The organism is Streptomyces sp. RLA012, from assembly GCF_056270325.1.
In genome coordinates this window covers 1,771,767-1,827,498 of sequence record NZ_JBWDPA010000002.1, presented here as the reverse complement: position 1 = coordinate 1,827,498, position 55,732 = coordinate 1,771,767, and the positions used below count along the sequence as shown (strand labels likewise).

53 protein-coding genes and 9 pseudogenes (1 of these 62 running past the window's edge) are annotated in these 55,732 nt (G+C 69.9%); 34 read left to right on the top strand and 28 right to left on the bottom strand.

The genetic code is table 11. From position 1 onward, the window contains the following. Positions 1-361: the 5' portion of an ATP-grasp domain-containing protein gene (locus RV986_RS08685; protein ID WP_475916830.1), read on the bottom strand. The gene continues 833 nt to the left of window position 1, outside the view; the window shows 361 of its 1,194 coding nt (coding positions 1-361); it begins with the start codon at positions 359-361; its stop codon lies beyond the left edge, outside the window. Positions 362-650: 289 nt separating this feature from the next. Between RV986_RS08685 and RV986_RS08680 the strand changes: the two genes are divergently transcribed. Continuing rightward, on the top strand, positions 651-1,559 hold the full coding sequence (locus RV986_RS08680) for a metallophosphoesterase family protein (RefSeq protein ID WP_475916829.1): 909 nt from the start codon (positions 651-653) through the stop codon (positions 1,557-1,559). After that, positions 1,507-2,247 carry a 4'-phosphopantetheinyl transferase family protein gene (locus RV986_RS08675; protein WP_475916828.1) on the top strand — a complete coding sequence of 247 codons (741 nt, stop codon included), beginning with the start codon at positions 1,507-1,509 and terminating at the stop codon, positions 2,245-2,247. The genes RV986_RS08680 and RV986_RS08675 overlap by 53 nt, the downstream gene beginning before the upstream one ends. On the opposite strand, the gene RV986_RS08670 is transcribed toward RV986_RS08675, so the two are convergent. After that, the gene (locus RV986_RS08670) at positions 2,244-2,489 is read right to left on the bottom strand and encodes a hypothetical protein (RefSeq protein WP_475916827.1); all 246 of its coding nucleotides are present in this window, start codon (positions 2,487-2,489) and stop codon (positions 2,244-2,246) included. The two genes, RV986_RS08675 and RV986_RS08670, sit on opposite strands and share 4 nt — an antisense overlap. 240 nt (positions 2,490-2,729) lie before the next feature. On the opposite strand from RV986_RS08670, the gene RV986_RS08665 reads away from it, so the two are divergent. Then, the gene (locus RV986_RS08665) at positions 2,730-3,773 is read left to right on the top strand and encodes an alpha/beta fold hydrolase (protein ID WP_475916826.1); all 1,044 of its coding nucleotides are present in this window, start codon (positions 2,730-2,732) and stop codon (positions 3,771-3,773) included. Positions 3,774-3,792: 19 nt separating this feature from the next. On the opposite strand, the gene RV986_RS08660 is transcribed toward RV986_RS08665, so the two are convergent. Genes RV986_RS08660 through RV986_RS08645 form a run of 4 tightly spaced genes read right to left on the bottom strand, consistent with a single transcriptional unit; the run spans position 3,793 to position 7,694 of the window. Further along, complete coding sequence (locus tag RV986_RS08660; protein ID WP_475916825.1) at positions 3,793-5,268, bottom strand: NAD(P)/FAD-dependent oxidoreductase; 1,476 nt, start codon at positions 5,266-5,268, stop codon at positions 3,793-3,795. Continuing rightward, on the bottom strand, positions 5,252-6,460 hold the full coding sequence (locus tag RV986_RS08655; protein ID WP_475916824.1) for an MAB_1171c family putative transporter: 1,209 nt from the start codon (positions 6,458-6,460) through the stop codon (positions 5,252-5,254). Before RV986_RS08655 ends, RV986_RS08660 begins: the two co-directional genes overlap by 17 nt. A gap of 14 nt (positions 6,461-6,474) precedes the next feature. Beyond that, a complete protein-coding gene (locus RV986_RS08650) occupies positions 6,475-7,005 on the bottom strand; it encodes a toxin-antitoxin system, toxin component (RefSeq protein ID WP_475924219.1) in 531 nt (176 codons plus the stop codon). A 32-nt stretch (positions 7,006-7,037) separates the two neighbouring features. After that, a complete protein-coding gene (locus RV986_RS08645; RefSeq protein WP_475916823.1) occupies positions 7,038-7,694 on the bottom strand; it encodes a helix-turn-helix domain-containing protein in 657 nt (218 codons plus the stop codon). Positions 7,695-7,917: 223 nt separating this feature from the next. Between RV986_RS08645 and RV986_RS08640 the strand changes: the two genes are divergently transcribed. From RV986_RS08640 to RV986_RS08580, 13 genes and pseudogenes are all read left to right on the top strand, one after another. After that, positions 7,918-8,577: an MmyB family transcriptional regulator gene (locus RV986_RS08640; RefSeq protein ID WP_475916822.1), complete on the top strand. Its 660-nt coding sequence runs from the start codon at positions 7,918-7,920 to the stop codon at positions 8,575-8,577. A 95-nt stretch (positions 8,578-8,672) separates the two neighbouring features. After that, complete coding sequence (locus RV986_RS08635) at positions 8,673-9,824, top strand: NAD(P)/FAD-dependent oxidoreductase (protein ID WP_475916821.1); 1,152 nt, start codon at positions 8,673-8,675, stop codon at positions 9,822-9,824. Then, complete coding sequence (locus RV986_RS08630) at positions 9,821-10,120, top strand: (2Fe-2S)-binding protein (protein WP_475916820.1); 300 nt, start codon at positions 9,821-9,823, stop codon at positions 10,118-10,120. Before RV986_RS08635 ends, RV986_RS08630 begins: the two co-directional genes overlap by 4 nt. Next, positions 10,110-11,636, top strand: coding sequence for an FAD-dependent oxidoreductase (locus RV986_RS08625; RefSeq protein WP_475916819.1), 1,527 nt, complete (start codon positions 10,110-10,112; stop codon positions 11,634-11,636). The genes RV986_RS08630 and RV986_RS08625 overlap by 11 nt, the downstream gene beginning before the upstream one ends. Before the next feature lie 31 nt (positions 11,637-11,667). After that, positions 11,668-12,570 (top strand): dihydrodipicolinate synthase family protein, encoded by a 903-nt coding sequence (locus RV986_RS08620; protein WP_475916818.1) that lies wholly within the window; start codon positions 11,668-11,670, stop codon positions 12,568-12,570. 101 nt (positions 12,571-12,671) lie between these two features. After that, a complete protein-coding gene (locus RV986_RS08615; protein WP_475916817.1) occupies positions 12,672-13,673 on the top strand; it encodes a proline racemase family protein in 1,002 nt (333 codons plus the stop codon). Positions 13,674-13,753: 80 nt separating this feature from the next. Beyond that, entirely contained in the window at positions 13,754-14,449 is a 696-nt protein-coding gene (locus RV986_RS08610) for a GntR family transcriptional regulator (RefSeq protein WP_475916816.1), read from the top strand. 73 nt (positions 14,450-14,522) lie between these two features. Next, positions 14,523-15,521: a LacI family DNA-binding transcriptional regulator gene (locus tag RV986_RS08605; RefSeq protein WP_475916815.1), complete on the top strand. Its 999-nt coding sequence runs from the start codon at positions 14,523-14,525 to the stop codon at positions 15,519-15,521. 156 nt (positions 15,522-15,677) lie between these two features. Then, positions 15,678-17,027 (top strand): ABC transporter substrate-binding protein, encoded by a 1,350-nt coding sequence (locus tag RV986_RS08600; protein ID WP_475916814.1) that lies wholly within the window; start codon positions 15,678-15,680, stop codon positions 17,025-17,027. An 8-nt stretch (positions 17,028-17,035) separates the two neighbouring features. After that, positions 17,036-18,004 carry a carbohydrate ABC transporter permease gene (locus tag RV986_RS08595; RefSeq protein ID WP_475916813.1) on the top strand — a complete coding sequence of 323 codons (969 nt, stop codon included), beginning with the start codon at positions 17,036-17,038 and terminating at the stop codon, positions 18,002-18,004. Then, positions 18,001-18,876, top strand: a complete 876-nt coding sequence (locus RV986_RS08590; RefSeq protein WP_475916812.1) for a carbohydrate ABC transporter permease — start codon at positions 18,001-18,003, stop codon at positions 18,874-18,876. Before RV986_RS08595 ends, RV986_RS08590 begins: the two co-directional genes overlap by 4 nt. 39 nt (positions 18,877-18,915) lie before the next feature. Beyond that, a complete protein-coding gene (locus RV986_RS08585) occupies positions 18,916-20,517 on the top strand; it encodes a glycoside hydrolase family 13 protein (RefSeq protein ID WP_475916811.1) in 1,602 nt (533 codons plus the stop codon). A 188-nt stretch (positions 20,518-20,705) separates the two neighbouring features. After that, positions 20,706-21,287 (top strand): annotated as a pseudogene (locus RV986_RS08580) (discoidin domain-containing protein); the annotation flags it as partial. Positions 21,288-21,367: 80 nt separating this feature from the next. Here RV986_RS08580 and RV986_RS08575 read toward each other — a convergent pair. The 7 genes from RV986_RS08575 to RV986_RS08545 form a co-directional block, all read right to left on the bottom strand. Next, positions 21,368-22,171, bottom strand: coding sequence for an ABC transporter ATP-binding protein (locus RV986_RS08575; protein ID WP_475916810.1), 804 nt, complete (start codon positions 22,169-22,171; stop codon positions 21,368-21,370). Positions 22,172-22,191: 20 nt separating this feature from the next. Then, a complete protein-coding gene (locus RV986_RS08570) occupies positions 22,192-22,971 on the bottom strand; it encodes an ABC transporter permease (RefSeq protein ID WP_475916809.1) in 780 nt (259 codons plus the stop codon). Next, entirely contained in the window at positions 22,968-23,741 is a 774-nt protein-coding gene (locus RV986_RS08565) for an ABC transporter permease (protein ID WP_475916808.1), read from the bottom strand. Before RV986_RS08565 ends, RV986_RS08570 begins: the two co-directional genes overlap by 4 nt. Next, complete coding sequence (locus RV986_RS08560; RefSeq protein ID WP_475916807.1) at positions 23,738-24,709, bottom strand: ABC transporter substrate-binding protein; 972 nt, start codon at positions 24,707-24,709, stop codon at positions 23,738-23,740. The genes RV986_RS08565 and RV986_RS08560 overlap by 4 nt, the downstream gene beginning before the upstream one ends. 283 nt (positions 24,710-24,992) lie before the next feature. Next, on the bottom strand, positions 24,993-25,928 hold the full coding sequence (locus tag RV986_RS08555) for a PDR/VanB family oxidoreductase (RefSeq protein WP_475916806.1): 936 nt from the start codon (positions 25,926-25,928) through the stop codon (positions 24,993-24,995). After that, on the bottom strand, positions 25,925-26,197 hold the full coding sequence (locus tag RV986_RS08550; RefSeq protein WP_475924727.1) for a hypothetical protein: 273 nt from the start codon (positions 26,195-26,197) through the stop codon (positions 25,925-25,927). Before RV986_RS08550 ends, RV986_RS08555 begins: the two co-directional genes overlap by 4 nt. Beyond that, positions 26,194-27,258 carry an aromatic ring-hydroxylating dioxygenase subunit alpha gene (locus RV986_RS08545; protein WP_475916805.1) on the bottom strand — a complete coding sequence of 355 codons (1,065 nt, stop codon included), beginning with the start codon at positions 27,256-27,258 and terminating at the stop codon, positions 26,194-26,196. The genes RV986_RS08550 and RV986_RS08545 overlap by 4 nt, the downstream gene beginning before the upstream one ends. A 1,297-nt stretch (positions 27,259-28,555) precedes the next feature. Here RV986_RS08545 and RV986_RS08540 point away from each other — a divergent pair. Continuing rightward, positions 28,556-28,891, top strand: a complete 336-nt coding sequence (locus RV986_RS08540; protein ID WP_475916804.1) for a helix-turn-helix domain-containing protein — start codon at positions 28,556-28,558, stop codon at positions 28,889-28,891. Positions 28,892-29,204: 313 nt separating this feature from the next. On the opposite strand, the gene RV986_RS08535 is transcribed toward RV986_RS08540, so the two are convergent. Further along, positions 29,205-29,648, bottom strand: a complete 444-nt coding sequence (locus RV986_RS08535; RefSeq protein WP_475916803.1) for an ATP-binding protein — start codon at positions 29,646-29,648, stop codon at positions 29,205-29,207. 136 nt (positions 29,649-29,784) lie between these two features. On the opposite strand from RV986_RS08535, the pseudogene RV986_RS08530 reads away from it, so the two are divergent. From RV986_RS08530 to RV986_RS08510, 5 genes and pseudogenes are all read left to right on the top strand, one after another. After that, a pseudogene (locus RV986_RS08530) lies at positions 29,785-29,961 on the top strand (STAS domain-containing protein); the annotation flags it as partial. A gap of 672 nt (positions 29,962-30,633) precedes the next feature. Continuing rightward, the gene (locus RV986_RS08525) at positions 30,634-30,837 is read left to right on the top strand and encodes a cold-shock protein (RefSeq protein WP_151471173.1); all 204 of its coding nucleotides are present in this window, start codon (positions 30,634-30,636) and stop codon (positions 30,835-30,837) included. Between the two features lie 341 nt (positions 30,838-31,178). Further along, the gene (locus tag RV986_RS08520; protein WP_475916802.1) at positions 31,179-32,666 is read left to right on the top strand and encodes a DEAD/DEAH box helicase; all 1,488 of its coding nucleotides are present in this window, start codon (positions 31,179-31,181) and stop codon (positions 32,664-32,666) included. Between the two features lie 45 nt (positions 32,667-32,711). Continuing rightward, on the top strand, positions 32,712-33,116 hold the full coding sequence (locus RV986_RS08515) for a CBS domain-containing protein (RefSeq protein WP_475916801.1): 405 nt from the start codon (positions 32,712-32,714) through the stop codon (positions 33,114-33,116). Between the two features lie 47 nt (positions 33,117-33,163). Next, positions 33,164-33,472 carry an SCO5918 family protein gene (locus RV986_RS08510; RefSeq protein WP_475916800.1) on the top strand — a complete coding sequence of 103 codons (309 nt, stop codon included), beginning with the start codon at positions 33,164-33,166 and terminating at the stop codon, positions 33,470-33,472. Positions 33,473-33,580: 108 nt separating this feature from the next. Here the strand turns inward: RV986_RS08510 and RV986_RS08505 are convergent, their stop codons facing one another. Both RV986_RS08505 and RV986_RS08500 read right to left on the bottom strand, forming a co-directional pair. Further along, positions 33,581-33,937, bottom strand: coding sequence for a hypothetical protein (locus RV986_RS08505; protein ID WP_475916799.1), 357 nt, complete (start codon positions 33,935-33,937; stop codon positions 33,581-33,583). Between the two features lie 602 nt (positions 33,938-34,539). Next, positions 34,540-35,100, bottom strand: coding sequence for a hypothetical protein (locus RV986_RS08500; RefSeq protein ID WP_475916798.1), 561 nt, complete (start codon positions 35,098-35,100; stop codon positions 34,540-34,542). Positions 35,101-35,318: 218 nt separating this feature from the next. Here RV986_RS08500 and trhA point away from each other — a divergent pair, with 218 nt between their 5' ends. Continuing rightward, positions 35,319-36,140, top strand: coding sequence for a PAQR family membrane homeostasis protein TrhA (gene trhA, locus RV986_RS08495; protein WP_475916797.1), 822 nt, complete (start codon positions 35,319-35,321; stop codon positions 36,138-36,140). A 116-nt stretch (positions 36,141-36,256) separates the two neighbouring features. Here trhA and RV986_RS08490 read toward each other — a convergent pair. After that, positions 36,257-37,042, bottom strand: a pseudogene (locus tag RV986_RS08490) (SpoIIE family protein phosphatase); the annotation flags it as partial. 1,207 nt (positions 37,043-38,249) lie between these two features. Here RV986_RS08490 and RV986_RS08485 point away from each other — a divergent pair. The 3 genes and pseudogenes from RV986_RS08485 to RV986_RS08475 all read left to right on the top strand — a co-directional run bounded on the left by RV986_RS08485 (position 38,250) and on the right by RV986_RS08475 (position 39,225). After that, entirely contained in the window at positions 38,250-38,585 is a 336-nt protein-coding gene (locus tag RV986_RS08485; RefSeq protein ID WP_475916796.1) for a helix-turn-helix domain-containing protein, read from the top strand. Positions 38,586-38,672: 87 nt separating this feature from the next. Then, positions 38,673-38,870: pseudogene (locus RV986_RS08480) on the top strand (histidine kinase); the annotation flags it as partial. A gap of 1 nt (position 38,871) precedes the next feature. Continuing rightward, on the top strand, positions 38,872-39,225 hold the full coding sequence (locus tag RV986_RS08475) for an STAS domain-containing protein (protein ID WP_475916795.1): 354 nt from the start codon (positions 38,872-38,874) through the stop codon (positions 39,223-39,225). Between the two features lie 483 nt (positions 39,226-39,708). Here RV986_RS08475 and RV986_RS08470 read toward each other — a convergent pair whose 3' ends face one another. Together RV986_RS08470 and RV986_RS08465 are read right to left on the bottom strand one after the other, a co-directional pair. Continuing rightward, complete coding sequence (locus tag RV986_RS08470; protein WP_475916794.1) at positions 39,709-41,394, bottom strand: ribonuclease J; 1,686 nt, start codon at positions 41,392-41,394, stop codon at positions 39,709-39,711. A 1,462-nt stretch (positions 41,395-42,856) separates the two neighbouring features. After that, positions 42,857-43,288, bottom strand: a pseudogene (locus RV986_RS08465) (SDR family oxidoreductase); the annotation flags it as partial. Here RV986_RS08465 and RV986_RS08460 point away from each other — a divergent pair. Then, on the top strand, positions 43,227-43,928 hold the full coding sequence (locus tag RV986_RS08460) for an MmyB family transcriptional regulator (protein ID WP_475916793.1): 702 nt from the start codon (positions 43,227-43,229) through the stop codon (positions 43,926-43,928). The pseudogene RV986_RS08465 and the gene RV986_RS08460 sit on opposite strands and share 62 nt — an antisense overlap. A 622-nt stretch (positions 43,929-44,550) precedes the next feature. On the opposite strand, the gene RV986_RS08455 is transcribed toward RV986_RS08460, so the two are convergent. Then, positions 44,551-45,456 carry a helix-turn-helix transcriptional regulator gene (locus tag RV986_RS08455; RefSeq protein ID WP_475916792.1) on the bottom strand — a complete coding sequence of 302 codons (906 nt, stop codon included), beginning with the start codon at positions 45,454-45,456 and terminating at the stop codon, positions 44,551-44,553. 262 nt (positions 45,457-45,718) lie between these two features. Here RV986_RS08455 and RV986_RS08450 point away from each other — a divergent pair, with 262 nt between their 5' ends. The 4 genes and pseudogenes from RV986_RS08450 to RV986_RS08435 all read left to right on the top strand — a co-directional run. Next, entirely contained in the window at positions 45,719-46,042 is a 324-nt protein-coding gene (locus RV986_RS08450) for a carboxymuconolactone decarboxylase family protein (protein WP_475916791.1), read from the top strand. Between the two features lie 82 nt (positions 46,043-46,124). Beyond that, a complete protein-coding gene (locus RV986_RS08445) occupies positions 46,125-46,532 on the top strand; it encodes a (R)-mandelonitrile lyase (protein WP_475916790.1) in 408 nt (135 codons plus the stop codon). Between the two features lie 286 nt (positions 46,533-46,818). Beyond that, complete coding sequence (locus RV986_RS08440) at positions 46,819-47,835, top strand: zinc-dependent alcohol dehydrogenase family protein (RefSeq protein WP_475916789.1); 1,017 nt, start codon at positions 46,819-46,821, stop codon at positions 47,833-47,835. A gap of 108 nt (positions 47,836-47,943) precedes the next feature. Beyond that, a pseudogene (locus RV986_RS08435) lies at positions 47,944-48,567 on the top strand (transposase); the annotation flags it as partial. Here the strand turns inward: RV986_RS08435 and RV986_RS08430 are convergent. The 5 genes and pseudogenes from RV986_RS08430 to RV986_RS08410 all read right to left on the bottom strand — a co-directional run. Beyond that, positions 48,484-48,813: an alcohol dehydrogenase catalytic domain-containing protein gene (locus RV986_RS08430; RefSeq protein ID WP_475924218.1), complete on the bottom strand. Its 330-nt coding sequence runs from the start codon at positions 48,811-48,813 to the stop codon at positions 48,484-48,486. The pseudogene RV986_RS08435 and the gene RV986_RS08430 overlap by 84 nt on opposite strands. A gap of 235 nt (positions 48,814-49,048) precedes the next feature. Next, positions 49,049-49,510 carry a cupin domain-containing protein gene (locus RV986_RS08425; RefSeq protein WP_475916788.1) on the bottom strand — a complete coding sequence of 154 codons (462 nt, stop codon included), beginning with the start codon at positions 49,508-49,510 and terminating at the stop codon, positions 49,049-49,051. Between the two features lie 29 nt (positions 49,511-49,539). Further along, positions 49,540-49,749, bottom strand: coding sequence for a hypothetical protein (locus tag RV986_RS08420; protein WP_475916787.1), 210 nt, complete (start codon positions 49,747-49,749; stop codon positions 49,540-49,542). Then, entirely contained in the window at positions 49,710-50,222 is a 513-nt protein-coding gene (locus RV986_RS08415; RefSeq protein WP_475924726.1) for a CocE/NonD family hydrolase C-terminal non-catalytic domain-containing protein, read from the bottom strand. The genes RV986_RS08420 and RV986_RS08415 overlap by 40 nt, the downstream gene beginning before the upstream one ends. Before the next feature lie 29 nt (positions 50,223-50,251). Then, positions 50,252-50,380, bottom strand: a pseudogene (locus tag RV986_RS08410) (CocE/NonD family hydrolase); the annotation flags it as partial. 121 nt (positions 50,381-50,501) lie between these two features. Here RV986_RS08410 and RV986_RS08405 point away from each other — a divergent pair. After that, positions 50,502-50,948, top strand: a pseudogene (locus RV986_RS08405) (SDR family oxidoreductase); the annotation flags it as partial. A 282-nt stretch (positions 50,949-51,230) separates the two neighbouring features. Here the strand turns inward: RV986_RS08405 and RV986_RS08400 are convergent. Together RV986_RS08400 and RV986_RS08395 are read right to left on the bottom strand one after the other, a co-directional pair. Further along, the gene (locus RV986_RS08400; protein WP_475916786.1) at positions 51,231-51,992 is read right to left on the bottom strand and encodes an SDR family NAD(P)-dependent oxidoreductase; all 762 of its coding nucleotides are present in this window, start codon (positions 51,990-51,992) and stop codon (positions 51,231-51,233) included. Positions 51,993-52,029: 37 nt separating this feature from the next. Beyond that, positions 52,030-52,881, bottom strand: coding sequence for an SDR family oxidoreductase (locus tag RV986_RS08395; RefSeq protein ID WP_475916785.1), 852 nt, complete (start codon positions 52,879-52,881; stop codon positions 52,030-52,032). 118 nt (positions 52,882-52,999) lie between these two features. On the opposite strand from RV986_RS08395, the gene RV986_RS08390 reads away from it, so the two are divergent. Further along, positions 53,000-53,968 carry a LysR family transcriptional regulator gene (locus RV986_RS08390; RefSeq protein WP_475916784.1) on the top strand — a complete coding sequence of 323 codons (969 nt, stop codon included), beginning with the start codon at positions 53,000-53,002 and terminating at the stop codon, positions 53,966-53,968. A 239-nt stretch (positions 53,969-54,207) separates the two neighbouring features. Further along, a pseudogene (locus RV986_RS08385) lies at positions 54,208-55,125 on the top strand (alpha-hydroxy-acid oxidizing protein); the annotation flags it as partial. A 168-nt stretch (positions 55,126-55,293) separates the two neighbouring features. Here RV986_RS08385 and tnpA read toward each other — a convergent pair. Next, positions 55,294-55,722, bottom strand: a complete 429-nt coding sequence (tnpA, locus tag RV986_RS08380; protein WP_475916783.1) for an IS200/IS605 family transposase — start codon at positions 55,720-55,722, stop codon at positions 55,294-55,296. Positions 55,723-55,732: the final 10 nt, after the last annotated feature.

Genomic DNA, 55,732 nt, shown 5'->3' with positions numbered 1-55,732 from the left:
ACGCGGTGGCCTTGTCCTGGAAGACGGCCACGGCCTCGGACGGCGGCGCCAGCAGGGCCGTACCGAGCGCGGCGAACTCGGCCCGGTGCGCGACGATCGCGGCCTGGTAGAGGACCGGCACGAACACGTCGATCGAGTGGCGGGCGCACTGGTCGAGGGCGTACTCGACGTAGGCGGCGGGGGAGAGGCCCTCCGGCTCCATGGCGGCGGTGTCCGCGGCGGCCAGCACGGGAGAGTCGGGATCGCCGTGCGTGGCATGGATCTCGACCGGGCGGAGCTGCGGATTACTTCGCAGCTGGTCCATGAAGAACACGTTCTCCGCGTACGTGCGGTTGAGCCAGACGCGTACGCGAGAACCCATGCAGGCCGCCTTTCAGGGTTTCCGGGCACGGCGGAGCAGGCCGTGCCCGGCCAAGGGAGAGGGAGGAACAGCAAACCGCCATACGCCGACGAAGGTTCGTGGCGGTTGTGTTGGGGCGATCATAAGGGGCGCGAGCCCGGTGTGACGCTACAGGCGTGTTACGGATTTCCCGAGACCCCCGACATTGGCTCCAACACGCCGGAGCGCGGACCCGGCGCGCGGGCTGTTCTTGTTCCGCGGGGACGAATGTGTTCTTGTGTTTCCAGTCTTTTACTCGGAGGTGGCGAAAGTGCGGTCGACGGCCGGCGGACACGGAAACCTGCTGGCCATCAGCGATCTGCACATCGGGTACGCGGAGAACCGCGCCCTGGTCGAGAAGATGCGCCCGCACACCGACGACGACTGGCTCCTGGTGGCCGGTGACGTCTCGGAGACCGTGGCCGACATCCACTGGGCCCTGGAAACGCTCAGCGGACGCTTCCGCAAGGTCGTCTGGGCGCCCGGCAACCACGAGCTGTGGACCCACCCCCAGGACACCGTCACACTGCGCGGCGTCGCCCGCTACGAACATCTCGTCGCCCTGTGCCGGGAGTTGGGCGTCACGACCCCCGAGGACCCCTACCCGGTCTGGGACGGGCAGGGCGGCCCCGCGGTCGTCGCACCGCTCTTCCTGCTCTACGACTACTCGTTCCTGCCGCCGGGCTGCTCGACCAAGGACGAGGGCATGGCGTACGCCGAGAACACCGGGGTGATCTGCACCGACGAGCACGTCCTGCACCCCGACCCCTACCCGAGCCGCGAGGCCTGGTGCCGGGCCCGCGTCGCGGAGACCGAGCGCAGGCTCTCCGAACTGCCCGAGGACCTGCCCACCGTCCTGGTCAACCACTACCCGCTGGACCGCCACCCGACCGACGTGCTGCGCTACCCCGAGTTCGCGATGTGGTGCGGCACCCGGCTGACCGCCGACTGGCACCGCCGCTTCCGCGTCGAGGTCATGGTCTACGGTCATCTGCACATCCCGCGGACCACCCACCACGAAGGCGTCCGCTTCGAAGAGGTCTCGGTGGGATACCCCCGCGAGTGGCGCCCCCGTCCGGGGCCGCCGGACACGCTGCGCCGCATACTGCCGATGGAGGTCGGAACCGGTGATCGAGGAACTGCTCCCGGATTCGGTCGTGACCGTGGAAGCACACGGTGACGACGCGGCCGAGGGCGGGACGCTGTACCCCGAGGAGGCGCGGCGCATGGCGCGGTCCGTGGAGAAACGGCGCCGTGAGTTCGCCGCCGTGCGTGCCTGCGCCCGCCGGGCCATGGAGAAGCTCGGCGTGCCCGCGCAGGCCGTGCTCCCCGGGCACCGCGGGGCGCCCGTCTGGCCCGCCGGGCTGATCGGCAGCATGACGCACTGCGAGGGCTACTGCGCCGCCTCCCTGGCGCGCGCCACCGACCTCGCCTCCCTGGGCATCGACGCCGAACCCCACGAGGAGCTCCCGGAGGAGGTCATCGACGCCGTGGGCCTGCCCACGGAACACGAGCGCCTGCGCGAGCTGGCGCTGCGGAACCCGTCCGTGCACTGGGACCGGCTGCTGTTCAGCGCCAAGGAGTCCGTCTACAAGGCGTGGTTCCCCCTCACCGGAAAGTGGCTCGACTTCCTTGAGGCGGACATCGAGATCCTCGCGGACAGCGGCCCCGCCACTGCCGACCCGACGGCGCGGGGCACCGAGGCCCACAGCCCCGTCCGGTCCGGCGTCTTCCGCGCCGAACTCCTCGTGCCGGGACCGCTGCTGGGCGGTCGGCGGATCGAGTCCTTCGACGGACGCTGGACCGTCCGGCGGGGCCTGGTGGCGACCGCGGTGACCGTGCCCCACACAGGGACCGACCGGCCCTAGGCCGGGCGGCGGCTTCCCGGCTCCGGGCACCAGCGGTGCAGCAGCCGGAAGAACGCCTCCTCGTTGCCCGCGAGGCCGGCCGCTTTCAGCGCCCGCTCCGCCTCGGCGAGCGCCGAGGGCGGCACCACGGGTGGTCGACGCCCCTCCGGCGGCCCGTCGAAGGCCGCTCGTACGGTCTGCAGGAGACGCAGATAGGCCTGCACGGCGGCGCGCTCGTGATCGGTCAGTACGGCGGTCGGCATCGGACGGCTCTCCCCGGGTCGGCTGGTGTCGTGGCGGTACATGGCGGTACGTCCCCAGCTTGCCGTCCGGCACTGACAATCCCGTTTCGATGGGCGGAGGTTCGCCCGCTTAGCGGAGGCGAAACCTCACGGAAATCCCCCGTGGAACAGGGGCCCTAGGCTGGTGGGAAGGGCCGGGAGGCATGTTCTCGGTGGCAGGGAAGCCGCCTTCACGGCAGTCTGGGAGCAGGAGGTGAGCCCGTGGTCGACGTACCGCCCCGGCGTCCGCGGCGAAGCCTCCGGCTGCGCTCGGTGGGCGACGGAGAGCTGCGCCTGCACCACCGCGTGGTGCACGGCTACCGCCGCGCCTACCGCATGGCGGGCGAGGGCCCCGTGCTCGTCCTGATCCACGGCATCGGCGACTCCTCGGCGACCTGGGCGGAGCTGATCCCCGACCTGGCCCGCACCCACACCGTGATCGCGCCCGATCTGCTCGGCCACGGCTCCTCCGACAAGCCACGCGCCGACTACTCGGTGGCCGCGTACGCCAACGGGGTGCGCGATCTGCTCACCACCCTCGGCATCGAGTCCGCCACCCTGGTCGGGCACTCGCTCGGCGGCGGTGTCGCGATGCAGTTCGCCTACCAGTTCCCCGAACGCACCGAACGGCTGATCCTGGTCAGCGCGGGCGGCGTCGGCGGCGAGGTCAACCCCGTGCTGCGGGCCGTCTCGCTGCCCGGCGCCCACCTGGTGCTCTCCACGCTCCGATTGCCCGGAATGCGGCTCCAAGTGGGCGCGTTCCTGCGTCTGATGAGACTCCTGGACACCGATCTGGGCCAGGACGCGCCGGAGTTGCTGAACCTTGTGGACGCCCTGCCCGACGCGACCTCCCGCAGCGTGTTCATCCGCACCCTGCGCGCCGTCGTCGACTGGCGCGGCCAGGCCGTGACCATGCTCGACCGCTGCTATCTGACCGAGGGCATGCCCACGATGCTGCTCTGGGGCGACCGGGACAGCGTGGTGCCGGTGCGGCACGCCTACGGGGCGCACCAGGCGATGCCCGGCAGCCGGCTGGAGATCTTCGAGGGCGCGGGCCACTTTCCCTTCCACAGCGACCCGGCGCGCTTCCTCGCCCTCGTGGAGGAGTTCACGAGCACCACCAGCCCCGCCGACTGGAGCCGCGAGCACTGGCGGGAGCTGCTGCGCGCGGGCCGCCCCGGCACGACGGCCGGGCAGCCCGACACGGCCCACAACCGGGCGGTGGAACGGGACCTGCGGGAGGCGAGCGAACGCAGCGCGACGTGACGCCCGCCTCCGGAGGGGGTCAGCCCGCGGTCGGTGTGCCCGACGGCGCGCCGAGCACCGCCGCGCGCTCCTCGGCGGTGAGCGGTGGCTCGGTCAGCGCGGGACGGCGCGGACCGCGCAGCACCGCGAAGACGACCTCGGGCCTGACGAGCGCGGTCAGTGGTGCGGACAGGGTGATCACGGCCAGGAACGCCTGGGCGACCAGCGGCCGTCCCGCGGCGGTCCGCGTCAGCCGCTCCACATAGCGGCCCAGCATCCTCTGTGTGCCGCCGGGCTGCTTGCCGATCGCACCCGGGTAGCGGATGTCCGTGCCCGTGGCCAGTTCCCAGGCGATCGTCACCGGCAGCGCCACCGCACGCTGCACCCGCCGCGCGAGGCCCGCCGCCGCGATCCCGTGCTCGGCCACCTGCCCGCGCAGCGCCAGCGCGCCCTGCGCGGCCACCGACATGCCGTGCCCGTAGACCGGGTTGTAGGTGGCCACGGAGTCGCCGAGCGCGACGAATCCCTCCGGCCAGTCCCTGACCTTCTCGAAGAAGCGCCGCCGATTGATCGTGCTGCGGGTGAGCACGACATCCGTCAACGGCTCCGCGTGCGCGATCAGTTCGCCCACCACGGGGTGCCGTACACCGCGCGCGAACGGCTCGAACTCCTCGGCGGAGGCGGTCGGCTGGCCGTCGCGCGTGCCCGACAGGGTGACCAGCCAGCGCCCGCCCTCGACGGGCACGACGGTCGCGGACCGGCCCGGCACGGGCTGCGCCGGGTCGGGCTGCACATTGACCACGGGGTAGTCCTCGGTGCCCGCCGGTGCCCGGAATATCCGGCTGGCATAGGCGAGCCCGGAGTCGACCTCGTCCATCGGCGCCTGCGGGACGCCCAGCGTGTCGAGCCAGGCGGAGGAGCGCGAGCCGCGCCCCGAGGCGTCCACCACCAGATCGGCCCGCAGGACCCGCTCGTCCCCCTCACGCGTCCGTACCCGCACGCCCGTGACCCGGGAGGCGTCGCCCTCCAGGCCGAGCAGCTCCGTGCCGTCCAGGACGGTCACCCGGTCCGTCTTGGCGATCCGGTCGCGCAGCACCGAGTCGAGCAGGTCACGGCTGCACGAGATCATGAACTCCATCTCGGGCCAGCGCCGCAGCCAGCCCTGCGCCGACAGGGAGACCAGACCGGTCGGCAGCGGGATGCGGCGGGCGCCCGCGGCGAGCCAGGCCTCCGTCACCCCGGGCAGCAGGTCCTCCATCGCGCGGGCGCCGCCGGACCACAGCAGATGGGCGTGGCGGGCCTGGGGAAGGCCCTTGCGGGGTTCGGGCCCTGCGGGCAGGACGTCACGCTCGACGACGGTGACGTCGGCGTACGCGTGCAGCGCGGCGGCGGCCAGCAGGCCGGCCAGCCCCGCGCCGATGACGACGGCCCGGCGGGAGGCCGGTGCGCGCCCTCCGGTCTCCGGGCCACGGTCGGCTGCTGCCGTGCCACGGGGGGCGCTAGCGGGATCGTTCATGGAAGTCGCTCTCTGACCTGGTTGCGGCCCGTCCTCGGACGGCCTCGACGACGGGTGACTGACGCAGGGCCATCGACATCCGGACGAGGTCGCGCGGCCCCTCGGCGGAGGTGGCGGGGGCCGGGTCCGCCTCCGCCGCGCTGATGACCCGGCCCTCCGGGTCGGCCGCCCTGGCCCGTACCGCCGCCGTCACCATCGCCGCGTCGGCCTCGGCCTGCGCCTGGGCGGGCCCGGAGCCCGCGGCCAAGGCCGCGTCGTAGGCGAGGGAGCGCACCTCGGAGTCGAAGTAGGGGTACAGGCCGAGCATGCCGTCGTGGATGTCGGACTCCCGCTGGGTGACCTGGAGCTCGGCGGGGGACCACCAGGAGATCCGCACCGCGTGGTCCGCGTGCGCCGAGACCGGCCTCAGCTCGTGCCACAGCGGCCCGAGCCGCCGGTACGTCGACCAGGTGCACCAGCTGTCGCCGACGCGCTGGCAGGCCAGCGGGACACAGAAACCGATCGCGGTGAGCTGCGCCCCGGCGGACGCCAGCAGGGGAGCCAGATCGGTGCTCAGACCGTCCAGGTTCGCGCCGTTCCAGCGGGCGACCACGGCGGTGAACTTGGCGGCCGCGTAAGGGATGTTGAACAGCGAGCCGAACGCGATGATCAGCAGCCCGGTCCGCAGCCAGCCGCTCACCTGCAGCGCCCAGCGCCAGCACATGACGTTCATCGCGACGCCCGCCACGGTCAGCGAGACGAGGTAGAGCACGATCATCTCGCGGATGAACGGCGTGTTGGCGTAGTAGGTGTCGAGGTCCCGCAGCCGCTGCTCGGGGCAGTCCCCGAGCAGGAACAGCACGACCAGGGCCAGGCTGACCACGCCGTACCCGGTGATCCACCGGCGGGAGAGCCGGCGGGTCACCTCGGGCGGTCCGCCCCGCCAGTTGATGATCAGCACCAGACAGGAGGCGCTGAACGCGCTCAGCAGGCAGTACACCAGGGGCGCGGAGATGTTGGGGACCCCGGTGAGGTGATTGACCTCGGCGATGGTCGGCGGGGCCGCGAAGAGGAACACCAGGCCGGCCAGCGCCAGCAGCACGCCCACGGACCGCAGCAGCGGGTCGCGCCAGCCGCGGATCAGCGTGGGCGCCTTGACGGCGAGGGCCACGCCCATGGCGGCGGCCGGGACGTAGTAGCTGGATCCGTCCATCTCTGTGCGGTGCCTCAGCCCTGCGACCCGCGATAGCCCAGGGACGCCTCGATACGGCCGGCCAGACCGTCCCGGCTCACCGGCCCGCGCAGCGAGGAACCGGCCAGCCACGTACGGCACCTGCTGGCGAGCAGCAGACCGAAGCTCTCGGCCTCCTTCTCGTCCGAGAGATCGAAACGGGTGCGGGCGGCGACCTTGAGGACGGTCGCCTGCAGATCCGCGGTGTCGCTCAGTAGACGGGCCGCGACGGCGGCACCCTCGACGTGGTGACTGCAGTGCCCCGCCTTCATGTGCCACAGCTCGTGGCCGAGGATCACCAACTGGTGGTCGGGAGCGGTGCGTTCCTCGATGACGACGAGGTCCTGGTCGGCCATGTCGAGCCACAGCCCGCTGGCGGTACCGGGCGGGAACGCGGCCGTACGGAACTGGACGGGACGGCCGCGGCGTCTGCTCATGGCCTCGCACAGGGCGGTGTACAGAGCGGCGGGTTCCGCCGGTGCCGGGAGCGACAGCTCCGCGACCAACTCGCCGCACAGGCGGCGCATTTCCTTTCCGATGCCCACAGATCTCCCCCGGATCACGACTCGGGCCGCTTGACGCTCTCCAAGAGCATGTCCAGCCACTCGGCGACCTTGTCGCGGTGCTGGTCGGTGGGCAACTGCGCGGCCCGCCAGGCGATTCCGCGGACGCCGTGGTCCTGCAGCAGCCGCTCCAGCGGGTCGTCGGCGGCCGCGGCCGCCTCGCGCTCGCGGTCGGCGAGCTGTTGCAGCAGCTCCTGCTCCGAGCGCTGCAGGGCGCCCACGAGCGCCTCGGAGTCCTCGGCCGTGAGGAACCCCGCGTGCACCCTGAAGAAGCGCTGAATGGCGTCGCAGTGCTCCATCGTGGGGCGCCGGTCGCCATTGATGAGGGCGCCGGCCTGTTGACGCGACATGCCCGCGCCGTCGGCGATCTCCTGCTGGGTGTATCTGCGGCCGTTGGGCTTGAGCCGGGTGCGGCGCAGCAGGTCCAGCCGCTGCAGGAAGCGGGCCTGCAGATCGGGTTCCCCGGCGGGGCGGCCGCTCAGCAGGGCGCGCACCACGGGTTCGGGAACGCCGGACTCGGCCGACAGGCGCTGGACGTCGAAGACCTCCGCGTGCTGCACATCGAGCCGGTCGGCGAGTGCGGTGACCCGGGCCACGACGGCCGGCAGCAGAACCGTCGCCGTGGCGCCCGGAACTTCGAAGCCATCCGTCACCGACAGATCTCCTACGTCTCTCTACAGGTCTCTCTCACAATGGTCAGGGACCAACGGGGAGACTAGCCGCTCGCTCGAACTCACATCCAGCAGTCGCCACAACTGTGGCGAGAATCAGCCGTCAACAAGCGCCAAATGCCACGATAGTTGACACGGCTGAGTTCCGGGCAGCAGGATCGGGGCGCCGCGTGAAGGCCGCAGAGGCAAGAGGGGTGACCTCCCGATGGCGTACCAGGCAGGAAGGCAGCGGTCCCAGCCGCGACCTGTCCCCGAGAGTCTTGAGGCTCAGGCGTATCTGCAGGACTACGCCGCTCTCCTAGAGGCCGTTCCGTTCCCTTCCGTCGTTTTCGACCAGTGCTGGGACGTGGTGCTGTCCAACGCCGCGTTCGAGACACTTTTCGACGGCGTCGGCCCTCATCCCACGGCCATGCCGGGCGACAACTTCCTCCGGTTCGTGCTGTTTCACCCGGACGCGGCCACGGTCCTCGGTGACCACGAGTCGAGCTGGTGCCTGCCGATGCTGGCCCACTTCGCGGCCGCGGTGGAGCGCCACGGCCAGGATCTCGGGCTGCAGTCCATCCGCCGGGACATCGCCCAGGACCCCATCATGGAGGCCGCCTACCGGCAGGGCCTGCCGCACTGGATACGCGCGGTCGGTCCGGACGCCGTGGAGCCCGACGGTGCCGTACGGCCGCTGCTGCACCCCGACCCCCGCTGGGGCCGCACGGAGTGCCGGATCATCGACGAGACCCCCAAGACCCTTCAGGACATGGGCTATACGCGGATGACCCTGGTCCTGCGTGAGAGCCGCCGCGCTTCGGCCGCCCCGCGCCGGACCTCCCGGACGGCACGTCACGGAGCCGGCCACCTCAGGGTCGTCTGAAACACGCCACGAACCCCTCGTCAGGGACCTCCTCCGACCTCCGGGTGCCTTCACGCCCCATTCCGCCGCAGGGCGGCATGTGACATAGTACTGGCGTGACCAAGCGACTGACCTGCGATGTCGTGGTCGTCGGGGCCGGAATGGTGGGCGCGGCCTGCGCGCTGTACGCGGCCCGGGCGGGTCTTGACGTCGCCCTGGTGGACCGCGGTCCGGTGGCCGGCGGCACCACCGGAGCGGGCGAGGGCAACCTCCTCGTCTCCGACAAGGAGCCCGGGCCCGAGCTCGACCTCGCGCTGCTGTCGGGGCGCCTGTGGGCCGACCTCGCACAGGAGCTGGGCGAGGCCGTCGAGTACGAGGCCAAGGGCGGCGTCGTGGTCGCCGCCACGCCCGAGGGGCTGACCGCGCTGGAGACCTTCGCGGCGGGACAGCGGGCGGCCGGGGTCTCGGCGGTGCCGGTCGCCGCCGACCAACTCCACACACTGGAACCGCACTTGGCGCCCGGGCTGGCGGGCGCCGTGCACTATCCCCAGGACGCCCAGGTGATGCCGGCGCTGGCCGCGGCGCATCTGGTGCGGGCCTCGGGGGTACGGCCGCTGACCGGGCGGACCGTGACCGAGGTGCTGCGCACGGCGGACGGGGCGGTACGGGGCGTGCGGACCGACCGGGGCGACCTGCACGCCCCGGTGGTCGTCAACGCGGCCGGGACCTGGGGTTCCGCCGTGGCCGCGCTGGCGGGCGTCCGGCTTCCGGTGCTGCCCCGGCGCGGCTTCGTGCTCGTGACCGAGCCGCTGCCGCGCAGGGTGCGGCACAAGGTGTACGCCGCGGACTACGTCGCCGACGTCGCCAGCGACTCGGCCGCGCTGCAGACCTCACCGGTCGTGGAGGGGACGGCGGCGGGGCCGATCCTGATCGGCGCGAGCCGTGAGCGGGTGGGCTTCGACCGCTCGTTCTCGCTGCCGGCCGTACGGGCGCTGGCGGCGGGGGCGACCCGGCTGTTCCCGTTCCTGGCGGATGTGCGGGCCCTGCGCACGTACCTGGGATTCCGCCCGTACCTGCCCGACCACCTGCCGGCGATCGGGCCCGATCCGCGGGTGCCCGGACTCTTCCACGCCTGCGGGCACGAGGGCGCGGGCATCGGGCTCGCCACCGGCACCGGGCATCTGATCGCACAGATTCTGGCCGGCCGGACACCCGACCTGGACCTCGGGTCGTTTCGGCCCGACCGCTTCCCGAAGGAGGCCGGGTGAATCCCCTGGAGCTGGTGGGGGCCGAGCCGGGCCCCGCGTTCACGGTCACCCTGGACGGCCGCGAGATCACGGCGCTGCCCGGGCAGACCGTCGCCGCCGCGCTGTGGGCGGCGGGCGTCACCTCCTGGCGCACCACCCGGACCGGGGGCCGCCCGCGCGGCGTCTTCTGCGGCATCGGCGTCTGCTTCGACTGCCTGGTGACCGTCAACGACCGCCCCAATCAACGGGCCTGTCTGGTGCCGGTGCGGCCGGGCGACACGATCCGTACGCAGGAAGGGACGGGACATGGCGGCTGAGCGACCGCATCTCGCGGTGATCGGCGCGGGACCGGCCGGGCTGGCCGCGTCCCTGGCCGCCGCGGCGCACGGCGTCCGGGTCACCCTGATCGACTCGGCGGCGCAGGCCGGCGGTCAGTTCTACCGTCAGCCCGCGACCGGGCTCGGGGCGCGGCGGCCGGGCGCCCTGCACCATCGGTGGCGGACGTGGGAGCGGCTGCGGGACGCGCTGGCAGCGCGGGTCGAGGCGGGCACGATCAGGCATCTGGCGGACCACCACGTGTGGTGTGTCGAACCCACCGTCCCCGAAGTGCCGTCGGCCACCGCGCCGCCCCCTGCCCGGCCGGGCTCCGGCGGCTCTGCAGGCGTAGGCGGCTTTGTCGTGCACGCGCTGCTCGGTCCCCTCCAGGAGGAGCCCGTCACCGTCCGCGCCGACGCCGTGCTTCTCGCCACCGGTGGATACGAGAGGGTGTTGCCCTTCCCGGGCTGGACCCTCCCCGGGGTCGTCACCGCCGGTGGCGCGCAGGCCATGCTGAAGGGCGGGCTCGTCGTCCCCGGGCGGAGGGCGGTCGTGGCGGGGACCGGGCCCCTGCTGCTGCCCGTGGCGACCGGACTCGCCGCGGCCGGGGTCGAGGTCGCCGCGCTCGTGGAGTCCGCCGATCCGAAGGCGTTCCTGCGCCGGGCCCGGGCACTGGCCGCACAGCCCGGGAAGATCGCCGAGGGGGCGCGGTACGGCATCCGACTCCTGCGACAGCACGTCACGTTGCTCGCGCGGCACACCGTCGTCGCGGCGCACGGCGAGGAGCGGCTCGACGCCGTGACGCTCGCCGCACTCGACGCCCAGGGGCGCGTCAGGCCCGGTACCGAGCGGCGCGTCCCGTGCGACACCCTCGCGATCGGGCACGGCATGCTGCCGCACACCGACCTCGCCGAGTCGCTCGGCTGCCGTATCGACGGGCTGCGGGTCCACGTCGACGAGGAGCAGCGGACCGACGTGCCCGGGGTGTGGGCCGCCGGGGAGACCACCGGCATCGGCGGCGCGGCGCTGTCGCTCGCCGAGGGCCGGCTCGCGGGCCGCTCGGTCGCCGTACGGCTGACGGGCGTGGCACCCGACCCGCGCGGCTGGGCCCGGGTGGCCAGGTCCCGTACTCGGATGCGGGAGTTCTTCGCCGCCCTCGACGCCGGCTACGCGCCGCCCGCGCACTGGACGGAACAGGTCGGCGACGACACCGTCGTCTGCCGCTGCGAAGAGGTCACCGGCGGTGCGATCAGGCAGGCCGTCGACGAGCTGGGCGCGGGCGACGTACGGACCGTGAAGCTGCTCACCCGCGCCGGGATGGGCTGGTGCCAGGGCCGGATGTGCGAGCCGGCGGTCGCTGGGCTCGCCGGCTGCGAACAGACGCCCGCGCGGCGGTTGTTGGCGCGCCCGGTACCGCTCGGGGTACTGGCCCGGGCGGGGGAGCACCCCGAGGGGAACGGGGCGGCCGAGGAGGGCCGACTCCCGCCTACGGGCACGCCCCCGCACCGAACACAGTGAAATGTCACACCCTATTGGGAGGGAACCGCTCATGACCACGACCGGAACCGAGAAGCGCCCCTGGCGCGGCGTCCTCGTCGCCACCGCACTCCCGCTGAACGACGACCTCTCCGTCCACTACGACAAGTACGCCGAACACTGCGCCTGGCTGGTCGAGAACGGCTGCGACGGCGTCGTACCGAACGGCTCGCTCGGCGAGTACCAGGTGCTCACGCCCGAGGAGCGCGCAAAGGTCGTCGAGACGGCCGTGTCGGCGATCGGCGGCTCCCGGGTGATGCCCGGCGTCGCCGCCTACGGCTCCGCCGAGGCCCGCCGCTGGGCCGAGCAGGCCCGTGACACGGGCTGCCGGTCCGTGATGCTGCTGCCGCCGAACGCCTACCGTGCCGACGAGCGTTCCGTCCTCGCCCACTACGAGGAGGTCGCCAAGGCGGGCCTCCCCGTCGTCGCGTACAACAACCCCATCGACACCAAGGTCGACCTGGTCCCCGAACTGCTCGCGAAACTGCACGCGGAGGGGTACATCCACGGCGTCAAGGAGTTCTCCGGCGATGTGCGCCGCGCCTACCGGATCGCCGAACTCGCCCCGGAACTCGACCTGTTGATCGGCGCCGACGACGTCCTGCTGGAGCTGGCCGTCGCGGGAGCCAAGGGCTGGGTGGCCGGCTACCCGAACGCGCTGCCCGCCGCGAGCGTCGAGCTGTACCACGCCGCCGTCGAGGGCGACCTCGACACGGCACGGCACCTCTACCGGCAACTGCACCCGCTGCTGCGCTGGGACTCCCAGGTCGAGTTCGTGCAGGCCATCAAGCTGTCCATGGACATCGTGGGCCGTCATGGCGGCCGGGTGCGCCCACCGCGCGTCGCGCTGCTGCCCGAGCAGGAGGCCACGGTCCGCGCCGCCACCGAGAAGGCCGTCGCCGCCGGTCTGGCCTGAACCCCGCTCTCTGCTCGCCGCCTCCGCCCCCTCCGCGAGTCCCCTCCAACCCCCCTACGCCCGCCCCCCAACCCGCTCGACCGGCAGGAGTTACGGATCCCATGCGCAGCAAACTCGTCCTGCACGCCGTCGACTCGCACACCGAGGGCATGCCCACCCGGGTGATCACCGGCGGTGTCGGCACCGTCCCCGGCGCGACCATGAACGAGCGGCGGCTGTACTTCCGTGAGCACCGCGACGACATCAAGCAGTTCCTGATGAACGAGCCGCGCGGTCACGCGGCGATGAGCGGCGCCATTCTCCAGCCGTCCACCCGCCCCGACTGCGACTACGGCGTCCTGTACATCGAGGTCTCCGGCTACCTCCCGATGTGCGGGCACGGCACCATCGGCGTCGCGACCGTCCTGGTGGAGACCGGCATGGTCGAGGTCGTCGAGCCGGTCACCACCATCCGGCTCGACACCCCGGCCGGCCCGGTCGTCGCCGAGGTCGCGGTCGAGGACGGCGCCGCCAAGGAGGTCACGCTCAAGAACGTGCCGTCCTTCTCGGCCGGCCTGGACCGCAAGGCCACGCTCGCCGACGGCCGGACGGTGACCTACGACCTCGCGTACGGCGGCAACTTCTACGCGATCCTCCCGCTGGAGCAGTTCGGGCTGCCCTTCGACCGGGCCCGCAAGGACGACATCCTCGCCGCCGGACTGTCGCTGATGGAGGCCATCAACGCGGAGGGCGAGCCCGTCCACCCCGAGGACCCGTCCATCCGCGGCTGCCACCACGTCCACCTGTACGCGCCCGGCGCGACCGCCCGTTACTCGCGGCACGCCATGGCCATCCACCCCGGCTGGTTCGACCGCTCGCCCTGCGGTACGGGCACCAGCGCGCGCATGGCGCAGTTGCACGCCCGGGGGGAACTCCCGCTGCACACCGAGTTCGTGAACGAGTCGTTCATCGGGACGCGGTTCACCGGACGGCTGCTCGGCACGACCGAGGTCGCCGGAACCCCGGCGGTACTGCCCAGTTTCACGGGCCGCGCCTGGATCACCGGCACCGCCCAGTACCTGCTGGACCCGACCGACCCGTTCCCGGCGGGCTTCGTGCTCTAGCGTGACGTGCTCCGGCGATACTGGTGGCACGTGACATTGCACCCAGTGCCAGTCCCATCCGCCGTACGAGGAGTCGAGCCATGCCCGCCACGCGCACCAGCAGCGCACCCTCCGCCGCTCCCGCCGCCCTGCCCGTCCTCGGCGGCAAGAAGAGCAGCTACCGCGAGCGCGTCGCCGACGCCCTGCGGGCCGCGCTGATCGCGGGGGAACTGCGGGCGGGCGAGGTGTACTCCGCGCCGACGCTGGCCGCCCGCTTCGGGGTCTCGGCCACGCCGGTGCGCGAGGCCATGCTCGACCTCGCCAAGGAGGGCCTCGTCGACACGGTGCCCAACAAGGGCTTCCGGGTCACCGCGGTCTCCGAGAAGCAGCTCGACGAGTACACCCACATCCGCTCGCTCATCGAGATCCCGACCGCGGTGGCGCTGGCCGCCACCGCGGACCCGGTCTCCCTGGAGGCGCTGCGTCCGGCGGCCCGGGAGATCGTGACCGCGGCGGCGGCCGGTGACCTCATCGCCTACGTCGAGTCCGACATCCGCTTCCACCTCGGCCTGCTCGCCCTCGCGGGCAACGCCCACCTGGTCGAGGTCGTCGGAGACCTCCGCAAGCGCTCCCGCCTCTACGGCCTCAACGCCCTCGTGGAGGCGGGCCGCCTGCAGGACTCGGCGGAGGAGCACCTCGAACTCCTCGACGCCCTCCTGGACCGTGACCCCGAGGCCGTGCGCAGGGTCATGACCCGCCACCTGGGCCATGTGCGGGGCCTGTGGGCGGCCCACTAGGTTCAGTCGGGTTCACCTGGCTTTCTATCGGATTACGCAAGCGGCTTACATTTCTTGCGCTATTCTTGCGCGCATGACGCGACGACTTGCTCAGGTGGCGAAGAAGGTCGGGGTCAGTGAGGCCACGGTCAGCCGGGTGCTCAACGGCAAGCCCGGTGTCTCCGACGCCACCCGGACCGCGGTGCTCTCCGCGCTCGACGTGCTCGGCTACGAGCGGCCCAGCCAACTGCGCGGTGAGCGCGCGCGGCTCGTGGGGCTCGTCCTGCCCGAGCTGCAGAACCCGATCTTCCCGGCCTTCGCCGAAGTGATCGGCGGAGCGCTCGCACAGCTCGGTCTGACCCCGGTGCTCTGCACCCAGACCAAGGGCGGCGTCTCCGAGGCGGACTATGTGGCGCTGCTGCTCCAACAGCAGGTGTCCGGCGTGGTGTTCGCGGGCGGACTGTACGCGCAGGCCGACGCGCCGCACGAGCACTACCGACAGCTCGCGGACCGCAACATCCCGGTCGTGCTGGTCAACGCCGCCATAGAGCACCTGGGCTTCCCCGGCGTCTCCTGCGACGACGCCGTCGCGGTGGAACAGGCCTGGCGGCACCTCGTCTCGCTCGGCCACGAGCGGATCGGGCTCGTGCTCGGGCCCGCCGACCACATGCCCTCGGGCCGGAAGCTGGCGGCGGCGCGGGCCCTCGCCCCCGAGCTGCCCGAGGCGCATGTCGCGCGGGCCATGTTCTCGATCGAGGGCGGCCACGCGGCGGCCTCCCGGCTCATCGACCGCGGGGTCACCGGTTTCATCTGCGCCAGCGACCCGCTCGCCCTCGGCGTGGTGCGGGCCGCCCGCCGCAAGGGACTTGACGTACCGTCACAGGTGTCCGTCGTCGGCTACGACGACTCCGCGCTGATGAACTGCACCGAGCCGCCCCTCACCACGGTCCGCCAGCCCATCGAGGCGATGGGACGGGCGGCCGTCGAGCTGCTGAGCACCCAGATCGGCGGCAGCAGCGTCACCGCCGAAGAGCTCCTGTTCGAACCCGAGTTGGTCGTCCGGGGGTCGACCGCGCAAGCACCCCGCCACTAGATCCACCCGGCTGTCGAATAATTACATATTCTGCGTGACATCTTGCGGACTCCTGTCGCCGGTGCTTGAGTGTGCCGCGCCAGAACACGGCGGTGCGCCAGAGCACATCGGCGCGCCCCGTGGGCTTTCCTCGCTCCTGCCCGAAGGGGTCCACCGATGAGAAGTCCCGGCTTCCGCCGTACCGCCGTCCTGCTCACGGCGTCCGCCCTCACGCTCACCGCCACCGCCTGCGGTGGCAGCGGCGACGGCTCAGCGGGCGGCAGGACCCGCATCACGGTCAACTGCATGCCGCCGAAGAGTGCCAAGGTCGACCGCTCGTTCTTCGAGGCCGACATCAAGGCGTTCGAGAAGCAGAACCCGGACGTCGACGTCGTCGCGCACGACGCGTTCCCCTGCCAGGACCCCAAGACGTTCGACGCCAAGCTGGCAGGCGGCCAGATGGAGGACGTCTTCTACACGTACTTCACCGACGCCAAGCACGTCGTCGACATCAACCAGGCCGCCGACATCACCTCGTACGTCAAGGACCTCAAGAGCTACGGCACCCTCCAGCAGCAGTTGCGCGACATCTACACCGTCGACGGCAAGATCTACGGAGTTCCGCGCACCGGCTACTCGATGGGCCTCATCTACAACCGCAAGCTCTTCGAGAGGGCCGGCCTCGACCCCGACAAGCCCCCGGCGACGTGGGAGGAAGTGCGCGCGGACGCCAAGAGGATAGCGGCGCTCGGCGGCGGCACCGTCGGCTACGCCGACTACAGCGCCCAGAACCAGGGCGGCTGGCACTTCACCGCCGAGATGTACTCCCAGGGCGGCGACGTCGTCGCGCCGGACGGCAAGAAGGCCACCGTCGACACCCCGGAGGGCAAGGCCGTCCTGCAGAACCTGCACGACATGCGCTGGACCGACAACTCCATGGGCAGCAAGCAGCTCCTCGTCCTCAACGACGTCCAGCAGCTGATGGGCTCGGGGAAGCTCGGCATGTACCTCTCCGCGCCCGACAACATCCCGATCCTCGTGAAGGAGAAGGGCGGCAACTACAAGGACCTCGCCCTCGCGCCCATGCCCGGCGGCAAGGGCACGCTGATCGGCGGCGACGGCTACATGTTCAACAAGAAGGACAGCCCCGAGCAGATCAAGGCCGGCCTGAAGTGGCTCGACCACATGTTCCTCACGCCCGGCAAGGGCTTCCTCGGCGACTACGCCCGCGCCAAGCAGAACGACGCCCCCGTCGGCCTGCCCGAGCCCCGGCTCTTCACCGGCGCCGCCGACGCCACGGACCAGCAGGTCAAGAAGGCCAACGCCAATGTGCCCGTGGAGAACTACCAGGCCTTCCTGGACGGCAACCAGAGCCTGCAGATGAAGATCGAGCCGCCCCAGGCCCAGCAGATCTACTCGGTCCTCGACGGCGCCGTCTCCGCGGTCCTCACCAAGAAGGACGCGAACATCGACCAGCTCCTGAAGGACGCGTCCGGGAAGATCGACTCCATCCTGTCCCGGGGCTGACCCCGCCCATGAAGACCGCATCGAAGCCCGTGGCACTGCCTCCGGCCGCCGTCGGCGCGCCGGAGGTACCGCGGTCGGCCGGGCGCCGGGCAGGGGGCCCGTGGCGCCGGCGCCTGGCCGACCAGTCCCGTGCGTACGCCTTCCTCGTCGGCGGCCTGCTCTGCTTCGCGCTGTTCTCCTGGTATCCCGCGATCCGCGCGGTCGTGATCGCCTTCCAGAAGTACACGCCGGGCTCACCGCCCCAGTGGGTCGGCACCGCCAACTTCACCCGTGTCTTCCACGACCCGGAGTTCACCGCGGCCTGGCGCAACACGTTCACCTTCACGCTCCTCGCGCTGCTCATCGGCTTCGCCGTCCCGTTCGTGATGGCCCTGGTACTGAACGAACTCCGGCACGCCAAGGCCTTCTTCAGGGTCGTGGTGTACCTGCCGGTGATGATCCCGCCGGTGGTCAGCGCCCTGCTGTGGAAGTGGTTCTACGATCCCGGAGCGGGCCTCGCCAACGAGGCGCTGCGCTTTGTGCACCTGCCCACCTCGAACTGGTCCAACGGCGCCGACACCGCGCTCGTCTCCCTGGTGATCGTCGCGACCTGGGCCAACCTCGGCGGCACCGTCCTCATCTACCTGGCCGCGCTGCAGAGCATCCCCGGCGAGCTGTACGAGGCGGCCGAGCTGGACGGCGCGAACATCTGGCAGCGCGTCCGCCATGTGACGATCCCGCAGACCCGCTTCATCATCCTCATGCTGATGCTGCTGCAGATCATCGCCACCATGCAGGTCTTCACGGAACCGTTCGTGATCACCGGCGGCGGCCCCGAGAACGCGACCGTGACGGTCCTCTACCTGATCTACAAGTACGCCTTCCTCTACAACGACTTCGGAGGGGCGTGTGCCTTGAGCGTCATGCTGCTCGCCCTGCTCAGCGCCTTCTCGGCGGTGTATCTGCGGCTGACCCGCTCCACCGCGGAGGAGTCATGAGCACCCGTACCCTGGTCTCGCCGCTCACCCTGGCCCGCCCCCGTGGCAAGGCCGTCTACTGGACCGTCTTCACGGGCGTCGTCCTGCTCTTCGCGCTCGCCTTCCTCTTCCCGGTCTACTGGATGGTGACCGGCGCCATGAAGTCGCCGGACGAGGTCACCCGTACGCCCCCGAGCCTGGTCCCCGAGCACTGGAGCCTCAGCGGCTACACCGACGCCTGGGACCTGATGGACCTGCCCACCCATCTGTGGAACACCGTGGTGCAGGCCACCGGTGCCTGGCTGCTGCAACTCGTGTTCTGCACCGCCGCCGCGTACGCCCTCTCCAAGCTGAAGCCGGCCTTCGGCAAGCTGATCCTCGGTGGCATCCTCGCCACCCTCATGGTCCCGGCGCAGGCCCTGGTCGTACCGAAGTACCTGACCGTCGCCGACCTCCCGCTGATCCACACCAGTCTGCTCAACGATCCGCTCGGCATCTGGCTGCCCGCCGTGGCCAACGCCTTCAACCTCTATCTCCTCAAGCGCTTCTTCGACCAGATCCCGCGCGACGTCCTGGAGGCGGCCGAGATCGACGGCGCCGGGCGGCTGCGCACCCTCTGGTCGATCGTGCTGCCCATGTCCCGGCCCGTCCTGGGCGTCGTGTCGATCTTCGCCCTGGTCGCCGTCTGGCAGGACTTCCTCTGGCCGTTGATGGTCTTCTCCGACACCGGCAAACAGCCGATCAGCGTCGCCCTGGTCCAGCTGTCGCAGAACATCCAGCTGACCGTGCTCATCGCCGCGATGGTGATCGCCAGCATTCCCATGGTCGTGATGTTCCTGGTGTTCCAGCGGCACATCATCGCCGGGATCAGCGCGGGCAGCACCAAGGGCTGACGCCCGCAGGTGACCTCCTCGAACGAAAGGCAACGCACCGTGGGACAGCCCCGCCCTGCCCGAAATCAGTCCGAGTGGTGGCGCTCCGCCGTCATCTACCAGGTGTACGTCCGCAGCTTCGCGGACGGCGACGGCGACGGCACCGGCGACCTCGCGGGCGTCCGCGCCCGGCTCCCGTACCTCGCCGAACTCGGCGTGGACGCCCTGTGGTTCAACCCCTGGTACCTCTCCCCGATGAAGGACGGCGGCTACGACGTCGCCGACTACCGCGTCATCGACCCGGCCTTCGGGACGCTCGGCGAGGCGGAGAAACTCATCGCCGAGGCCCGGGAGCTGGGCATCCGCAGCCTCGTCGACATCGTGCCCAACCATGTCTCCGACCAGCACCCGTGGTTCCGGGCCGCCCTGGCCGGAGGGCCCGAGCGCGAGCTCTTCCACTTCCGCCCCGGACGCGGCGCACACGGGGAGATCCCGCCCAACGACTGGCCGTCCCAGTTCGCCGGCTCCGCCGAGCCCGTCTGGACCCGGCTGCCCGACGGCGCCTGGTACCTCCACCTGTTCACCCCCGAACAGCCCGACCTCAACTGGGCGCACCCCGCCGTCCGCCGGGAGCACGAGGAGATCCTGCGCTTCTGGTTCGAGCGCGGTGTGGCGGGCGTCCGCATCGACTCGGCCGCCCTGCTCGCCAAGGACCCGGACCTCCCCGACTTCGTCGAGGGCCGCGACCCGCATCCGTACGTCGACCGCGACGAACTCCACGACGTGTACCGCTCCTGGCGTACGGTCGCAGACGCCTACGACGGCATCTTCGTCGGAGAGGTCTGGCTCCCCGACACCGAGCGCTTCGCCCGCTATCTGCGCCCCGACGAACTCCACACCGCCTTCAACTTCTCGTTCCTGTCCTGCCCCTGGGACGCCCGGCGCCTGCGTACGTCCATCGACGAGACCCTCGCCGAACACGCCCCGGTCGGGGCGCCCGCCACCTGGGTGCTGTGCAACCACGACGTGACCCGCACGGTCACCCGCTACGGCCGCGCCGACACCGGCTTCGACTTCGCCACCAAGGCCTTCGGCACCCCGACCGACCTCGCCCTCGGCACCCGCCGCGCCCGCGCCGCCGCCCTGCTCTCCCTCGCCCTGCCCGGCGCCGTCTACCTCTACCAGGGCGAGGAACTGGGCCTGCCCGAGGCCGAGATACCCCGCGACCGCATCGAGGACCCGATGCACTTCCGCTCCGGCGGCACCGACCCGGGGCGGGACGGCTGCCGGGTCCCGCTGCCGTGGAGGGCCGACGCGCCGTACGCGGGCTTCGGGGGCGAGCCCTGGCTGCCGCAGCCGGCCGGCTGGTCCGCGTACGCCGCCGACCTCCAGGCCGCCGACCCCGGCTCGATGCTCTCCCTCTACCGCGCGGCCCTGCGGCTCCGGCCCGAGTTCGGCGACGGCCCGCTCACCTGGCTGCCCGCGCCCGAGGGCGTCCTCGCCTTCGCCCGCCCAGGTCAGGAGGGCCGGCTGCGGTGCATCGTGAACCTCGCCGACGCGCCCGCCGACCTCCCCGCACACTCCCGACTCCTCCTCGGCAGCGGCCCCTTGGACCCGGAGGGACGGCTGCCGAAGGACACCGCGGTCTGGCTGCGCGACTGAGACCGCGTCCGCCGTCCCCGCACCGCGCTGTCCCCGCACCCCCACCGCGAAGGGATCAGCACATGCACAACAGGTCAGATCTGTCAGGCCCATGCCAAGACTTGCCACCGTCGCCGCCACCACCGTCGCCCTCACGGCCGGCGTGCTCGCGATGACCGCACCCACCGCGCACGCGGCCGTCGGCGCCCGGCTCGCCGGGCCCGAACTCCAGCGTCTCCGGAATGTGGCTCCAGCGCCTCAAGGTCGGCCTCTGGCTGATGGGCAACAACGACAACCTCGTCGTCGAGAACAACCGCATCCTCGACACCACCGCCGACGGCCTCAACCTCAACGGCAACGCATGCGGGGTCCGCGTCCGCAACAACTTCCTGCGCAACAACGGCGACGACACCCTCGCCATGTGGTCGCTGTACGCGCCCGACACCGACAGCAGCTTCGAGAACAACACCATCTCCCAGCCGAACCTCGCCAACGGCACCACGATCACCGACAGTCCCTACAGCGCCTTCGAGTTCGTGTCGGGCGGCGGCCACGGGTACGCGACGAAGAACATCGCGGTGGACGGCGCGACGGTCAGGAACACCGGCACGGTCGTCGTCCAGGCCGAATCGCAGGGCACGGCCAGGTTCAGCAACGTCCAGGCCACCGCGGTCGGCGCGGCGGGCCTCTACAACTGCCCCTACCCGACCGGTTCCGGCGCCTTCACCCTCACCAACGGCGGCGGCAACTCCGGCCACCGGATCGCAGGACGTCGCTCTCCAGAGGCGTGAGCGCCGCGTAGTTGGTCAATTCCGCTGCGCTCAAGCCTTCGGCGTACGCGCCAGGCAGTTGACTGAGGTGGAGGCGTAACTCAGGTGAGCGTCTTTTCGGGGGGACCGGTATCGGTCGCCCCGCGCTTCGCCGCCTGGATCTGCTCGTACACATGGGTCCGCAGCTCGGCGAAGCGCGGGGCGACCCGGGTGTGCAACTGGTCCCGCTCGTCCGGGAGATCGACCTTCAGCTGCTCCTGTACGACGGTGGGCGAGGCGGAGAGGATCAGGACGCGTTCGCCGAGGTAGACGGCCTCGTCGATGTCGTGGGTGACGAACAGGATCGTGATGCCGCGCTTCCGCCACAGCCCGCGCACCAGATCCTCCAGATCGGCACGGGTCTGCGCGTCGACCGCCGCGAACGGCTCGTCCATCAGCAGCACGTCCGGCTCGTACGCGAGCGCGCGGGCGATCGCGACACGCTGCTGCATCCCGCCCGACAGCTGCCACGGGTACGCCCCCGCCGCCTCCGCGAGCCCGACCGACTCCAGCGCGTCGGCCACCAGCTCCCGCCGCCGCTCCCTGCTCAACTTCTTCTGCTTCAGGGGAAGTTCGACGTTCTCGCGGACCCGCATCCAGGGGAAGAGGCTGCGCCCGTACTCCTGGAACACGAACGCCATCCCGGGCGGCGGCCCGTTCACCGGCCGTCCCCCCAGCCGGACTTCGCCCGCGGTCGGCGTCAGCAGGCCGCCCATGCACTTCAGGAGCGTGGTCTTGCCGCAGCCCGACGGGCCGACCAGACAGACGAGTTCGCCCGCCTCGACGGTGAAGGTGAGGTCCCGTACCGCCTCCACCCGGCGCCCGGAACCTTCGTAGACCTTCTTCAGGCCGTGTACGTCGAGCATGGACCGCCCTTTCGCGAGCTTCACGGGGATCGCCGGGATGCCGTGCGCCGACCGTGGTACCAGCCGAGCACCCGGCGCTCGACCAGCTGGAAGACGACCGACAGAAGGAAACCGAGCAGGCCCAGGACGAGGATTCCGGTCCACATGTCGGGGATCGCGAAGCTCCGCTGGAACTGGACGACGGTGAAGCCGAGGCCGTTGCTGGCCGCGAACATCTCGCTGATGACCATCAGGATGATTCCGATGGACAGTGACTGGCGCAGCCCCGCGAAGATCTGCGGGCTCGCCGCGCGCAGGACCACCCGACGCAGCCGGGCGACACCCGTGATGCCGTACGAACGGGCGGTCTCCGCCATCACCGAGTCGACCGCCCGCACGCCCTCGACCGTGTTGAGCAGAATCGGCCAGACGCAGCCGCTCGCGATCACGACGATCTTCATCATGTCGCCGATACCCGCGAACAGCATGATGACCGGAACGAGGACCGGTGGCGGTACCGCGCGCAGGAATTCGAGGACCGGTTCGCACACGGCCCGCACCCGCCGGTAGGAGCCGATGACCGTGCCCAGCGCCACGCCCACGACCGCCGCCGAGACATACCCGGCGAGCAGCCGCAGCAGGCTCGGCAGGACGTCGGAGCGCAGCCGCTCGCCCGTCCAGACGTCCGGGAAGGTCTTGAGGATCGTACGCAGTGGCGGCCAGAAGACATTGGTGCTGCCGTCGGAGGCGAACCACCAGCCCGTGACGAGCAGCGCGGGCAGCGCGACGACGAAGAGCAGCCGCAGCAGGAAGAGCCTCACACCGCCACCTCCCCGCGCACCGACTGGTGCCAGGCCAGCGCCCGTCGCTCCACCGTGCGGGCGCCCACGTTGATCAGCAGCCCGAGCAGTCCGGTGACCACCACCAGCGCGTACATGTCGGGGACCGCCTGCGAGGTCTCGGCGACCGCGATCCGCGCGCCCAACCCCGGTGCGCCGATGACGAGTTCGGCGGTCACGGCGAGGACGAGGGCGACCGCGCCGGCCAGCCGGACGCCGGTCATGACGTACGGGAGAGCCGTGGGCCACAGGACGTACCGGACGCGCGCCCACGGGCCGAGGCCGTAGGAGCGGGCCGTCTCCTCCGCCACCGGGTCGACGTCCCGGACGCCGTACAGGACCTGGACGAGGACCTGCCAGAAGGAGGCGTACACGACGAGCAGCAGGACGGAACGGAGTTCGGTGCCGTAGAGGAGGACGGCGAGGGGGATCAGGGCGACGGACGGGATCGGGCGGAGGAACTCGATCGTCGAGGCGGTGGCCTCGCGCAGATACGGCACGATCGAGACGACCAGCCCCACGACGACACCCGCGCCGACCGCGATCGCCAGCCCCAGGGCCCAGCCGGTGAGGGTGTCGCCGAGCGCCGTCCAGAAGGCGCGGTCGGTGACCTCCTGGCCGAGCGCGTCGGCGATACGGCTGGTCGGCGGGAAGTAGGCCTCCTTGACGAGACCGAGCCGCGGCACCACCTCGCCGAGCGCGAGGAAGGCCGCGAGCCCGGCGGCGCCCAGGGCGGCGTTCGCACCCCTCACGGCAGCAGCTTGTCGAGGTCGGGGGCCGACTTGAAGAGTCCGTCCTGCTCACCCAGCTTCTCCAGCGCCTCGATCGACGCGCGGTTCGGCTCGGCCGGCCACTTCGGGAGGGTGACCTGGGCCAGTGTCGCCGCCGGGATCTTCGTGTACGTGGTGACGATCTGGCGGACCTCGTCCGGGTGGGCGTCGGCGTAGGCGAGGGACTCCGCGGTCGCCTCCCGGAACTTCTTCACCACGTCGGGGTTCTTCTGCTCGTACTGCGTCGACGTGAAGTACATCGCCACGGTGAGGTCCTTGGCGACGTCGACCAGGGACGAGGCGATCTCCGTGGCGCCCTGGCTCTTGACGGTGGCCAGCGCGGGTTCGACCACCATCGCGGCGTCGATCTGGCCGCTGTCGAGGGCGGCGGGCATCTGGTCGAAGGCCAGCTCGACGAACTTCACCTCGGACGGGTCGCCGCCCGCCTTGCGCACCGACTCGCGCACGGCCGTCTCGTTGATGTTCTTCAGGGTGTTGACGGCGACCTTCTTGCCCTCCAGGTCCTTGGCGGACGTGATCGAGCTGCCCTTCTTCACCGTGATGGCGCCGAAGTCCTTGCCCGCGACTCCTGTCGAGGCGACCCCGTTGACGACGGCCTTCACGGGAACGTTCTGGCTCTGGGCGATCATCAGGCTCGTCACGTTGCTGAACCCGAACTGGAACTGGCCGCTGACCACACCCGGCACGATCGCCGCGCCGCCCTGCGCGGTCGTCGTGGACAGTTTCAGGCCGCGCTTGCTGTAGAAGCCCTTCTCCTGGCCCAGATAGAGGGGTGCGACATCGACGATGGGGATGACCCCGACCTTGACCGTGGTGGTACCGCCGGACGACGCGTTCTGGTCCGAGGCGCCACCGCCGCCGGACGAACCGCAGGCCGACGTGGCGACCAGAAAGGATCCGACCGCGAGACCGGCGAGCAGACGACGCATGGCTCCTCCTGTGCAGACGACTTTGTTCCGACAGGTTGTGCGCACACCGCAAGGGTGCTCAGCGGGAAGGTAGAGCCCTGGTACGGCGGGGTCAAGACTTTGGCGACAATATTGTTGACAGTTGGTCCGCCGGGGAGCCGCCGGGGAGCCGCCGGGGAGCCGTCGGGGAGTTGTTGGCGAGTCCGCACGCGATCGCCGCCCCGGTGTGTCACCGGGGCGGCGAGGTGGTGGCGAGGGGTGACGGCAGTGGCCCGCGTCGGGCCGGATCTCCGGGACCCGCGGCTCACAGGTCCAGCACGAGCCGCTTCCCGAGACACCGGGAGACACAGATGAGCATGGTCTCGCCCGCCTCCCGCTCCTCGTCCGTGAGCACCGAGTCCCGGTGGTCCGGGGTTCCTTCGAGGACGTCCGTCTCGCAGGTCCCGCAGGTGCCCTCGGTGCAGGAGAAGAGCACCTCGACGCCCGCGCCCCGCACGGTGTCGAGTACGGAGACGTCCGCGGGGACGGTCAGCGTACGGCCGGAGCGCGCGAGCTCCACCTCGAACTCGGCGTCGCCGCCGGTCTCCTGGACCTTCGGCTGGAAGCGCTCGACGCGCAGCAGCCCGGCGGGGCAGCGCTCCTCCACCGCGTCCAGCAGCGGACCGGGTCCGCAGCAGTAGACGAGGGTGCCCTCGGGGATGCCGGCCAGCACGGAGTCGAGGTCCAGCAGTCCGCTCTCGTCCTGGGGAGCGATGGTCACCCGGCCCCCGTACCGCTCCAACTCACCGGTGAACGCCATGGAGTTACGCGTCCGGCCGCCGTAGAGCAGCGTCCACTCCGCGCCCGTCGCCTCCGCCGCGGCGAGCATCGGCAGGATCGGGGTGATGCCGATGCCGCCCGCGACGAAGCGGTAGCCCGGGGCGGCTGCGAGGGCGAAGTGGTTGCGCGGACCGCGGACACGGACCTTGTCGCCCGCGCCCAACCGCTCGTGCACATGGGCGGATCCACCGCGGCCGTCCGGCTCCCGCAGCACCGCGATCCGCCACACCCGGCGGTCCGAGGGATCACCGCACAGCGAGTACTGTCGCTCCAGCCCCGGTCCGAGCACGACGTCGATGTGGGCGCCCGGCTCCCAGCCGGGGAGCTCCGCGCCGAGCGGGTGGCGCAGGGTGAGGGCGAGGACGCCGTCCGCCGCGAACTCCCGCTGCTGGAAGACGAGTTCGGCTTCGTACGAGGTCATGAGCTGGATCCTTGCGGCTCGTGGCCTTGCGGCTGGTGGCTTTGCGGCTGGTGGCTCTGTGGCTCGTGGCTTTGCGGCTCGTGGCTCTGTGGCTCGTGGCTTTGCGGCTCGTGCCCTTCGGGGTGGGCGAGCATCCACTCCCACATCGCGATCGGATCCTGGGCGCTGTGCTCGGCCCCGCAGTGACAGGTACCGTGCAGCACGTCGGTGCCCGGGATCCAGTCGATGCGGTAGATCTCGCGGGTGGCGAAGCGGGGAGGTGTGGTCACTGGACCTTCTCCATCGGCTTGTCGCCCTCCTCGACCAGCCGGGCGAGGATGCGGCGGGCGGCGAGACCGCCGGTGTCGATGTTGATGCTCAGCTCCTGGTAGCCGCGCCGCTCGGTGCCGAGCGTCCGCTGCAGCAGATTGAGCGCGTCGACGTCCTGCATCACGACCGTGTGGTTGAAGTCCCGCAGGAACGTGGTGACTTCCTCGTCCTCCTTGGCGAAGTCCCGGGAGACCGCCCAGAAGTCGTAGACATGACCGTCGCTCGACGGAGTGATCGCGTACGTGATCTCGGTGTGGAAGCCATTGGGGTCACTGCCGTCCGCCTCGGGCAGCACCCCGACCGGGGCGATGCGGCTGTGCAGCAGGTACAGGCACGGGGCGTGGTACTCGATGTCCTGCCAGCGGGTGATCCGGCCCTCGATGCCGGTCGAACGGGCGTAGAACGGCGGGCACTCGGCGTCGTCCATGTGCCGGCTGACCCGGACGACGCCCGCGCCCTCGTCGACCTCCGTGCTGATCGGCGTCTCGGCGACCTCGGGAGTGCCGATGTAACCGCCGTGCAGATACGTCTCGTGCGAGAGGTCGAGCAGATTGTCGACCAGCAGCCCGTAGTCGGCGTCGATCGGCTCCATGCCGCAGACGGTGGTCCACTCCGGCGAGTCCATGTGCCGGGCGCGCGGGACGGCCGCCGGGTCGGCGAGCGCCGGGTCGCCGATCCAGACCCAGACGAAGGAGTCCTGCTCGACGACGGGGTACGAGGCGACCCGGGCCGTACGCGGTATGCGTTTCTGCCCGGGCACGTACACACAGCTGCCGGTCGTGTCGTACGTGAACCCGTGGTACCCGCACACGATCCTGTCGCCGTCGAGCCGGCTCTCCGAGAGCGGGAAGCGTCGGTGCACACAGCGGTCGGCCAGTGCGACGGCCGTCCCGTCGTCCTCGGTCCGGTAGAAAACGAGCGGTTCGCCGAGGATCGTCCGCCCGAGCAGCTCACGCCCGACCTCGTGCGCGTAGGCGGCGACGTACCACTGGTTCCTGGCGAAGGCGGTGATGTGCGGCATGGTGTTCGGCTCCCGTCTCTGATGGTGGTGGCATCGTTCGGGCAGACATCGCTGGGCCGCAATACGACTTCCGTCTCACGGAAGACGTCCTATGAAATGCCACGTCAGCGGGCTGATGTGTGAGTGCCCTCCCCATTGGCGGTTGCGATGCTCGTCCACTGGGCCGCCGCGCCGACCTCGATCTCCCGTGGCTGTTTGAGCCACGCTTTCGCTCGTAAGTTATGCGCGTATGACTGTTTTCAGAGTTCTGTGGCGAATCTGATGCCGGATCCTGGTGGTACAGGAGCAGAAGTCGCATAGTCGCAGATCAAATGTGTCCGTCGGTGCGTGTGCCGGCTTCTGGGTCGAATCCGGGTCGAATCTGCCTTTCTTTCGGCTCTTCAGTGTGTTGTCGCAGGTCGGGCCGGTAGCGCGAGGGATTGGGGGCAGGAATCGCGAGCAGATTGCTGGCTGAAAGACGCAGAGAGACGGTCATCGACAGGCCGTTCGTCTCCCGGTGACACGCATGGGACGCCTGCTCCGGCCAGCGCAAACAGGGCTGTTGCCGGATGGCGACTCAGCCCAGGAGTGGCTGGTTGGTTTCGGGCGGTGTGGCCGGGAAGGTTCTGACTCTGGCTGCTACGGCCCTATGGCTGGGACTGGGAAGTTGGCGGGGAGCGAATTCGTCGTAGCGCAAGGCAGCGGACTCATCATCCGTCGACCGTGGGTTCGAGTCCCACCCGCCCCTTGTGCAGGTCCCTGACCTGCGAAAACGTCTACTTTTGGATGTCGGACCGTCAACTTTGCCTGAATGGACTGAATCCGCTGCTCGCAAGTTTGGGATCCGGCGGCGCTTGAGGGAGATCCAACCCCTCTGAACTGCGGCGGAGTGGACGATCGAGGTTTTCGCTCGCTGTCCGGGGGGCTGTCATGAGGCTCGATACCAAGATCCAGGGGCCGGGACGACGCCGACGTGGCCGCACCGATGGTGTCCCCGGGCCGGTTCATTGTCCCATTTGCTCTCCAGTGTAAGCAGCCCTCCCGGGGGCGCTGGATCAAGAGGGATAGAACGGAGGAGCCGAGCGCCATCAGGATCGCCCGGGCGGAATGGCTGAGCCCGGGTACCGCAGGACATCGATAGTGAGGTGGTCTCCGGTCGAGCAACCGCGATCCCCGCATTCCCCGCCCTCTCCCGGGTGGGCGTGCGGAAACAGAAGGCCGGCGCAGTATCAGGGTCGGCAGATGGTGTAGCAGTTCCTTCGGGGCCCTGGCGCGAATAGCGCCGGGGCCCCTCCACGCGTTTTTCAGAGAGGTGCAAGTGACAGCAGACGACTCGTTCGGCCGGCTCGATGACGACGACTACCCCGCCTACGCCATGGGCCGGGCCGCAGCGTTGCTCGGCACCACCCAGGGCTTTCTCCGCGTCCTCGGCGAAGCCCGCCTCATCACCCCGCTGCGCTCCGCCGGGGGGCACCGCCGCTACTCCCGCTACCAGTTGCGGATCGCGGCCCGCGCCCGGGAGCTCGTCGACCAGGGCACCCCCATCGAGGCCGCCTGCCGCATCGTCATCCTCGAGGACCAGTTGGAAGAAGCGCAACGCATCAACGCCGAACACCGCCGCGCCGCCGGATCGTCGAACCCGACGGGTCGGTAGCGGCTGTGAGGGGCTAGGTTGGGGGCGCAGTCTCCCGGCGCCGTTCGGGTGTGGTGGTTGAGGCTGCTTCCCGCAGCAGAGCGAGCCTGCGGCGTTCCATGAGCGCCGGGCCCGCCTCGACTCCCGTAGAGGCCGACAGGCCCGGTGTGTCCCTGGCGGGCAGCTTCGATACCCGGGTTTCATGCTTCCGGGTCCTGCCTGCGGGAGAGTGCTCGATGTGGACGGTACGGGGGCCACGTCACGCGAGGCACACGGCCGCCGGCCGACCGGCAGCCGTCGCCATGAACTACTCGAACAGGCGAGACGGGACCGGCTACGCGGTGGCCGGGATGAGGGCGATGTCCGCGGTGATGCGCTTGCCGAGGGGGGTCTGCTCGACGATGACGGTTTGGGCGAGTGCCCTGACGATCTCCAGGCCGTGCTGGCCGACGCGTTCCGGATCCAGCGCCTGTGCAGCCGACACTGCGGGATTGCTGTCCCAGAGTTCAACCCGTACCACGGCACTGGTGACCCGCAGGTGCAAGAGGGCCGGTCCCGGCGCGTACTTTCGGGCGTTGGTCACCAGTTCGCTGACGATCAGCTGGACGATCTCGACCGTGGCGGTCACCACCGGGATGCCGTGGTCGTCTCTCACTTTCGTCAGGAAAGCCGCGGCCATATGACGGGCCTGAGCTATGCGGGAGCCGTCGCTGTCCAGCGCGAGCGATGTCTCCAACAGCGAGGCCGTTTCGTCTTCGGCCCCTCTTGTCTCGTCCATCCGTGCCCGCTTCCCTCTCCCCGCCCGCTACCCCTTTCAGGGCTGGTGCGCCCGCCTGGAACGTTACCTGCAGCACAGGCGCACGGGGGTAACACCCTTATAAGGTGCAGCGCTTCCGGCGTCCTGCAGTGCGCTCGCCTTCATGGACTCCAGCGCCGTCAGCGTCCTGGCCGCACAACGCGATGAAGCGTCCGCCGGCGGCTGGATTCGGCTGGCGGCCTTGTGGGCAGCGGTTCAGCGGGTCGTTGAAATCGTTGGTCTCGACACGGTCATTCCCTGCTGTCCCACGCTCCGTCAAGGCCTCCCCTCCTGACGACAGGCAAAGCCGTTCCGCTCCCGGTCAGCGGCCGGACTCTCCCCACAGGTCGTCATGGATGCGGCGCCCGTCGGGCAGACGGCGAACGAACACCAAGGTTTCAGCCCGCTGTCAGCTGCCATGTCCAGGTGAAGCCGAGCCTTTGAGCGCACGGCACTTCGGGAGGGCGCAGGTTGCCCGACACGATCCACGGTGACGTCCCCTCACCGGATCGAACGCTCGACTACTGCTCCGGACGCGGCGATCAGCGCAGGTCCGCCTCATGTTGGCGGCTGCTCTCGGCCGCTGTTCAATGCGATCTTGCGAACAGCCGCACACGCCAAAGCGCCCCGACAACCCTGGCTGCGGCTGACGACTCCGCTTTTCTGGAACGCTGCACTGTGAGTGAGTCAATATCTGTGCTCGCGAGGTGAGAGTTTGCCGGACCGTGTAGTGAGAGTTTTTGCCGCAATGAGCGGAGTAGAATTACTTAACCGACGCGGGCCGTTGCGGCGTGCTACTGTCCATCTCAGTTGCAGTTGTGGTTCCCGAACTTCAAGTGCTCCCACTCGGCTTCTGTCGGGGAGAGCGCTTTTGTATTTCCGGTCATTTTCCGGCGGGGTAATCATCGCGGCGACACGGTGTTCGCACAGTGCTGACGCCGGTGTACTGCCCCAAAGGAGATATGACATGGCTGCTGGTACCGTGAAGTGGTTCAACGCGGACAAGGGTTTCGGCTTCATCGAGCAGGACGGTGGCGGCGCTGACGTGTTCGCCCACTTCTCGAACATTGCCGCCCAGGGCTTCCGTGAGCTGCTCGAAGGCCAGAAGGTGACCTTCGACATCGCGCAGGGCCAGAAGGGCCCGACGGCCGAGAACATCGTTCCGGCCTGACGCTGACGCGGACTGTGTAGCTGGGGCCCGCATCCCTCGGGGTGCGGGCCCCAGCTACACGCATTTTCCCGCAGCGGTTTCACCTGCGGGACGGCTCGGAGAAATCCGCAGTCTCACCACACGCGGCTCCTCCTTCAGGATGCAGGCGCATCCTGAAGAGCCACACCGCACCTCGGCGCCCGGGACTTTACGTCCTTGCTGCGTCACCTATTTCAGCATTTACGCCCGCCGCGGATTCCCGCCGGCCGGATTTGCTTTGGCATCGGTCCATACTTGTAATTCCGTGCTGCTCACCGCTTGCGGGAATTCCTTGATATGTGCCGCATCGAGGAAGGTTCCGCATGAACCGCACACGTACGAACGACCACTCACCCCGCACCCGTAACGGCAGTGCCGACGCAGGAAGGGGCGGCAGCCGCTTCGGCTCGCCGGCACCGCGCCGTTCCGGCGGCCCTGCTCGTTCAGGCAGTTACGGCCGCCGGCCCGCCCCCGTGCAGGGTGAATTCGCGCTCCCCACGACGATCACCCCCGCGCTGCCTGCCGTGGAGAGCTTCGCCGATCTCTCCATGCCCGAGCAGCTGCTGGCCGAACTCGGCAAGCAGGGTGTGAGCGCGCCGTTCCCGATCCAGGGTGCGACGCTGCCGAACTCCCTGGCGGGCCGTGACGTCCTGGGCCGCGGGCGCACCGGCTCGGGCAAGACCCTCGCCTTCGGTCTCGCCCTGCTGGCCCGTACCGCCGGACAGCGTGCTGAGCCCCGCCAGCCGCTGGGGCTGATCCTGGTCCCGACGCGTGAGCTGGCGCAGCAGGTGACGGACGCGCTCACTCCGTACGCCCGGTCCGTCAGGCTGCGGCTGGCCACGGTGGTGGGCGGGATGTCGATCGGCAGGCAGGCCGGCGCGCTGCGAGGTGGGGCCGAGGTCGTCGTCGCGACCCCGGGCCGGCTCAAGGACCTCATCGACCGGGGCGACTGCCGGCTGAACCAGGTGGGCATCACGGTGCTGGACGAGGCCGACCAGATGGCCGACATGGGTTTCATGCCGCAGGTCACCGCGCTGCTCGACCAGGTGCGACCGGAGGGGCAGCGGATGCTGTTCTCCGCCACCTTGGACCGTAACGTCGACCTGCTGGTGCGCCGCTATCTGACGGACCCCGTCGTGCATTCGGTCGACCCGTCGGCCGGTGCGGTCACGACGATGGAGCACCACGTCCTGCACGTCCACGGCGCCGACAAGCACGCCGCCACGACCGAGATCGCAGCCCGCGAAGGCCGCGTGATCATGTTCCTGGACACCAAGCACGCCGTCGACCGGCTGACCCAGGACCTTCTCAACAGCGGGGTTCGGGCCGCCGCGCTGCACGGCGGCAAGTCGCAGCCGCAGCGCACCCGCACGCTGGCGCAGTTCAAGACGGGGCACGTGAGCGTGCTGGTGGCGACCAACGTCGCGGCGCGCGGCATCCACGTCGACAACCTCGACCTCGTCGTGAACGTCGATCCGCCGACCGACCACAAGGACTACCTCCACCGCGGCGGCCGTACGGCCCGAGCCGGCGAGTCCGGCAGTGTCGTCACCCTGGTCACACCGAGCCAGCGCCGTGGCATGGTGCGCCTCATGGCGGATGCCGGGATCCGGCCGCAGACCACCCAGATCCGCTCGGGCGACGAGGCTCTGCACCGGATCACCGGCGCCCAGGCCCCGTCCGGCAACCCGGTCGTGATCACCGCACCGGTGACCGAGCGCCCCAAGCGCAGCACCTCGCGAGGCCGGCGCCGTCCCTCTTCGACAACCCGCCGCGCGCCTGTACGCCAGACCGTCGATGCGGCGGCCTAGAACCCTCGTGATCAGGAAGTTGACCCATCTCTGTAGGAGCCACCTTTGACGCTGGTCCAGATGCAGCCCCGCCCGGCGAGCGCCGGCCCCATGCACACGACGGTGGCTGAGGTCATGGACGCGGCCGGACCGCAGATCTGTGACGACATGAGCGTCGAGGTGGCGCTGTCGGTCATGGCCGCCGCCCGCACGGCCCGGCTGGTCGTCTGCGACCAGGACGGCCAGTGCACCGGCCTGGTCACCCACGCCGAACTCACTGCCGTCCGCGACAGCACCGCCTACACGGACCGTGTCCGCCTGAGCGACATCCTCGGCGACCACCGGTCGTTCACCTCACCTGTGACGACGATGGCCGAAGCCGAGCATGCGATGCGTATCCGCCGGCTCGGTGCCTTGCCGGTGGTCGACGAACGCGGCAGTGCTCTGGGTGTTCTCGCCCTCTCCCGCTGAACCGTCTCGCCCGGACTGTTCTCCCCTTCTTCTCTCTGTGAGGTCACATGCGCTGCGTCATTGCCCGCTTCCCCTTCGAGCTCACCAAGGCCAGCGTGCTGGAGTCGATGAAGGGCATCAAGCCCGAACTGGGTACCGGCGAATCCGTGATCATCGGCCGGCGTCACTACCCCGTGAAGCAAGTCGGCCAGGTCATCACCCGCCAGGACCGCCGTGATTTCAGCGCCGGCGAAGTCCTGCGGGCCATGACGCAGCTCGGCTTCACCTGCCGCACCCTCCCCGAGGCCGCACCCGTACGCATCCTCAGCCCGCTCCAGCACGCTTCCGCGATGCTCGGCACTCCCGTGTCCGTCTGACCGAGGGAAACAGGCACGAAGCCGACACCTGAACAGCAGTGTGGGCCCGGCCGGCATACGCCGGTCGGGCCCACACCGCTTGCAACGGGTTCCCGCCGCAGTGGTTGCTCAGTGGTCGGAATAGCTGAAGTCGCCCACGGTCCAGGCGCCGACGTCGGCGATCGCCACGCGGTACATCCCGCCCGTCTCCGGGATCCCCACCGTGCCCTGCAGGATCCGGGCGACATGGAAGTGCAGATGCGTGGGCGGCCCGTTCTTCGCGGGGGTGTCGAAGACGGCTGAGAATTCTCCCAGGCGGGCGGAATCCGTCAGCACGTCCGACACCCTCTGCCGCCACACTGCTTCGGGAGCAAGCCGGCCGGTGATGACAGCACCACCGGTGACCACGGTCAGGGACATCTGGTTGCTCTGCCCGGACTCCACCAGGGCGGCGACGGAAACGAGCAGCTCGTCAGGCTTCGACATGGGCCGATTATATTTACTGGCCACCCTGACGTTCCCCCGGTGTGCGGGAGGTGCTGACTGGACGGATCCGCCGCCAGATGGGCAAAGGAGCCAGGGCGGTGGCCACGGTCAGCGCCTCGCAGGCAGGCAAAGCGACTTCGACCGTGGGAAGACTCTCACGGCTCCGACCCTGGTAAAAAGGGATCAACGGCCGCCCCACCGCGGTCGAGTGGTCGACACTCACGGCCTGCCACTGATGGTGATGAAACCGAATTCCCTGCGGTGTTCACAGCTGGGCAACATCGAAGAACGGAGCAGATGGTGAACGAACAGACCGGGAAGTGGAGCTTCCTCACCAACCACAACCGTGTGCTGATCGTCATCGCCCGCGCCTCTGCCGCCGCCTTCGCTACATCGTCGCGGCTTGCCACGTCACCGGGCGGACCGCCCAGAACATCGTCACGATCTTGAACAGGCCGGCTACCTGCTCCGGGAGCGCGCCGGACGGCGCACGCGCTACATCCTCTGTCTGGACGGCACCGTCCGCCATCCTGCAGACGCACACGTGACCGTCCGGGCATTGCTGGAGGTGTTCACCCATCACGACAAGCAAGCGCTGAAGCTCAGACCCTGCTCCAGGCATCGAGGAATGCTTTGCGTCCTGTCGGATCGTCGGACCTGCGGTCTGCGTGCAGGACGCGCCAGGCGGTGAGTTCGAGGTCACGGAGCCATAGTTCTCCGATGACCTGTGTCTTGAGGTCGGGAAAATGGTCGGACTCGGCGAGGGCCTGACCGATCACCTCCCCGGCTGCGACGCGCTGGGGCGGGGTCATCTCATCGACAGCCGACAGGATCTGTCGGGCCAGCACGATTCCTTCTCCCGCCAGGGAACGCAGCACCGCAGCCTTGATGTTGGCAGGCAGCAGGTACGCGGTGCCAGAAGACCTCCACAGCTCCGACCAGAAGCGTTCTCCTGCCTTGGTGGGGGCAGGCAGCGCGGCCAGCAGCCCCAGGAGGTGACCGGTGGCCGCATACCCATCGGAGTGGGCGGCTGCGACGACGGCGATGCCGGCGACGCGCTGCACATCGAGATCGCCGGCTCCCCGTTGCGGGGCCAGACCCAGTTGGTGTTCCAACTGGTGGGCGAGGGGGCCGTACAGGTGGGGGCGGACCTCAGGAAGCATCGGCGATCCTTGCGCGCAGGGAGCGGAGATACCCGCTCGGGAGCTCTGATCGTTCCCATGAGCAGCTGACCTATTCCGGTTCGAGCCCAATGGGCGGCAGCGGCACCGGGCCGGAGTTCACACGGCGGCGAAGTGACCCATTTCCGGCGACGGGGCCTGGCTGTTTCGAGACCGGCCTTGCAGAAAACTGTCTGGGCGAGGTCTTTTAGCATGGCTGCATGATCACCGGTGAGGCCCAGGAGTCCGAGGGAGGACGCGAAGCCGTGTCGCACGACGCCGCTGAAGCCGAATACACGTACGCCGCCGCAGCGCGTGGAGAACAGCATGAAGACGGGCTGCCCTGCGGATCACAAGGTGGGGAGAGCGGGCACTCGGTTGCCGCTCTGGTGGAGCGGGCGGCCGATCTGGCCGAACCGATCAAGCCGAGGCTGCGGGGCTGGCTGCATGCCGGGATGGTCCCCGCCGCACTGATCGCGGGCATCGTGCTCATCTGTCTGGCCCGCACCCCGCAGGCAGCCGTGGCCTGCGCCGTGTACTCGGTCACCGCCTGGCTGCTGTTCGCAACGAGCGCCATCTACCACCGTGGCACCTGGGGGCCGCGCGGCGAGGCGGTCCTGCGGCGTCTCGACCACGCCAACATCTTCCTGATCATCGCCGGCACCTGCACGCCCCTTGCGGTGGTCCTTCTCCCGCCGGGCCAGCGGTCCGTGCTGCTGGGGATCGTGTGGGCGGGCGCACTGGTCGGCATCGCCTTCCGGGTCTTGTGGGTGGGAGCTCCGCGCTGGCTGTACACCCCGTGCTACCTGGCGCTGGGGTGGGCACCGGTGCGCTACCTGCCCGACTTCCTGCACACCGGCGGAGCGGCCGTACTCACCCTGGTCGTGGCCGGCGGTCTTCTTTACAGCGCGGGCGCGGTCGTCTACGCCCTCCAGCGCCCCGACCCCTCACCCCGCTGGTTCGGCTTCCACGAGGTGTTCCACGCCCTGACCGTGGCAGCCTTCACGGCGCACTACATCGCCATCTCCCTGGCCGTCTACTGACCGCGACAACGTTTTGGCCAGGGCCTCTGGTCACGCACGTTGCCGCGTGCCGGGCCGCGACGGGTCGGCCGAAGCGGGGGGTGGAGCGGTCTCAGGGTCATTGTCCGCAGGTGGTCGAGGAGCTGCCCGGTGACGTAGCCGTGGCGGCCGTGCTCGCGCACGGCCTGGTCGGCCTGATCGCCCTGTTCGGCGAGGCCGGCACCGGCCCGTCGTGCGCGGCGCAGGGCGCCCACCAGGAGAGTTGCGAGCAGAGCGGCATCGACGTCGTGGCCCATGGCGTCGGTGACGGAGAGCTGGACGGTGTCCCGGTCGATCACGTAGTCGAAGGTGTCACCCCCGACGTGGCCGGCCGGCTCCAGTGCGCCGGCGACCGCGAACTGGGCCGCCTCACATGCCAGTGATGCCGGGAGCAGCCGGTGCTGGATCTCGGCGGCCAGGCTCAGCGGGGCGGTGCGGCGGCCCCACTGGTACACGTCGGTGAAGGACCGGTTCGCGATGACGATGTACGCCAGGGCGTGCGCGGTCTCGCTGACCTCCCGCATCACCTCCGCGTCAGGCGTGACGGGCAAGAACAGTTCCAGGAGTCCGATGGCGTCCCCGCGGTTGGTCACCGGGGCGACGAGCCGCACCAGACCGTCCTCGCCCTTGTCCTCCACGCTCGGCCGCTGGGTGCGGATCACGTCGTCGTACAGGGTGCCCCGCAACGTGATGCGCTGCGCGGGCTCGTCGGTCTCGACGCTGCCCGCCGCCCCCAGCCGCACAACCGAGCCGCCGCTGAAGTCGGTGATCAGGAACGACACCGCCGCGGCCCCGAGGTGCTCCTTGAGCATGCGCGCGACCACGTCGAGCGACTCCACGGGTGCCGCGGCCTCCGCCGCCGCCAGCGTCCCCGCCAAGGTCATCGCCCCGCCCCGGCCGCCGCCGCTGTCAGGAGGACGAGTGGTCGGCCTGCCTTCTTCGCCAGGCCCGCATACGGTCACGGTGACTCCTTGCTCTTTACTGCCCGCCAGCGCAGTGCCCCCTGCCGAGTGGGCCGAGGGGGGCGGCGCCAGGGCCCGGCGTCGGGCAGTGTCATTGCACCACAGAGCCCCTGAACGGACGCCAACGTCCGGCCCCGGACTCGGCGGCCGTACGCCTTGTCCGTGCGACACACCAAGCCCGCATACCGAGGTCCTCGCCGGCCAGCGGGTGAGCGGGCGGTTGTGGTGTTGACGCTCTTCGTTGGGGTCCCAGGGTTTTTGGATCGGGGGACGACACTGTTCTGCCCGCTGCACATGCCCCGGACCCTTCGCCCTCTCGCCCTGGCAGTGACGGGTGCCAGCCTCCGTCGCCGTCGAGGTCGCTTACCTCCCCGCCGAACGCACAAAAATCTATGCTGGCTGGAGTAGACATTGGGGGATCGTCTGGCTATGGTTTCTCTCGTAGTCGAGATCAGCAGGGCCCGGCAGACACGAACTGCCAGGCAGCGGTACGGGTAGTTGCAGTGTGCAGGACGGTGCGGTGGTGGAGCTCCGAAGCCAGGGTTGTCGCAGGACGGCGACGGGGCTGACGACCGGGCCGGGCGGCCCGCAGTGATCAGGGGGCGCCGGGAGCAGGACCGCAGTTGAAGTTGCAGTACCCGTCAGTGCAGTTCGCGGTATCCAGCAGTGAAGGTATGTGAGTGGTACCTCGGTGAAGGCGTCGGCTGCGGGCGCGCGCACCGGGAGGTTCGGCAGTGGGGTTCCAAGCCAGAGCAGACGCAGGACGGGCGACGGGGCTGGCTGCCGAAGAGTGACGCTGTCACAGGTCACGGAGCAGGTCGCATCACCAGTAGCACGCAGTAGAGCAGTGCCAGCAATTAGTTGATCAAAGAGGGAAAGAACGGAGGGGCCGAGCGCCATCAGGATCGCCCGGGCGGAATTGCTGAGCCCGGGTACCGCAGGACATCGATAGTGAGGTGGTCTCCGGTCGAGCAACCGCGATCCCCGCACACGCTCTCACCCCCCGTGAGCTCGTGCGGAAACAGTAGGCCGGTGCAGTATCAGGGCCGGCAGATGGTGTAGCAGTTCCTTCGGGGCCCTGGCACACATGGTGCCAGGGCCCCTCCACGCGTTCCACGAGAGAGGTGCAATGACGGCAGACGACTCGTACGGCCGACTCGACGACGACGACTACCCCGCCTACACCATGGGCCGGGCCGCAGAGATGCTCGGCACCACCCAGGGCTTCCTCCGCGCCATCGGCGAAGCCCGTCTCATCACCCCGCTCCGTTCCGCGGGCGGCCATCGCCGTTACTCCCGCTACCAGCTGCGCATCGCCGCCCGCGCCCGCGAACTCGTCGACAACGGCACCCCCATCGAGGCCGCCTGCCGCATCATCATCCTCGAAGACCAACTCGAAGAAGCCCAGCGCATCAACGCCGAACACCGCCGGACGGCCGGACCGTCCGGTCCGCCCGTGTCCTGAGATGGTGCGTCCGGGTTCCGGCGGATCCCGCACACACATGTCGGGGTGTGACGCGCGGGTCGTTCTGTCCGGCGGCAGGGCGTTCCGACGGGCGGCAATCGCGAGCTCTACAGCGATGACGCTCTGCGCGCCTTCCCCGCCGAACAGTCCGCTACGGGGCCCCAGGCCCTTATAGCCGCCCTGACCGGGCTCCTCGCCGGCTTCGGCGACGGACTCGACGACGACACAGCGCTGCTCGCCCTCGGCGTGCCCGCCTCGCTTCCCACCTCGCGAGTGAAGACCTGATATGAGCCCGCTGACGATCACTGCCCGAGACGTGGCCTCCGGTCCCGTACTGGAGATCACCGGTGACCTCGACCATGCGACGGCACCCGAACTCCGCCAGGCTGTGGACCGTCTCACCCTGGCCAGTGGACAACTGCTGGTCCTGGATCTGGCCGGCCTGGAATTCTGCGACTCCAGCGGCATCACCGCATTGCTGGCGACACGCAACCTGGCTACGGAACAGAGCGGCGACATGGCCCTGACCGCAGTTCCCGCCAGCACCGCCCGGATCCTGCGTATCGCCAGCCTGGACCGAGTCTTCACCCTCCACCCCGACACATCAACAGCCACCAACCCCAGTTCCGCAGCCCGCTGATCACCAGGACCGCGCCGCTAGGGACTGAATCGCGCCCGCAAAAATGGAGCAACCCCGATCACCGCCCATTGCGGAGCCCTCTCCGCGCTCCCCTGGGCACAGGCAAAGGAGCCCCATTCGCCCCGAGGGTTCCCACCGAGACGTGAACCCTCCGAGCCCGTACTGTCATTCTCGAGACAGTCTGTGGAATGCCACGGCGCGAGGACACTTCCGGACACACCGGCTCCGGCTGGCCGAGCCGGCTGTCGACTGACCGGCTGCATGACCCGCTTCCGCCGCAGCCGGAAAGGTAGCGGCTCCTCGGTGTCGATAAACTATGCCTGACCTGCTGGTTCTCGCAGGGTGGGCTTCGGCGACATCTTCCCGATGGCTCATCATGTGGAGTGTGTTGCCACCCCGGCCTCCCGAGGCGGCTGCTGACTCCCGTGCCCGACCTCGATACCCCAGGGACCGGAACCGGGGACCGTGCTGCCGTGCTGTGGCTCAGGCGTCGATGATGACGGGGATGATGAGGGGTTTACGGCGGTGGGTGCGGAACGCCCAGTTCGCCACGGCGCGGGCGAGGAGCTGTTCGAGTTGGTGCGCGTCCCCGACGCCTTCCTCGGCCGCGGTGGCCAGGGTCTTCTCGATGACCGGGATGACCGGCTCGAAGGTGGTGTCGTCGTGGACGAAGCCGCGGGCCAGGAAGTCGGGGGCCTCGGCGAGGGCGCCGGTGTCCGCGTCGACGATCGCCACTACCGTGACCACGCCTTCGGCGGCGAGGGTGAGGCGGTCCTTGAGGGATGCTTCGGTGGCGCCGCCGACTTCCATGCCGTCAACGTAGACGTTGCCGGCGGGGACTTTGCCGGTGATGGACGCGCGCCCGTCGACGAGGTCGACGACGACGCCGTCCTCGGCGATGACGACCCGGTCGGGGTCGACGCCGGTACGGATGGCGAGGTCGCCGTTGGCCCGCAGGTGGCGCCATTCGCCGTGCACGGGCATGACGTTGCGGGGTTTGATGATGTTGTAGCAGTAGACGAGTTCGCCGGCGCTGGCATGCCCGGAGACGTGGACCTTGGCGTTGCCCTTGTGGACCACGTGGGCGCCCCACCGGGTGAGTCCGTTGATCACCCGGTAGATGGCGCTCTCGTTGCCGGGGATGAGGGAGCTGGCGAGCAGGACGGTGTCGCCCTTGCCGATGCGGATCTGGTGGTCGCGGTTGGCCATCCGTGACAGCGCGGCCATCGGTTCGCCCTGGGAGCCTGTGCACACCAGAGTGATCTTGTGGTCCGGGAGCTTCTCCAGCTCCTTCGTGTTCACGACCAGACCGGAGGGGACCTGCAGATAGCCCAGGTCACGGGCGATGCCCATGTTGCGGACCATCGACCGGCCTACGAAGGCGACCTTACGGCCGTGCTGGTGGGCGGCGTCCAGGACCTGTTGGATGCGGTGCACATGGCTGGCGAAGCTGGAGACGATGACCCGGCGTGGCGCGGTGCGCATCACCTGCTCGATCGCCGGGTTCAGCTCACGCTCGGAGGTGGTGAAGCCGGGAACTTCGGCGTTGGTGGAGTCGGTGAGGAACAGGTCCACGCCCTCCTCGCCGAGCCGGGCGAAGGCGCGCAGATCGGTGATGCGGTCGTCGAGAGGGAACTGGTCCATCTTGAAGTCGCCGGTGTGCAGCACCATCCCGGCGCCGGTGCGGATCGCGACCGCGAGGCCGTCCGGGATGGAGTGGTTGACCGCCACGAACTCGCAGTCGAAGGGCCCGAAGCCGCGCCGGTCGCCCTCCCGCACCCGCACCGTGCTCGGCCGGATGCCGTGTTCCTTGAGCTTGGCCTCCAGGAACGCAAGGGTCAGCTTGGAACCGACGACGGGAATGTCGGACCGCTCGCGCAGCAGGTAGGGCACGCCGCCGATGTGGTCCTCGTGGCCGTGGGTGAGTACCACGGCCACGATGTCGTCCAGCCGGTCCCGGATCGAGGTGAAGTCGGGCAGGATGACGTCCACGCCGGGCTGGGTCTCCTCGGGGAACAGCACGCCGCAGTCGACGATGAGCAGTTTGCCCGCGTGCTCGAAGACGGTCATGTTGCGGCCGATCTCACCCAGGCCGCCCAGGGCGATGACCCGCAGCCCTCCTTCGGGAAGGGGTGGGGCGGCTTTCAGGTCGGGGTGCGGGTGACTCATACCCTGACGGTACCCGGAGAGCGGGACGGCGTGATCCATTGCCTGTGTGATCTCTTCTTCCCGACGGAGCGGGGCACCCGCACCGGGTCGCGGGGGCGAGCAGGTTGTAGCGGGGGTGCGGGCACGGCTGTGCCGCGTGTCGACGGCCCCCTGGCCACGGGTTCGAGGGGATGAGGCCAAGAGGACGGCCCTCTGCCACGACCGTCCAGTCGGCGGGCTACCGGACGTCTGAGAGGTTCGAGACGGCCGAGTCCGAGAGCCGCATGGAGTCAGCGCCTGCAACAGGGTTCCCGGAACGTGGGCACCAGCCCCACGGTGCCCGCAGCCACGGAATCGAGCACGGCCGGCGACATCGACACCGGCGACGGCCAACTGGCCCGTAGCCGTTGCCATGGTGGAAGTGGCGCTTCGCTGGCGAGGGTCGGCGCCGTGCCCACCTGTCGGGACGTGGTGCGGGTAGGCCGTCTTCCGAGCGACTGGAACCGGTGGGTGACCTGTATCTTCAGCGGATATCCCGAAGCTGTCGGAGTGCTGACAGGACGCTGGGAAGGTATGCGGCGATTGGGCTCGGGCCCAGTTGGTCGCGGTGGTCCATGAGGTGCTGGAGGAGGTCGATCGCTTCGTCACGGCGACCGACCTTTGCGTACTGCGCTGCCGGCGTCCCGCAGTAGCTCAGGGAAAGCGGGTGCCATTGACCGTTCGGCGTTGGCCACGGCCTGCTCCGCCGCAGGGATGGAGGCGTCAGAGCCCGGCCCGGTCGGCGTGTACGGCGTTTTCTCCCCGGGCAAGAGCGCTGACATGAAGACTCGGGCGCCCGCTATGAGGGGACTGTCGGCGCCGAGCCGCTGCTCGGCGTCCGAGATCGACCGCGTCAGCAAGGGGAGGCGTCGGCGGACCTGTCGACCTGTGCATATGCGTAGGCGGGACCCAGTTGGGAGGTGAGTGTCATACAAGGCGGAGTTCCTGCACCACCACTACGCGGGCCGCCGACTCTGGGACCCGGACGGCCTGCTCAACCCCGGCATGCTCCTCTGGGCTGCGTAGGTCTCAACAACCGAGACCGCTTGTCGATGGGTTACGGCATCACTCTTCGTCCGGAGAGCGCAGGAATGGCGGTGAGAAGTAGGAGCACCTGCCGTGGTGCGGGCCCTCTATGACCACGTGCGGAGGCAGCCCGGTCCGTGGCAGGATGACGGGCTGTTGATCCGAAAGGCCGATGCCACGTAGGCGTCCGAAGGGGCTGCGCGCGAAGCGTTGGCGGCCCAGAAGAGGGATTCCGGTTCGCCGGGTCCGCGGTGTGTCTGCGGCGACTCGCGTAGCGATCCGGAAGTTGGAAGAGGACCGACTATGGCCGGGGGCTGTGGCTGCTGCCCTGGCCGAGTGCCAGTGGTATCTGAAACAGCCAGGGCGCGTGCTGCCGGATCCGGTGATGGCCTGCGAGTGCTGTGATCCTCTCGTGGCGCGAGACCGCCTGGATGTGGCCGGATCCCTGCGCGCGCATGAGGGGGAGCACGGCGGCGATGCCGTGCAGCACGCCGCGCAGGTTCACGTCTATCATGCGGTTCCACTCGTCGACCTTCAGCCTGTCCAGCGGAGAGAGCGGCATCATGCCGGCGTTGTTGACCAGGACGTCGACGCGGCCGAACGTATCGTGCGCGGCCTGCGCGAAGGCCCGCATGCTGTCCAGGCTGGTCACGTCCAAGCCTCGGTGGTCGGCTGTCCCGCCGCCGTCCCGGATGTCCTTGGCGAGGGCGGCGATCCGGTCCGTCCGCCGGGCGCCGACTAGCACCCGGTGCCCCGACGCGGCCAGCCGCCGGGCCGTCGCCTCACCGATGCCGCTGCTGGCCCCGGTGATCAGAACGACCTTGCCTACGGGAATGGGAGGGACGGTCATGAGAAACCCTTCGGAGAAGCCGGGACCAGGCACGGAGACCGGGTCAGGTGGTCGTCCACCCAGGTTTGATCATGGCCGTGATCCCGGGGGTCAGGCAGGGCGAGGCTTCCTGGGGGCGGCACTCCCAGGAACGCGCCGCGAGGCCACGGACGCGCCGGACGAGGTGGAGCCCGCTTTGCTCCGGCTCATGGACGCCTTCCCCACCGCAGTCGCGTACATCATTAACCGCCGCCTCGAAGTGCTCGCGGCCAACGCCGTGGCCGATGCCCTCCTCTCGCCACTCGCCGACCGCCGCCAAGTACTGCGTTCCCTCTTCCTGGATCCCGCAGCCCGAGGGCTCTACGCGGACTGGCAGGGCGTCGCACAATGCTCGGTCGAAGCCCTGCGCCTGGCTGCCGGACACCATTCGGACGATCCCCGGATGGCCGCCACGATCAAGGAACTGCGCAGTAGCAGCGGCGAGTTCGAGCAGATGTGGCGCGGTCACGCCGTCCGTGCGCTCGGCCTGAGGCCCAAGACCTTCAACCACCCGGCCGTGGGCCGGTTCACCCTCACGTACCAGTCCTTCGACGTCCAGAGCACGCCCGGTCAGCACCTCTTGATCGGTACTGCCCAGCCGGGCAGTACGGACGCCGACTGAACCGCCCCGGGTTGGTCGGAGACTGATGATGTGCCTCGACTTGTATGGAGTCGCGTCGTTGGATTTCACGCTACCGGCGGTTGACTCAGCTCGCACTGAATGGGGGTGAGCATTTCCAGCGCGGAGTTCCTGCGTTGCCGGTTGTGGAAGATTTCGAGGTACTCGAAGCGCGAGGTGGAAAGCTCCGGCCGGGTGCGCCGGTACCGGCGGTTGAGGAGTTCGGGACGAGTCAGAGTCCCGCCAGGGATGCCGCCCGTGATCCACACCGTCCAACTCGGGTCCCTCGAAGGCCAGTTGCAGAGGGCGTTGCCTCTGATTGCCTCTGAGCGACCCGGGTCGAACCGGGGTCGAATCAGAGTGTTTTCCTCCGATCGCCTCCGCAAGGCGGCTTCTGTCAGGCGGAAGGGCCACCGTAAAGGGGCTGCTCGGAGCGTTGGTCCGGCTGCCGGTGGTCACCACGGCGGACGACGGAGTGGCGCTGCTGCTCGGTTGCCACCCGAGGTGGCCGTGGACGGCTGCGAGGAACACCTCCACTCACAGTGCGGCCATAATTGCTCGAACATATGCGTTGCGCTGCCCGCGCTTGGGCTGGGCGACCGCATGGCGGCGTCGGACAGCTCCGCTACGCACTCTGTTCGCCGCTGGTTGCCGCGGTGTCCGGCTGGTCGTTCTGGTCGTTCTGGTCGAGGGTGGCGGCCCAGCTGGCCAGCAGTTTGAGGCTGTCGTGGGACGGGGTGCCGGGTTCGGCGCTGAGGGCGGTGAGGGTGAGGCCGGGGTCGGTCGGGATGGGCATGGCCTCGAAGGGGAGGGAGAGTTCGCCGACCGCGGGGTGGTGGAAGTGCTTGACGCCGGTCCGGTGCAGGCGCACGTCGTGGGCGGCCCACAGGGTGCGGAACTCCTCGCTGCGGGTGGAGAGTTCGCCGATGAGGTCGGTCAGGTCCCGGTTGTACGGGTCGCGTCCCGCCTCGGTGCGCAGCAGCGCCACCGCTCCGGCCGCCTGGGCCTCCAGCTGGGGCAGGAAGTCGGCCGCGCCGGGGTTGAGGAACTCGTACCGGGCGAGGTTCGCGGGCCGGGCGGGGTCGGCGAAGACCGGGTCGTACAGGGCGCGGCCGAGGCGGTTGGTGGCGAGGATGTCGAGGCGGCCGTTGCGGATGAAGGCCGGGGCCTCGGTCATCGCGTCGAGCAGGTGCTGCAGGCTGGGGCGGATGGGCTGCGGGGCCCGGCGGCGGGGCGTGCGGCGGGTGGTGTTGGCGGTGCGGGCGAGGTCGTCGAGGTGGGCGCGCTCGGCCTCGTCGAGCTGGAGGGCGCGGGCGAGTGAGTCGAGGACGGTCTCGGAGACACCGGAGAGGTTGCCGCGCTCCAGGCGGGCGTAGTACTCGGCGCTGACGCCGGCGAGCAGCGCGACTTCTTCCCTGCGCAGCCCCTTGACGCGCCGGTTGCCGCTGTAGGCGGGCAGCCCTGCCCGCTGCGGTGTGATCTTGGCGCGGCGGCTGGTCAGGAACTCGCGTACCTCGCTTCGGTTGTCCATGGCTTCGAGGCTACGTCGGCTTCCGCGACCGTGGGGTGTACTGCCAGTACACGTATCAACGAGTCCTTCCTCACGCGTGTGACCTGCGGTTTCATCGGTAGCGACACGATCGGAGCCAAGCCGACCGCCCGGTCGGCCGGAGCGCCGTCCCGGTGGCGGCGGCCGCGGCTTGCGGGCCGAACGAAACCCCGGCGCGGTGTCGCCCGCCCGTCCGACGGCGGCCCGATGAGCGGCGTCGCGCCACATGGAAAGGACACGAACGATGACGGAGAAGACCCGGCCGGGCCCCCGCGAGCTGTTCGGGGACGTCGCTCCCGCACTGGCCGGCTACAGCGAGGACGTGCTGTTCGGGCAGGCCTGGAAGAGCCCGGAGCTGGCTCCGAGGGACCGCAGCCTGGTGACCGTGGCCAGCCTCATCACCAGCGGCAGCAGCGAACAGCTCGCCTACCACCTCGGCCTGGCCGGGGAGAACGGCGTCACCGAGGCGGAACTCATCGAGACGATCACGCACATGGCGTTCTACGCCGGCTGGCCCAGGGCCATGTCCGCCCTGACCGTGGCCCGCGAACTGTTCCGCACGGCCTGATCCCGTCCCACCCGCGGGACCTCGTTCTCATCACCCACCTACGGCCGCCCCGCGGCGGCCGACGCAAGGAGTACGTACCAGCATGGAGATCCTCAAGCCGCCGGCGACCATGAAGCTGCCCGCCCAGATGTTCACCGGCGACGCCTGGGCGGATGTGATCCACCGGGGCGAGGAGCCCTCCCGGGCGCGGGCCAACCTGGTCCGCTTCGCCCCCGGTGCCCGCACCGCCTGGCACAGCCACGGCCTGGGCCAGACCCTGCACGTCGTGTCCGGAGTCGCCCTGGTCGGCACCCGGGACGGCGTGATCATCGAGGCCCACCAGGGCGACACCATCGGTTGCCCGCCCGGCGAGGAGCACTGGCACGGTGCGACCCCGGACCAGTTCATGGAGCACATCGCGCTCTGGGAGGGCGACGAGGTCAACTGGCTGGAGCACGTCACCGACGCCGAGTACGGCGGCCCGCGCAGCAGCACCCGTACCTCGCACTGATCACAGCTGACAGGAGCGTGGGCGTCAGCTGCGACCGGGGACGGCACACCCCACACGGTGGCGGTGATCACGTTCGCGGGAGATCGCCGAGCGGAACCGCCACGTGCCTCCTCGACAACGCCGTGGCGGCCGAACCGATGCTGACGCCGCCGACCGGACGACCTCGACGCGCCGCCGCCCGCAGGGCCGGGCGAGTGGTACGGAACGGCCGACTCGTTCCCCTTCGCACGGCTCCGGCAGCCGACGCCCTGCCCCGTTCAACCTTCCCCTCACTCTGGAATGAGCCATGCGCGCAACCGTGATCCATGCCCCCGGTGACATCCGGGTGGAGAACCTCCCCGAACCGAAGATCCTCGCTCCCACCGACGCGGTGATCCGGACGGTCGCCGCCTGTGTGTGCGGCTCCGACCTGTGGGACTACCGCGGCATCAACGAGGTCGCCCAGCCCACACCGATCGGCCACGAGTACGTCGGCGTGGTCGAGGAGACCGGCACGGAGGTGCGGGACATCAAGCCGGGGCAGTTCGTCATCGGCTCCTTCTTCGCCTCCGACAACACCTGCCCCGTGTGCCGCGCCGGCTACCAGACCTCGTGCCCGCACAAGGAGTTCGTGGGCGGCTGCCAGGCCGAGTACATCCGTATCCCGCTCGCCGACGGCACCCTGGTCGCCCTCGACGGGCAGCCCGACGAGAAGTTCGTGCCGAGCCTGCTCACCCTCTCCGACGTCATGGGCACCGGCTGGTACGCGGCCGTCGCCGCCGAGGTGAAGCCCGGCTCCACGGTGGTCGTGGTCGGCGACGGCGCGGTCGGCCTGTCCGGCGTTCTCGCCGCCCGGGAACTCGGCGCCGAGCGGATCATCGCCATGAGCCGCCACGCTTCGCGGCAGCGACTGGCGACGGAGTTCGGCGCCACCGACATCGTCGCCGAGCGCGGCGAGGCGGGCGTCGCCCGTATCAAGGAGCTCACCGGTGGCATCGGCGCCGACTCCGTCCTGGAGTGCGTCGGCACGCAGGAGTCGATGCGGCAGGCCGTCCGGGCCGCCCGCCCCGGCGGCAACGTCGGCTTCGTCGGCGTCCCGCACGACGTGGCCATCGACGGCCAGGAGCTGTTCTTCTCCCACGTCGGCCTGCGCGGCGGCCCCGCCCCGGTACGCCGCTTCCTGCCCGACCTGATCGAGCGGGTCCTGAGCGGCCGTATCGAGCCCGGCCGGGTCTTCGACCTGACGCTGCCGCTGGACCAGGCCGCCGAGGGCTACCGCGCCATGGACGAGCGCCGCGCCATCAAGACACTGCTGCGCCCCTGACGCACCGGCCGGCCACCGTCCCCGCACACCGCGGTGGCGAGAGCCCGCCGATCCCGGCCCGGTCGGCACTCCCGCCGACCCACGATTGGAACCACATCCCATGAACCCGACGGACTGTGCCGCCCCGAAGCCCGCGAACTGCTCAAGTTCGCCCCCACCCCTGCCAGGGCCGCGCGGCTGAGCCGCACGCAGATCCAGGCCGCCCTCAAACGCGCCAGCCGGAAGCGAGGCATCGAGGCCGATGCCGACCGGATCCGCGAGGTCCTCCGGGCCGAGTGGGCCCACCGGCCGTCGCTGGTCGAAGACGCGCTCGGCAAGCAGATGCTCGCCCTCCTGGGCCGACCGGAGGCCGCCTGCGCCGCCGCCGACGACCTCGCCGGGGCGGAGGAGGACGCTTTCCCACAGCACCCGGACGCTGACGTGATCCTCAGCTTTTCCGGGCTCGGCGTCCTGCTCGGCGCCAGGGTGCCGGCCGAGATCGGGGACGACCGCACCCGGTTCGCCGGCGCCCGCCGGCTGAAGGCCTACGCCGGGTCCTCTCCCCACACCCCGGCCTCCGGCAAGAAGTCGAGCATCACCCGGCGGCGGGTGAAGAACGACCGCCTCAACCACGCCGGCCACCTGTGGGCCTTCGCGGCTTCGAACGGATCACCCGGGGCCGAGGCCCACTACCGGCGCCACCGCGACGACCACGGAGACCGGCACGCGGCCGCCCTGCGCAACCTCTTCAACAGCGTGGCCCGTCACGCCCGCGCCGAGCGCCGCGACCGTCCCGGCCACGTCGATCCCCGGGGTGTGCGGGAGCGAGACCGGGAAGACCTGCCGCAGGTGTCCCGCGCGGATCCCCGCGTCGACGGGATTGAACGAGGTCGCCTCGACCTCGACGAGGATCTCGCCGGCCGCCGGCACGGGCCGCTCGGCGTCCTCGTAGCGCAGCACGCCGGGGTCGCCGTACGCGTGGAATCGAATCGCCTCCATCGGGAGTCTCGTCTCCACAAGTGCTCCAAATTCGTAGCAGGTGGACCGTCGGGTGTGTGGGGAGGGTCGGGCCTGTGGGACGACCCGCCCCTCCAACTTCGACAGCCGGCCGCGTACTTCGCTCTGACGGAAGTCGGCAGCCTGCTTCACCAGCCACATCCAGGGCGTACGGCGGCTGCTGCCGGCGCCGCTGAGCGGTAGGGACGTCACCGAGCTGGGCCGTGGTGACGGACCGTCAGCGTGGGGGGCCCACGATGACATTGCCGTACTTGTCCGCGAGGGCGGGATCCGGCTGTACCTGGAAGCCGGGTGGACGCGGGGTGGACTTGTCGCGGCCGGTCTCGCGGAACATCCCCTCGATGCCGGCCGGCGTATTGATCATCAGGAGATCGGCCTTCTTGGAGGTGATGCGGTATCCGTGCGGGATCAGCTTGGGCAGGAAGACCACGCCGCCCTCGGAGAGCTCGTACTCCTGGTCGTCGCACCACACCAGGGCGCTGCCCTTGAGCAGCAGGAAGACCTCGTCCTCGCGAGTGTGCCTGTGGTACGGCGGCGCCTCGCCCTCGGCGACGTCGAAGCGCCCGATCATGAGCTGCCCGTCGGTGGCCTTGCCGTCGAGCAGCATCGCCAGGGTGCCGCCGTCGAGCCATTCGAGTTGTTGCTGCTGCTCGGGCTGTGCGAGATAGACCATGCTCATGGAGTTCTCCGGTCAGGTGTTGTGGGGAGTCAGGTGCGGGGATGTTCGTGCAGGCGGAGCATCGAGGGGTGCGGGCGGTCGTGGTGGTAGGTGTCGGTGCCGACCTTCGTCCCGTGGAAGTGGGTCATCGGCGCGTCGGTGATCAGCGAGACCTTGACGAAGACATCGATGTCGGTCTGGTCGGTGGAGGCGTACAGGGTCAGGACGCCGTGGTCGGTGAACTCGCGGTCGGTGTCCACCGGCGGGGAGGCGAAGGTGTTGACCCGCACGACAACGGTCGGGCGCCACGGCTGTCGAACACGGTGACGCCCGCCATCCACTCCGGGTCGGGACAGGACCACGAGGTCGAGTCCTGCTCGCGGTCCGATGCGGTCTCGGCGAGCGAGCCGTCGTTGAGCGAGGTGACGGCACCGCTGTGCGCGCTGGAGAGGTAGAAGGTGGTCGGCCGCGCGTCCGGGGGCGGCCAGGTCTCGGCCGAGCGGTAGGTCTCCTCCCCGTCGACGTAGAAGCGTGCCGCAGGCTGTTTCATCACCCCGTTCTCGATGCCCTTGAGGTGATGGTCGTACCAGGGGAGCAGTTCGTCGCGGTGGAACTGTTCGTCGAAGTAGTACATCTGGGCTTCGGCGAAACCTGACGGATGCGTGACCAGGAGCTTCTTCGGGCCCTGGACGCGTTCGAAGCCGTAGGCGGCCGCGTGCGCGCCGCGTTGCACTGGCTCCAGCAGTAGTGCGACATGCCGATCATGCCGATCGCGCCGGTGCTCCACGGCTGCGTGGCGACGTGCTCGATCATGTCGTGGATCGCCTCGCCCTCGGCGCGTGAGACCGGATCCCACGTTCCCTCGGACCGGCCGGTGCCGGGAAGGTCCATCGCGACGGTAGGCGTAGCCCTTGTCGACGTACAACTGGATCGGAGCGTACTCGGTGAACGGGAAAACCGCGTTGGGCGGCAGGTAACGCAGGGCCTTTTGGCGGGGAGACGCATCATCGACGACGACCAGTGGCGCGCCGCCTTCGAGTCGGTCTTCCTCGGTGCGGTGCGGCTGTCCCGCGCCGTCGCGGCGGAGCTGGGCGAGGGAGGTGTCATCGGCTTCGTCCTCTCCAGCTCCGTGTACGAGCCGATTCCCGGCCTCGCGCTCTCCAATGCCTTCCGGCCGGGCCTGGCCGGTTACGCGAAGAATCTGTCGAACGAGCTGGGTCCCCGGGGCATCCGCGTCGTCGGCTTCGTGCCCGCCCACATCGAAACCGACCGGGTCCGCGAACTCGAAGCGCGCAGCGCCGACGCCGACCGCGCCCGTGCGACCGCCGGCGTCCCCCTGCGCCGCTACGGGACCCCCGAGGAGTTCGGCCGGAGCGCCGCCTTTCTGCTGTCGCCCGCCGCGTCGTACCTCACGGGCGTGATGCTGTCGATCGACGGGGGTGTGCGCCGAGGCTTCTAGCCAGGTCCTGTCCGGTCGATCACGAGCGGGGCCCGATGACCGGTACCGCGGCGATGACACGGACGGTTGGAGCAGAGTACTGGTCCCGCCTCCACGGTGGGGTCGGACGGGTTGGGAGACGCGCAGGAGCGTGGTGGCAGGGCGGGGGCGGTGCCGCGAGCGCGCCGGCGCAGTGCACGCCGGAGTTCCGACGGTTCTGGGCCTGGCGGCGGCCCATGCCGTGGAGAGCTCGACGGGCAGCGGCCCGGGCCAGTAGGTGATTCAAGGAACCGGTGCGCGAAGTCACAGCTTCGCGGCGGGGACGGGCCCGAGGAGGTAGCCGCCGTCGGCGACGAACTCCGCGCCGGTCGAGTAACCCGCGTCGTCCGACGCGACGAACAGCACAAGGCCGCAGATCTCGTCGACGTCGGCCAGGCGCGGGATCGGCTGGTCGTCGATGCCGACGATGAGTTCACCGGTGGCCGGGTCGTAGGCCAGGGGTGTTTCGATGATGCCGGGGTGCACGCCGTTGACGCGGATGTTCTCCCGGCCGAGTTCCTTTGCGCTGATCCTGGTCAGCCCGCGGATGCCCCACTTGCTGGTGCCGTAGGCGGCCAGTCCGGCGGCGGCGCCGATCCCGGCGGTGGAGTTGATGTTGACGATGGAGCCGCCGCCGCGTCGGCGCATCGACGGCACGGCCGCCCGCGTCCCCAGGAAGGTGCCGACGAGGTTGGTGTCGATCACCTCCCGGAACTCGTCCGGGGTCAGTGACATGGTGGTGCCGACGATGGCCCGCGCCGCGTTGTTGACGAGCACTGAGACCGGGCCGAAGACGGCTTCTGCGGTGGCGACGGCAGCGGTCCAGTCCTGTTCACTGGTGACGTCGAGCTGGGCGAACACCGCGCGGTCGGTGCCGAGCTCGTCGAGGAGGTCGGCGACCTGCTCCCGATGACGGGCACCGATGACCACGCGGGCGTCCTCGGCGGCGAAGCGGCGCACCATGCCGACGCCCAGGGCGCCGGCGGCGCCGGTGATGACGACGGTCTTGTCGGTGAAGCGGGGCATACGCGGATGTCCTTTCCGGTGAGTCGACCACAGGGCGTCACGCCGAGGGTGGGGTGAAACCGTCCCGGTCGGTGGAGAAGGCGATCTCGCGCTGGGCCTCAGCGCTTTCCACCCGAGCGGTGAGGGCGTCGTGGACCAGGTGGTAGGCGTCGGAACCGAGGAGCTGACGCCGTGGCGGCTTCTTGAGGTCGCCGATGCGGATCATGGCTTCGGCGACCTTGCGCGGGTCACCCGGCATGGCCTCCAGAGGCACGCTGTTCCTGCCGTGGGTGAAGTCCGCGGCCTGGGTGCCGGCATAGGCGGGCAGCTGCGAGGGGGTGATGTCCGCCGCGCCGTAGAAATCGGTGGCGACCATGCCCGGTTCGATCAGCGTGGTGTGGATACCGAACGGCTCGGTCTCCAGGGCGTACGCCTCGAAGAAGCCCTCGATGCCCCACTTGCTGGTGTGATAGAGCGACATCGCGGGGAAGGCGATGTGGCCGCCCATGCTGGAGGTCTGCAGGAAATTGCCCCCGCCCTGCGCGCGCAGGTGCGGCGTCACCGCGCGGGCGAGCTGGATGGGGGCGATCACGTTGGTGTCGAGCTGGCGCTCGATCTGCTCGTCGGTCAGCTCCTCGGCCAGGCCGATGAGGCCGTAGCCGGCGTTGGAGACGACCACGTCGATGTGTCCGAGCTCGGCGAACGCGCTGTCGACGACCTTCCGCATGTGTGCGGTGTCGGTGACGTCGAGCTCCGCGCGCCACAGCCGGTCGCCGTGGCGCGCGGCCAGGTCGTCGAGTCGGGCGGGGTTGCGCAGGGTGGCGGCGACGCGGTCGCCGCGGTCGAGCAGCAGCTCGGTCATCCGGCGGCCGAAGCCACTGGAGGTTCCGGTGATGAACCAGGTCTTCATGTCGGTATTCCTTGGATCGGATGCTTGGTTGCCGACCTCCATGACAGCGCGGCGCACGCGGCACGATCAACGACGAACGCTCGCATGTTCAACAGGCAGAACCTGTCAATATGGGGACATGGAGCTGCGCCAGCTGGAGTACGCCGTCACCGTTGCCGAGGAACTGCACTTCGGCCGGGCCGCGGCGCGGATGCATGTCACTCAGCAATCGGTCAGCGAGCAGATCCGCCGTCTGGAACGGGAACTCGGCGCCCCCCTGTTCACCCGCACCAGCCGCCGTGTGACCCTCACCGCGGTGGGCGAGGCGTTCCTGCCCGAGGCGCGGAGTGCCATCGTCGCCGTCCGGCACGCCCTCGACGTCGGCCGCCGCGCTGCCACCGGCACGGTCGACGAACTCCGCCTGGGGTACGCGGAGGATCTCGGCCCGCGCCTGTTCCAGCTCGCGGTGCCCGCGCTGCACGCCCGCTTCCCCGCCGTCCGGCTGGCCCCGCGGCCGATGACCACTACCGACCAGCTGTCCGAGCTCAGCGACCGCCGCCTCGACCTGGGCTTCTGCTGGACCGCCCGGCACCCACCCGAGCTGGCCTCACTGCTGGTGGCCCGCGAACCGCTCGTGGTCGTACTCGCCGCCGGTCATCCCCTCGCCGCCTCGGACGCGATCGACCCCGCCCAGCTGTCCCACCAACCCCTTGTCATCGTCGAGCGCGACGTCAACCCGTGGCTGCACGATCACTTCGTCGCCCAGCTCGAATCCCGCGGTGCCGCGGTGACCATCCACCGTGAGATCTCCAGCCTCGACCGGCTCCTCCCCCTGGTGCTCACCGGCTCGGCCATGGGACTCACCATCACCAGCGCAGCCGCGGCAAGGCCCTTCGCCGGAATCGTCTACCGCCCCTTCACCGATCCGAGCCCGTACGCCGACCACCGCATCGTGTGGCGCCGCGACACCGCCCACCCCGCCGTCGCCGCGCTCGTCGACATCGTCCGCGAACTGCGCGACACCACAGCCTTTCTCCCGCCCGAACTCCCGCACGAACCCGACGAGCCGCACCACAACACCACCACCGGCGGCACGAGGCCGGACTGACCCACGTGGTCGCCCGGGGAATGGCGGTGGTCGTCCGGTCGAGTCCGGTCGGTCCCGCACCCGTCTCCGTCGGCGAGGATGTCCCGCCCGCACGCGGCGGATCAATGTACGCCGACAACAATCCCTCAGGCGCAATGTGTACTGCTGTGCCCTGGCCGCCGTCCCGGCTCCGTCGCACGATGGCAAGCACTGGTTCCGGATGGTCGGGGGCGTGTGAGGCGAGGACGGTGACCCCAGGAATGAACCTGGAACTCGACGGGCAGTTCGGTGACTACCAGAACGAGATCTACCTCAACGGGCTGTCCGGCGTGCTCCTCGCCATGCCGATGGAGTTCCAGGAGCTGGAGGCGCGGGCGCAAGCGGCGCTGTCGCCGTCGCTGCTGTCGTACGTCGCCGGTGGCGCCGGAGACGAGTTCACCCAGCGAGCCAACGTCTCAGCGTTCCTGCGGTGGGGGCTGGTGCCGCGGATGATGGTCGGGGCGGCCCGGCGCGACGTGTCGGTGAACCTGTTCGGGATGAGTCTGTCCTCTCCGCTGTTCATGGCGCCGGTCGGGGTGATCGGGCTGTGCGCGCAGGACGGCCACGGCGACCTGGCCACGGCCCGCGCCGCCGCCCGTACGGGCGTTCCGATGGTGGCCTCCACCCTCAGCGTCGATCCGCTGGAGGAGGTCGCGGCCGAGTTCGGAGAGACCCCGGGACTGTTCTCGCTGTACACCCCTACCGACCGGGAACTGGCCGAGAGTCTGGTGCGCCGGGCCGAAACAGCGGGCTTCAAGGGCATCGTGGTCACGTTGGACACCTGGGTCACGGGATGGCGCCCCCGTGACCTGGGAGCCGGGAACTTCCCGCAGTTGCGCGGTCACTGCCTTGCCAACTACATGTCCGACCCGGTCTTCCGGGCCCGGCCGGCCAAAGCCCCGGAGGAGGACATGCGGGCCGCGGTGCTGGAGTGGGTGCGGATCTTCGGCAATCCGCTGACCTGGGACGATCTCAGCTGGCTGCGGTCGATCACCGACCTGCCACTCGTCCTCAAGGGCATCTGCCACCCCGAAGACGTGCACCGCGCCCGGGAGAGCGGCGTGGACGGGATCTACTGCTCCCATCACGGCGGTCGGCAGGCGAACGGCGGACTGCCCGCCCTGGAGGTCAAGAAAGGGACATCGTGACCCAGCAGAATGTGACCGTCGCTGTCACGGAAGCGGGCGCCACGGTGTACCCCATCCCTTGTTCTTCGCAGGGAATCCCGGCCTTCAGGCCGGGCGGGAATGCGATCCTCGGCCCGGAGGCGCGAAGCGCCGGAGTTCTCTGCGTCTTTGGGGTGACGGTCAGGCTGGGCGCTTCTGGTTCTCGATGTACTCCTTGACGATGCTCAGCGGTGCGCCGCCGCAGGACCCCGCGAAGTAGGACGGGGACCAGAACACGGATCCGGTCCCGATCCGGTTGATCCGGCCGGTGTACTCCGCGCGCAGATATCGGGAGCTGACGCCCTTGAGGGAGTTGACGAGCTTGGACAGGGCGATTTTCGGCGGGTAGCGCACGAGAAGGTGGACGTGATCGCCTTCGCCGTTGAACTCGCGCAGCTCCGCGCCGAAGCTCTCGCACACGTCCCGCATGATCTCCTCGCAGCGCGTCAGTATGTCGTCGTTGAAGATCTCACGCCGGTATTTGGTGACGAATACCAAGTGCGCGTGGAGGTTGTAGATGACGTGGTTTCCCCGTCTGATGTCGGGATCTGGTTCCCAGCGCGGTGACATACGCCAAGGC

Bases quoted from the DNA above. Each gene is read 5' to 3' on its own strand.
- RV986_RS08670 (WP_475916827.1), bottom strand. From the start codon at position 2,489: ATGCCGACCGCCGTACTGACCGATCACGAGCGCGCCGCCGTGCAGGCC.
- RV986_RS08660 (WP_475916825.1), bottom strand. From the start codon at position 5,268: ATGAACGATCCCGCTAGCGCCCCCCGTGGCACGGCAGCAGCCGACCGT.
- RV986_RS08655 (WP_475916824.1), bottom strand. From the start codon at position 6,460: ATGGACGGATCCAGCTACTACGTCCCGGCCGCCGCCATGGGCGTGGCC.
- RV986_RS08650 (WP_475924219.1), bottom strand. From the start codon at position 7,005: ATGCGCCGCCTGTGCGGCGAGTTGGTCGCGGAGCTGTCGCTCCCGGCA.
- RV986_RS08640 (WP_475916822.1), top strand. From the start codon at position 7,918: ATGGCGTACCAGGCAGGAAGGCAGCGGTCCCAGCCGCGACCTGTCCCC.
- RV986_RS08625 (WP_475916819.1), top strand. From the start codon at position 10,110: ATGGCGGCTGAGCGACCGCATCTCGCGGTGATCGGCGCGGGACCGGCC.
- RV986_RS08620 (WP_475916818.1), top strand. From the start codon at position 11,668: ATGACCACGACCGGAACCGAGAAGCGCCCCTGGCGCGGCGTCCTCGTC.
- RV986_RS08615 (WP_475916817.1), top strand. From the start codon at position 12,672: ATGCGCAGCAAACTCGTCCTGCACGCCGTCGACTCGCACACCGAGGGC.
- RV986_RS08610 (WP_475916816.1), top strand. From the start codon at position 13,754: ATGCCCGCCACGCGCACCAGCAGCGCACCCTCCGCCGCTCCCGCCGCC.
- RV986_RS08605 (WP_475916815.1), top strand. From the start codon at position 14,523: ATGACGCGACGACTTGCTCAGGTGGCGAAGAAGGTCGGGGTCAGTGAG.
- RV986_RS08600 (WP_475916814.1), top strand. From the start codon at position 15,678: ATGAGAAGTCCCGGCTTCCGCCGTACCGCCGTCCTGCTCACGGCGTCC.
- RV986_RS08595 (WP_475916813.1), top strand. From the start codon at position 17,036: ATGAAGACCGCATCGAAGCCCGTGGCACTGCCTCCGGCCGCCGTCGGC.
- RV986_RS08590 (WP_475916812.1), top strand. From the start codon at position 18,001: ATGAGCACCCGTACCCTGGTCTCGCCGCTCACCCTGGCCCGCCCCCGT.
- RV986_RS08575 (WP_475916810.1), bottom strand. From the start codon at position 22,171: ATGCTCGACGTACACGGCCTGAAGAAGGTCTACGAAGGTTCCGGGCGC.
- RV986_RS08560 (WP_475916807.1), bottom strand. From the start codon at position 24,709: ATGCGTCGTCTGCTCGCCGGTCTCGCGGTCGGATCCTTTCTGGTCGCC.
- RV986_RS08555 (WP_475916806.1), bottom strand. From the start codon at position 25,928: ATGACCTCGTACGAAGCCGAACTCGTCTTCCAGCAGCGGGAGTTCGCG.
- RV986_RS08545 (WP_475916805.1), bottom strand. From the start codon at position 27,258: ATGCCGCACATCACCGCCTTCGCCAGGAACCAGTGGTACGTCGCCGCC.
- RV986_RS08535 (WP_475916803.1), bottom strand. From the start codon at position 29,648: ATGGACGAGACAAGAGGGGCCGAAGACGAAACGGCCTCGCTGTTGGAG.
- RV986_RS08525 (WP_151471173.1), top strand. From the start codon at position 30,634: ATGGCTGCTGGTACCGTGAAGTGGTTCAACGCGGACAAGGGTTTCGGC.
- RV986_RS08520 (WP_475916802.1), top strand. From the start codon at position 31,179: ATGAACCGCACACGTACGAACGACCACTCACCCCGCACCCGTAACGGC.
- RV986_RS08510 (WP_475916800.1), top strand. From the start codon at position 33,164: ATGCGCTGCGTCATTGCCCGCTTCCCCTTCGAGCTCACCAAGGCCAGC.
- RV986_RS08505 (WP_475916799.1), bottom strand. From the start codon at position 33,937: ATGTCGAAGCCTGACGAGCTGCTCGTTTCCGTCGCCGCCCTGGTGGAG.
- RV986_RS08500 (WP_475916798.1), bottom strand. From the start codon at position 35,100: ATGCTTCCTGAGGTCCGCCCCCACCTGTACGGCCCCCTCGCCCACCAG.
- trhA (WP_475916797.1), top strand. From the start codon at position 35,319: ATGATCACCGGTGAGGCCCAGGAGTCCGAGGGAGGACGCGAAGCCGTG.
- RV986_RS08485 (WP_475916796.1), top strand. From the start codon at position 38,250: ATGACGGCAGACGACTCGTACGGCCGACTCGACGACGACGACTACCCC.
- RV986_RS08475 (WP_475916795.1), top strand. From the start codon at position 38,872: ATGAGCCCGCTGACGATCACTGCCCGAGACGTGGCCTCCGGTCCCGTA.
- RV986_RS08470 (WP_475916794.1), bottom strand. From the start codon at position 41,394: ATGAGTCACCCGCACCCCGACCTGAAAGCCGCCCCACCCCTTCCCGAA.
- RV986_RS08460 (WP_475916793.1), top strand. From the start codon at position 43,227: ATGCCGCTGCTGGCCCCGGTGATCAGAACGACCTTGCCTACGGGAATG.
- RV986_RS08455 (WP_475916792.1), bottom strand. From the start codon at position 45,456: ATGGACAACCGAAGCGAGGTACGCGAGTTCCTGACCAGCCGCCGCGCC.
- RV986_RS08450 (WP_475916791.1), top strand. From the start codon at position 45,719: ATGACGGAGAAGACCCGGCCGGGCCCCCGCGAGCTGTTCGGGGACGTC.
- RV986_RS08445 (WP_475916790.1), top strand. From the start codon at position 46,125: ATGGAGATCCTCAAGCCGCCGGCGACCATGAAGCTGCCCGCCCAGATG.
- RV986_RS08440 (WP_475916789.1), top strand. From the start codon at position 46,819: ATGCGCGCAACCGTGATCCATGCCCCCGGTGACATCCGGGTGGAGAAC.
- RV986_RS08430 (WP_475924218.1), bottom strand. From the start codon at position 48,813: ATGGAGGCGATTCGATTCCACGCGTACGGCGACCCCGGCGTGCTGCGC.
- RV986_RS08425 (WP_475916788.1), bottom strand. From the start codon at position 49,510: ATGAGCATGGTCTATCTCGCACAGCCCGAGCAGCAGCAACAACTCGAA.
- RV986_RS08400 (WP_475916786.1), bottom strand. From the start codon at position 51,992: ATGCCCCGCTTCACCGACAAGACCGTCGTCATCACCGGCGCCGCCGGC.
- RV986_RS08395 (WP_475916785.1), bottom strand. From the start codon at position 52,881: ATGAAGACCTGGTTCATCACCGGAACCTCCAGTGGCTTCGGCCGCCGG.
- RV986_RS08390 (WP_475916784.1), top strand. From the start codon at position 53,000: ATGGAGCTGCGCCAGCTGGAGTACGCCGTCACCGTTGCCGAGGAACTG.
- tnpA (WP_475916783.1), bottom strand. From the start codon at position 55,722: ATGTCACCGCGCTGGGAACCAGATCCCGACATCAGACGGGGAAACCAC.